We start from the raw sequence: 57,671 nt of genomic DNA on the forward strand, positions 1-57,671 counted from the left end.
CATGATTGATTGGTATCTCCACTGCGAAACAGCATTGCGAGTAGCACCTCCTTTGACCATATCAAATGAAGAAATTGAGAAGGCTTGCAAAATTATCCTAGCAGGTATAGAAAAATATGCTTAGTTTTTTTTATATTTAGTTTCCTAACGAAGAGCTAAATATGAAAACAAATCGCAGATCATTTATTACAAAAACTATTATTGGCGCTAGTTTACTAACTAACGCCAATTTGCTTACTGCTCAGGCAGAAACGCTAGCCGGTTTAAAAAAATCGAAGAAAATAAACATAACACCAAATGACGTCATCTTATTTCAAGGTGATTCCATCACCGACAATGGTCGAGATAGAAATAATAAAAATGTCAATGATAACGGCGCCCTTGGCTATGGTTATGCCAATCTAGCTGCCGCCAGTTTATTAGAGAAGTTTGCCAGTAAAAATATCAAGATATACAATCGAGGCATCAGTGGAAATCGAATACCTGATCTCCAAAACAGATGGCAGGAAGATACTATTGACCTCAAACCTACAATTTTGAGCATTCTGATTGGCGTAAATGATTTTTGGCGCACTAAAGATAGTAATGCAATTAATACACCTGAACAATTCAAAAAACAATATCAGACATTAATACAACAAACCTTAGAGAAATTACCAAATGTGAAACTGATTATTGGTGAACCATTTGGGGTGAAAAATGTTAACCATGTAAAGGACGATTGGTTTCCTGAATTCGCAGGATATCAAGCAGCCTGTGTAGATATATCAAAAGAATTTGACACAGCTTTAATTCCATACCAATCTATTTTTGATCAAGCTGAGCGTGATGCTCCTGGATCCTACTGGACAACAGATGGGGTACATACGACCATGGCTGGAGCGAGCCTAATGGCAAAGGGTTGGTTAGATATCATAAAATAGAAAAGGCGCCTAAATAGAGTGCCCCCAAAAGTTTAGACAAATTTAGTTATTAGATTTGTTATTATAATGAGCTCGATATTCCATCGGGCTCATTCCGTTTAAATTGAGTTTTATTCTGTTGTTGTTATAATATTCGATATATTCTCTTATATCTTTTTCAAGTTGATTAGTTGATTCATATTTCTTTTGGTAATACAGTTCTGATTTAAGGATCCCGAAAAAGTTCTCGATTATAGCATTGTCCAGGCAATTGCCTTTTCGGGACATGCTCTGTATAATTCCGTTTTGTTTTAGTTTTTTTTGGTATTGTACCATTTGGTACTGCCATCCTTGGTCGGAATGTAGAATGAGTCCCGAAGAGTCAGTATCAAGTTTTCCTATGGCCTTATCAAGCATTTCCATTATCCCGCGAAAGTTTGGTCGATCACTTAAATTATAACTAATAATCTCCTGATTGAACAGGTCGATGATCGGTGAAAGATATAGTTTTTTGTCCCTGACCCGGAATTCGGTAACATCGGTCGACCATTTTTGAAAAGGTTTCACAGCTTTAAAGTTTCTCTCAATGATGTTTTGCGCTATCTTTCCATGTTCTCCTCTGTAAGAACGGTATTTTTTAACCCTGATCGAACTTTTCAGACCAAGGTCCCCCATCAATCTGTAGACAGTCTTGTGGTTTATTCTATATCCATCCTTACGAATGCTCAGGGTGATACGACGATATCCATATCTTCCCTTATGAACAAGATAGGTATTTTTGATCGCCTCTTTGATATGAATATATCTGTCCTGTCGATTATCATCTTTGAGATAATAATAGAAGGTACTCCTTGCCTTTTGCATGCAGATCAGAAGAATCTCCAAGCTAAACTTTGGCCTTAGTTCCATTATGGCTTGCGCTTACTGTCTTTTTGAACTAAGGCATGTAACTTTTTTAGCAAAGCATTTTCCGCACGTAGGTACTCCAGTTCCTGCTGAAGTTGTTCCTCCCTAGTCAGGGGAACCTTAGAAGCTCGCTTCTTTCGTTTGTTAGGTAATCTGTCATTCTTTTCCATTGGTGGTCGGCCTTTAACTTGGGGCTTTAATCCCTCAAAGCCATGTGCTTCAACCTGCTTCCGCCAATTAGCAATAATAGAAGGGCTAGGAAGATTGAAGCGCAGCATGGCCTCCATCAAAGATAGATTTTCTTCTTGAATTATTTGGAGTACGGAGATTTTAAAGGATTGGGAATATACTGCATTACCTCCACGGGGCTTTAAGCCTTCAATGCCAAACGACTCGAATTGCATTTGCCAACGCCTGACCATCTCTCGGGGTAGGGAATTTTTTTTAGCAATGGTTTTTGCTGAACCCTGACCCTGAACGATCATATCGACAATACTAAGTTTGAATTCCAAACTATGTTTTTTGTTTTTTCTCATAAAAATGCCCCCAGAAAGTGTCTAACTTTTTGGGGGCATTGCATAAAGGCGCCTTTTCTATTTTATGATACCATGCTATTTTTATATTACCTCTTTATAAGGTATCCTTTGCAAATTGGGTAAAAAATAGGCAACTACACCTATTAATGGTAGATATGAACAAATATGATAGATAAATTCAATTGAGGTATGGTCAGCCTGCCAACCTAACAATGCCGAACCTAAGCCTCCCATTCCAAATGCAAAACCATAGAATAATCCAGAAACCATTCCTAATTTTTTAGGTAATAATTCTTGCGCATAAACGATAATTGCTGGGAATGCTGATGATAAAATTAAACCGATAATAACCACCAAAACTCCAGTCATCGTATAATCGGCATAAGGTAAAAACAAAGCAAAGGGTGCTACACCCAATACTGAAAACCAAATGACATACTTTCTTCCAAAGCGGTCGCCAAAAATACCTCCCAATAATGTTCCTGCAGCTACCGCAATCAAAAAGTAAAATAAATATACTTGTGCTTGAATTTCTGTTATACCGAATTTTTCCATTGTATAAAATTGAAAGTAATTCGTAATACTTGCGATATAAAAATACTTCGATATAATTAACAACATCAATATAAAAACGGTCATATACACGCGGGTGTCAGATAAATCAGGTATTCTAACTGTGGACTTTGAATTTTGGCTTCTATTTTTAAGTTTTTCACTGTACCAATTCCCTATATAATACGAAACAATTTGTCCAACTATACCAATTGCACAAAACCAAACAATAGAAGACTGCCCCCTTGGCAACACCAAATAAGCAACAAGAATAGGTGCTAAAGCAGTTCCTGCATTACCGCCGATTTGAAAGATTGACTGAGCCATACTACGTTTACCACCTGAAGCCAAATAAGCTACTCTAGAGGATTCTGGATGAAATATAGACGAACCGATACCAACTAGAAATACAGCGCACAAAATCATCGCATAACTTGGTGCATAGGAAAATAAAGCCATGCCAGCTATAGAGAAGCTCATACCAATAATCTGCGAGTATGGAACTGGTTTCCGATCAGTGTATGCGCCCACCACAGGTTGAAAGATTGATGCAGCTATTTGATAAACAAGTGTAATAATACCAATTTGAGAAAAGCTTAACTGATGTTCTTCTTTCAATAGGGGATAAACTGATGGAATAACCCCTTGGATTAAATCGTTTAATAAATGTGCAAAACTAACTGCAAGTAAAATAGAAAATTCTGGCCTGATTTTATTTTTTTGTTCTTCCATAAGCATAAAGAAGAGGTTACTGTACGCAGCAACCTCTTCTGTTTATTTTAAATAACTCTTACTAATAATCCTTTTAAGTACTCTCCTTCCGGAAAAGATGCCCTTACTGGGTGATCATCGGGTTGATGAAACTGTTTGATAAACTGTATTTCTTTACCAGCATCCAGCGCAGCCCATGCCAGAACCTGCTTAAAGGTATCGATATCCATTGCTCCAGAACAGGAAAATGTTGCTAACAAGCCCCCTGATTCCAAGAGCATAAGCCCTCTCCTATTTAAATCCTTATAGGCACGAGAAGCACGTTCTAAAGATGATCTGGAAGGTGCATATTTCGGTGGATCTAAAATTATTACATCGAATTTTTCATTGCCTTCAGCAAAAATTTTCAGTTGCTTATTGACATCTGACTGGATTGCGGTATAGTTTGTTGTATCATAGCCATTCAAAATCATGTTACCATTGAGTGTTTCGATGGCCAATGCCGAACTATCCACAGATGTTACACTTGCAGCACCTCCTCGGAACGCGTTTAAAGTGAAACCACCTGAATAACAAAAGCAATCCAAAACCTTTTTACCTTTTACATAATGAGCCGTTAAAGCCCTGTTTTCACGTTGATCACAATAGAACCCTGATTTTTGACCATCTACAATATTTACTTGATATCGAATACCATTTTCAACAATCTCAACAAATTCGGGAGGAGTTTCACCAAAAATAACACCGTTAGTATCCGGTAAGCCTTCATATTCACGAGACTTAAGGTCAGACCTCTCATAGATGCCTTTAGGGCTTAATAATTTATTAAGTTCGTCTATTACAACATTCTTAATCTTCTCCACCCCTGCTGCGTGCACTTGTATAGAGATATAATCGGCATATTTATCAACGATTAAGCCCGGTACAAAATCAGCCTCAGCAAAAATCAATCTAGCTGTATCATTCTCTCCTGCAACCAACAAATGACGGCGAGCTTCAACAGCTTTTTGAATCCTTGTCCTCCACCATTGGTCATCAATTTGCTGATCCGGATGCCACTCTAATAAACGAACAGCAACACGAGATGAATCGTGAAAAAGGCCAAAGGCTATAAACTCATTTTCTGCATTAAAAACAGTAACGACATCCCCATTTTCAGGTGCACCGTCTATACGCTTTATTGCACCAGAAAAAATCCAAGGATGAAGCTGCCAAGCTGCTTTATCTTTTCCTTTATTCAGAATAATTTTTTTCATCGACACAAAAGTACAGGTTTTTCGATGATTTGAATAACTTCTTGTATGCTTAATTTATCCGTGTACTTTCGAGGTTAACTTTTGTAGGTATTAATTGAGATCAAATAATACAATCGGTTCATTAGAATGAACCGATTGTATTATTTATTAGCAATCAAATAGTTTTTGAATGCATCAAATTCAGCAGGTAATACCACAACATCCTTCGTTTTATGTTGAAGTTGTTCTACACCTTCAGGCAACTTGATTTTTTTGAAAACCTCTTCTGAAATTGCATCCGGGAATTTACAAGGATGGGCAGTGGATAAGAAAATCGAACCATAAGACCCAGGATGTTCACCTCTATACGCCTGAGAACCCAACCATGCAATTGCCGTATGTGGGCAAGCAATATAGTGATAAGTATGATGCAACTGCTCCATAGCAGCCTTTGTTTGCTTATCAGTATAGCTGTAAGAGGTAATCATCCTATTCAGGTTTTCTAAATTATTCTCAAATAGATCCCGAATTCGAACCCAATTACTTGGGTCTCCAACATCCATTGCATTTGCTAGTGTTTGTATAGATGGTTTGGGTTCATATAATCCATTCCTAAGAAAACGAGGAACAGTATCATTTGCATTAGTAGCTGCAACAAATTGTTCTACAGGAAGTCCCATTTTATAAGCCAGTAATCCTGCTCCAATATTACCAAAATTACCACTGGGAACGGTAAAAACAACACGATCGATTCCCTGTGCTTTTAGTTGTGCGTATGCGTAGAAATAATAGAATGTCTGTGGAATCAATCGGGCAATATTAATAGAATTAGCAGATGTAAGTCTAAGACATCCATTGAGCTCCTGGTCATTAAAAGCACGCTTAACTAAAGCCTGACAATCATCGAAAGTACCGTCAACCTCAATTGCTCTTATATTTCGACCATTAGTTGTTAATTGTAATTCCTGAATCTCAGAAACTTTACCCTTAGGATATAAGATCGTTACGCGAGTACCCTCAACACCTAAAAATCCGGAAGCTACCGCCCCCCCCGTATCGCCCGAAGTTGCGACTAAAACATCTAGTAAAGCATCATCAGAAGTAGAAAAATAAGCCATTACCCGACTCATAAATCGTGCTCCAAAATCCTTGAAGGCATAAGAAGGCCCATGAAATAATTCTAAAACGCCTGTATCTGCACTTAAGAATTTAACCGGAGCATTAAAGCTAATCGCATCTTCAATTATATTTTTTAATGCATCAGAAGGAATATCATCCTCAATAAAAGTTTGAGCAATTCTAAATGCTATTTCCTGAATTGAATATTGTTGAATATTTTTTATAAAATAAGGATCCAATTGAGGTATCACTTCTGGCATATAAAGACCTTTATCTGCAGGTAAGGAGTTGAAAACCGCTTCTTTAAATGATACACGTAGTGCTTTATTATTGGTACTATAAAATTTCATAATAATTCTAATTTAATACTTTAGGTCCTTGAATATTTACACCAGATACGTAACCAAAACTCTCTATGTCAGCCAAACCAAGATGAGCTTGAATCTTGTCCACAATTTGTTTAGCCTTATCGCGATCTCTCGTAAAAGCCACCACCGAAGGTCCAGATCCAGAAATACCAAAACTTAATGCCCCATTTTCCAAAGCAATTTGTTTCATCTCATAAAACTGAGGTATTAAAATCGCACGAGTAGGTTCTATGAGCACGTCTTTCATACTTCTAGCAATCAAGTCATAATCTTCTTTAAATAAACCGGCCACTAATCCTGCAATATTTCCCCATTGTATAACTGCATCTTTTAACAATATTTTCTCTTTGATTAATTGCCTTGCATCTCGCGTAGGTACATCTACCTGTGGAAATACAACAGCTGCAATTAGTTCCTGAGGAACGGGCAGCGGAATCAAATCCAAAGGATCGTTCCCTCTTATTAAGGTGATGCCTCCAAATAACGAAGGAGCTACATTGTCTGCATGACCATGTCCACAAGCAAGACGTTCCCCTTCTACACAAAAGGGAAGTAATTCATCTTTGGATAACGGATCTCCCAACATTTTATTGATGGCATATAATCCTGCAACCGTACTGGCTGCACTGGAACCTAACCCCGATCCAATCGGCATATGTTTATGCAATTCAATCTCGACTCCCACCTGATCTTGTAGGTCCAAATGTTGTAATAAAAATTGAACACAAGCGGATACTGTATTTTGATTGGTATCTAGGGGAAGTCGTCCATCGTCGCCAGTTATTTTAGTAATAACAACACCTGGCTTATTTGTTTTACGCATGACGACCTCATCACCTGGTTCTTCTAGAGCAAACCCTAAGATATCAAAGCCACAAATCATATTCGCGACTGTCGCAGGAGCAAAGACTCGAACTTCAGCCAGCATAGTATCAACGTTTATTTTTTTCTTCAAGTATGAAGTATTCATAATCAATATTTTGAAACTGTTGTTTATAACAACAGCTGTGGTGAAACTTTAATTACGCGCCAACATTTACTAAATCAGCAAAAACCCCCGCAGCCGTTACTTCTGCTCCTGCGCCAGGACCTTTGACAACCAATGGTCTTTCTTTATAACGTTGTGTCGTGAACGAAATAATATTATCACTTCCAGACAGGGCATAGAAAGGATGTTGACTATCGACCAATTGAACCGAAATAGATACCACACCATCCTCCAATTTTCCGATATAACGAATGACTTTATTCTCAACACGAGCTCTTTCTTTTAGCGATTCAAAATAATCATTCTCATTTCTCAATTCCTCATAAAAATTCTCAACAGAATTTGCATTCAAACAAGATTCAGGTAAAATAGCTCCTAAATTTACATCTTCAGATTCGATAGCATACCCTGCATCTCGTGCTAAAATCAGCATCTTACGCATAAAATCAACACCCCCCAAATCATCCCTTGGATCAGGTTCTGTATACCCCAAACCCTGAGCCTCCTTGACTACATCATAAAAAGAAACCTCATCTTTAAAATTATTAAAGATGTAAGAAATTGTACCAGAAAGAATAGCCTCAATTTTCACTATTCGATCTCCGCTTAACATCAGATCTTTTAAAACACGGACAATTGGAAGTCCAGCACCCACATTTGTTTCATAAAAAAAATCTACACCATGCTTGTGAGCCGTTTCACGTAAGACCTTATATTGTTCGTATCGCCCTGAATTGGCAATTTTATTGCAGGTGACGATAGAGATATTAGCTTTAAAAATTCCTTCATAATAAGTAGCTGGAAGTCGACTAGCTGTATTGTCAATAAAGACACAATTAGGAAGATTAAATCCTTTCATACGCTCTATGAATACAGACAGATCAGCATCTTCACCTTGCTCTAATAGTTCTGTATCCCAATTTGCCAAATCAACGCCATCCAATTTGAATAACATTTTTTTACTGTTTGAAATACCAACAACTTTAATATCGAGATCATTATTCTTCAATAAGAAATCATATTGATTATCCAATTGTTTAAATAACGTAGAGCCGATATTACCAGTACCCAAATTAAAAACATGTAATGTTTTCTTAAGCTCTGCAAAAAATGCATCATGTACTGCATTCAGCGCCTTTGACAAATCATTTTTATTAATAATAACAGAAATATTATATTCTGAAGACCCTTGTGCTATTGCTCTCACATTGATACCATTACGCCCTAACGAAGAAAATAATCTTCCTGACATCCCCGGTGTCTTTTTCATATTCTCGCCAACAATAGCAAGGACAGATAAGTTATTCTCTATTTCAGGTTGGATTAATTTATTCGCCTGTAACTCCAATTCAAATTCATTTTCAATCAAAGTTTTAGCACGTAAAGCATCTTCCGGGTTTACAGCAAAAGTAATACTATGCTCAGAAGAAGATTGAGTAATTAAAACAACGTTAATCTGCTCTCTTGCCAACAGCGTAAATAAACGACCACTAAACCCCGATTTGCCGATCATACCTGAGCCACTCAAATTAATAATTGCTATTTCCGCTATCGAAGAAATACCCTTAATCGGCAACGATGTCTTACCACTCTCAAACTGAATAAAAGTTCCTGCAAAGTCGGGTTCAAAAGTATTACGAATAACAATTGGTATTTTTTTCAAAAATGCAGGTATCATCGTTGGCGGATAAATTACCTTTGCACCGAAGTAAGACAATTCCATAGCCTCCGTATAGGAAAGAACCGGCAATGAGAACGCTTTTTTAACAATACGAGGATCCGCTGTCAACATACCGTTTACATCAGTCCATATTTCGATAGCAGAGGCATTCAGGACAGACCCAAAAATAGCTGCTGTATAATCCGAGCCTCCTCTACCTAAGGTGGTAATACGACCTTTTTCATTTGACGCAATAAATCCAGTAACGAATAACAGCTGATCACTATTTGTTAAATACAAAGAATTAATAAGTTGCTCTGTCAGAACATCATTGACATGAGCATGTCCAAACTGTGAATCTGTTTTAATATAATGTGAAGCATCTACGAACATAGAGGTCTGTATATGTTGCTCCGAAATTTTTGAAATCATAAAAGCAGAGCAACGTTCACCATAACTCACGATTAAATCCTTGCTTTGTTCACTCAATTCTCTCAATGCAAAGATTCCTTGTAACAATTCTTCTATTTCATTAAAGAATAGCTTCAACTTTGTGAACACCGGATTCTGATATTTAACCGTGATTAATGCTTTAATCACGTCGAAATGCTTGACCTCAATTAATGAGAGTTCCTCATGAAATGACTTTCCTTCGGAGGCATCCACAGCCATTTTTGTAAGTAAGTTGGTCACACCAGACATAGCAGATAAAACAACCAATGGCTGCTCTCCTGAATCGTACGATTTCTTAACGATATCAAGTACTGCTTTGATACTTTCCGCAGACCCTACCGACGTTCCTCCAAATTTTAAAATTTTCATAATTATAATTACTGTTTAGTTTTTGTTTTTATTTTTATGCATAAAAAAAACGCCTTCACTCAGAGAGGAAGGCGTTTTCGAAATATCTTGTCTACATTTCTATACAACGAAACTACCTCCTCCTAAGTTTTATCCCGGTGGTAATAATAATCGATGTAATAATTGTAGTATTTTTCATTATTCTTTGCTTTACTTCCGTAAATATAATACAATATTTAACAAGTATCAAAACAAAATAATGTTTTATTTGACATTTATTAATAAAAGTGCCCTTTGGGTATCAATTACACATTTTCAAGTTCCTAAACTTAAAATATTTTTGTAACTTAAAATTGACAGCATATTTTTAATCAATAAATTGCATTTCAATAAATAAAGTGTTAAAAACGTTAAAAGTTCGTTAAATACTTGTTACCTTTTTTGCAAAGTAAGATGAGTTGTATTATATTCGCAACAGTGATGTCCAAAATAGTTGACATCCCATCAATAAAAGTAAAGAATAAGTTAAAGTTGTACATAAAAGCGATTTAATGAAAACAAAGAAAATATTAGCTTCAATGCTATTTATAGGCTTATGTCTAGTGTCGCAGGCACAATCAACGAAAACCCAATCTAAACCGGAATCTGACCCGGACAATCTCGCCAAAGAATACTTCTCACAAATCATGGGAGTTGCAGTATCAGCAACTACAAATACAAAATTATATCAATTTGTTTACGAATGGTTAGGAACTCCTTATCGCTTAGGTGGTGACTCAAAAAGAGGTATTGATTGTTCGAAATTCTCTTTAGAATTATACGACAAAGTATTTAATACGACGTTGGGTTATAATAGCCGTAATCAATATTCACAAATTAAGACTGTTAAAAAAGATGAATTAAAAGCAGGTGATTTGGTATTTTTCAAGATTAGAAGTAAAAGTATTACACATGTTGGAGTTTATATCGGAGATAACAAATTCGCTCATGCTTCTTCAAGTAAAGGCGTTATGATCAGCAATTTAGGAGAAGCCTATTGGAGACGTTATTATTATGACGGAGGTAGACTTCCTGATGATAACAAATCACTTACAGCCGATATATTAAATGCTGAAAATTCAGAGAAATTCAATTAAAATTGAATTTTATCAAGATAAGATAATGTCCGAATGTTCATGCATTCGGACATTTTTTTTGCAAAGATTTTAGTACTTTTACCGTAAATAAATTTATTACCATTATGTCGTCAAAGAAAACGCTCATATTAGATAAAGAACAAATAAAGCAAAAATCAATACGCATAGCCTATCAGATTTTAGAAGATAATTTTGAAGAAGATACATTAGTATTGGTTGGCATAGCTGATAGAGGATATGTTTTTGCACAACGCTTACAGAAGATATTGGCAGAAATATCAGATAAAAATATTGAGCTTTTAAAAGTAACGATGAACAAAACCAGTCGCTCCTTAAAGGCGGAGACAGACTATCCTATTGAAACTGTAAAAAATAAAACGTTAATATTAGTGGACGACGTATTAAATAGCGGAAGAACACTAGCCTATGGTCTAGGAGTATTTTTAAACGTCCCTATTAAAAAAATGAGAACAGCTGTACTTATTGATAGAAGCCACCCGAAATTTCCAATCGTAAGCGATTATTATGGGTTAAAGCTATCTACTATACTAAAAGAGCATGTAGAGGTTAACCTTGAAGGATTCGAAGCAGAGGATGATGCTGCCTGGTTAGTTTAGTGACTATGCTATCATATATAAAAGGCAAGCGTCCAGCTATTATTTATATAGCTGGACGCTTGCCTTTTATAGAGTCTTTTATAGTTAACCTTTATTAATCTTCAATTTCATACCAGGTTTCAATCTCGAATGCGACAAATTATTATCAGCTTTCAATTTTAATAATGAAATTCCCTTATTACTTGCAATACCAGAAAGCGTATCCCCCTTTTTCACTGTATATACCGAAAAATTTGATTTCTTTGCTGAAGAAGCATTTGTTTTTTGAGCCAACCTATTGTTTACACCACCGCTTTTGACGAGCAATGAAGAACCTACTCTAACATTTGAATTTTTTAGATTATTCCAAGCTTTAAGGTTTTGAACACTAACATTATATTTTTTTGCAATAAAAGCTAGATTCTCACCCTTTCTCACTTGATGTTTTTTAGCGGCGCTAAGCTGGCCACTAACGCGAATATCATCATTAGCTGTTTCAACGACTTGAATAGGTTTTTCTACGGCTGTATTTAAAGCGAGATAAAGCTGCTCCCTGTTGATATCTTCGATTAATTCTGGAATAATTAAGCGCCGATGAGATTCATCTGAACCATTGACGATACCTTTTTTATAGGCAGGATTTAATAATTTCAAACTTTCTTCTGAAACATCAATTGCTTTAGCCACTTCTGATATTGAAACAAACTTATCAATTTCTAAAACTTGCGTATTTAATGCCAGATCACTCTCTTTTGCTTCTATTCCATTATCTTGTGCATATCCTAATGTATAAGTCATTGCGATATAAGCTGGAATATAATTTCTAGTTTCTTTAGGTAAAAAAGGTGCAACTTCCCAAAATGAAGGTTGAATTTTCCCAGATCTTAAAATGGCACGCTTAACCCCACCTTTTCCACAATTATAGGAGGCAATCGCTAATAACCAATCTCCAAATTCAGCGTAAGCTTCTTTCATATATTTAGCAGCAGCATAACTAGAAGCTATAGGATCTTTACGCTCATCAACGTAATTATCCATCGTTAAGTCATACATCTTTGCTGTTCCATACATGAACTGCCATGGTCCTGTAGCCCCTACCCTTGACACATCATGCGGATTTAAAGCCGATTCAATGATTGAAAGATATTTTATCTCTTTAGGTACACCTACCTCGGATAGGATACGTTCATAAAGCGGAAAATAATACTGCGCCAAACCTAACATACGAGACATGTGCCCCGCATAATTTTTAGAACTGTAAAGGTCTATATATTTACGAACATACTGGTTATAGTCTAACGGTACTTCGCGTGCTAAGGCATTCAATTTTCTAACAACATGGACATCATCGATATCAAAGACTACTCCCTCGACATCCTGTTCACCAGCGTTCACGAATTTAATACTATCAAGCTGTTGTAAAATAGCCGCCTTCTCACGATCAAGACTCGCTAAAATAATCGCTTGTGTAGAATTCCTCATCTCATCAATAGAGCTTTCTTGTGCAAACAAACAAAAAGTACTGAGTGCAAAACTTATTGCTAATAGAGTCTTCTTTCTTTCAATCATCTTTTTTAATTATGGTTGACAAATAGACCTAAAAAATATAGGTCTAGATCATGTATGTTACAAGAACATAACTTTTTACAATATTGGGAATTGTAGAAAATGAAATAAGATTTTACTGCTCGTAAAATCTTATTTCTAAAATAACAATTGAGACTATTTATTCTCCGTTGTTTTTTCTTTAGTATCCTCTGTAGAATCCTCTTTCTGTCCGTCTTTGAATTCTTTTACACCTTTACCTAATCCACGCATCAATTCAGGAATTTTTTTACCGCCAAATAATAATAATAATATTACAACGATTATAATTAATTCCTGACCTCCAATACCCATTATTAATAACCCTGATGTCAACATAACTTATAATTTACTGTTTTTCAATATTCATTTAAGTATATACACTTATACCTTAATAACAAATGTACATAATAATTTTTATTTCTATATTTTTTTAATTCGCTAACCATGATTGCGGATTCATCGGAATTTGTCCTTGCCAAATCTGAAAATCCAACACCGGTGCATCCAAATCTGGATCATTTGCAACGGTTCCGATTGCTTGTCCTGCCGAAACTTTCTGTCCTTTAGATACATTAAAACTAGCTAAATTACTATAAACCGAGAAGAATTCACCGTGAGAAATAATAATTACTTTAAGACCGTTAAGCGTCAATGTACTGGTAACAGTTCCTGAAAACACGGCTTTCACACCAGCTCCACTACTTGTCTGCAATTTTAATGATTCGTGACTCACAGAAACATTCCGCCCCGTTTTATCGGTACCAAAACTTTGTAATATTTTCGCATTCGATACTGGCCATGGTAATCGTCCACGATTTGATCTAAAGTCTGCAGAAAGACGTGCAGCTTCTGGTGTAGCACGCAATACTTCAGAATCTGATTTTCTTGCAGTAGACTTAGTTGCTTCCTTAGGCGCCTCTTTCGTATCATTTTTCTTAGCACTTCGTGCTGCAGCAGCTTCCGCTGCTCTACGTGCCGCTTCTTGCCTTCTTCGTTCAGCCTCAATCTCTCGCTTAATAATCGCTTGAATAGCCGACCTCAACTTACGTTCTTCTTTTTGTTTTTGCGTAATATCACTTTTCACACCTTTTTCGGTCGTTATTAAAGAACTGAGTTCTTTAGAGAAAACTGCACGTTGCTCTGCAATCGTTTTTTTCTCTTGTTCTTGTTCATTTAATAATTGCTTATGTTTATTACGGTCAGCTTGTAATTGTGCTATTTTTTGTTCTATTTGTTTTTTAGTCCCCTCTATTTCACTTGCCTTTAATTTCCGAGAATCATTGAATTGTTGTAAATATTTCACTCGACGGAATCCTTGATTAAAATCTTTTGAAGCAAAAATAAACATGAGCTTATTATAAGCATTACGATTACGGAAGGCAAACATGACCATCTTTTCATAATCGTTACGCATTTTCTCCAATTCAGCTTTTAATTTATCAACAGCATTTGTGTTGGCATTAATCTGGCGATTAATTAAACTTAGTTCCGTGCTAATCGTTGATATTTTCTCTTGCCTCAAATTAATTTGACTACTCAACGCACTTACCTGCTTTTGAGTCAATAATTTCTCAGTTGTCGTTTCTTTTAGCGTTTTTTGCAACTCCGCGATTTCACGATTTATTTTCTCCCGTTTTTTCTCAAGCTCAGCTCTAGTTTGCGAAAAACCGACCCCCAGCATCAAAAAAAACGCAATTATACTTAGTGTTGTTCTTTTAAAATTCATCTATAGTAATCTTTTACTAGCAGTTGATTCTGAATTTAATATGATTCGATTAAAAATAGTCTCAAATGCGAAAGTAATAAATCTTAAGGATTATCGTACAAATATTACTTAATTACTTTGTATTTGTTAGATATGGCAAATGGCATATCAACCGCTTCATTAAACGAAACCCTACTGTAATTAAAATTCGCCATAATACGCATATCACCTCCCAAAATTAATAACTCAAGCCCCATTGGAAACAACATACCTGCATGATTAGCATAATCAGCATAACTAGCTTCCAATTTTTGTCCTTTACTCGTTTGTTCCAAACGAAATGAATCCAACCTATTTTGTTGATTGACCAAGTATAGATAAGATAGCTCATTCTTCTTACCACTTAACTGAATTGGCAAACTTACTTGATCAAGTACAAAGTTGGTCGTACTTAATAAATTGCTTGAAAAATTGGCCAAAAACAAATCTTGAACATTAGCAAAAGTCAAATCGTTACTAGCATATTGGTACAAATAACTGAATGGCTTAGCAATGTATTCACCCTGAAATTTATTCAGGATCTGAATACTATCTGGTGTAATCAAAACTCGACCGATTTCAATACCCAATAAAGCTGTAATAGATATCCAAATTCGCTTATCTTTCTCAATTCTAATATTAGCCGTCACATCATACGAAGACTTACCTAAAGTTACTTTGCTCTTAGCTTTTCCAGAGAAAGTTGTAAACTTAAGATTTGACAACAAAAATTTTTCAACAATTGCATGCTTTGAATCAGTTTTCTCCAGCACCTCAACCTGTCCTATATTATTTTCTTTTTTTAGTGTTTTTTTCCTCGTACTACAGGATGCACATATCACGAGCAATAAAATAATAGCGACAGATCTATTCCACATAAGCTTTCTTATTTATCTTTTCCTTCAACTTCTCTATGTTGGTTTCAGAATCGCCTCCTCTATCTAACGCAAGTTTCCATTGCTTCATTGCTTCTGCTGTCTTTTTATTTTTAATCAAAATATCACCATAATGCTCCAATAACACTGCAGACACAGAATCCGAATTTTTCATAGCCTTTTCAATCCATAACAATGCATCAGCATATTTTTCTTGTTTAAATAAAACCCAAGCATATGTATCCTCTAACGTTGCATCATTCGGTCTTAATTCATTCGCTGTCAAGGCAAACTTGGCTGCATCTTCTAAATCCTGATTTCTTAACGACAAATAATAAGCTAAATTGTTCATAGCACCTACATTTGTACTATCGAGATTAATCGCCTCTCTATACGCCACATCCGAAGCAGACTGCATATCAAGTTTATGATAAATATCCCCTAAACCACTGTAAATATTAGATTGAAAAATTTCATTCTCATTCTGCCCATTATTTAATGCTGCTTCCATCAAGTTACGTGCTAGTTCGTAATTTCCCTTTAAAGTATATGCAATTGAGCTGAAATATAACAGAACAGGATTATTAGGTATATTGTGCAAGGCTTCGCCACCATGTTGTATTGCTTGATCATATTGTTCCAAAGCTAGATCAACACTAATTAACATACGCCAAGCATCAATTTGATAAGGATTAATACCTACTGCAATAGAAAATGAAGACTGCGCACCAACCAAATCATTGCGCATCCAATTCACCTGTCCTTTAGCAACATGACTTTCAGCAACGCGAGGATGAACATCTACCAATGCATTCGCTAGTTCCTGGGTCTGAATCAATGAAAAGCCACTATTGGGTGTCAATAAGGTTAGAATAATTCTATTCTTTTCTCCAAAATCAATATTCTTTGATAAAAACGCTTGTTTAAGATATTCAAAAGAGAGCTTACTTTTCCCCGATAAACGATACTCATCGGCTAGATCTAAAAAAAGATAATCATCCTTAGTATTTAGAATCCCTGTATTCAATATACCTATCGATTTTTTAGGTTCTTTATTACCGCGGTATGCTTGCGCCAATTGGCTATATACTTGTGCTAATGGAGACTTTTGGACCACCCAAGGCTCGAGCAGCGTAATGACAGATAAAAAGTCATCCTTAGCTAGTAGCAGGGTCGCACCAATAATATCTAAAGTATCAGTAGGTGTCGATGCTTTTCGAGTATCCTGATATAATGCCAGCGCTTCATCCTTCTTCTCGCTATTGAACAATAGCATAATCTTTTCCCGTGTCAGAGCTGCTTTATTCACTTGATCCTTTTGCATTAAAATATCCAACGACTGAATCGCACTAGTAAGATCACCTTTCCCTTTATTGATATCAATATTGAAACTTAGATATTCATTTTTAGAATCGATTGCTATAGCCTTATTCACTTCTTCCAAAGCGCGATCAACGTTCCGCATTTGCCCAAACAAAACAGCTTTTGCGAAATAGACATCATCGGCCTTAGGGTAAGCTAATGTAATCGCGTCTAAAGAATCTAAAGCTTGCTTAAAATCGCCACTCCTTAGAAAAACTTCAATATTTTTCAATTGTGAGGAATAAGGCTTTTCTTGTATGCTGCTTTGCGCAGAGACTGACTGTCCAGCAGCAGTTAACATTGTAACTAATAAAGCGTATTTTAAATATTTCTTAAACATATGTTGTCCTTCTCGTTCTGCAATTCATGTGTTAATTATGTTGCAATATACTAATAAAGGACAACTGTAAATAGCGCTATTGCATTTCAATTGGTTCTTTTTGATAATTATATTTTTCATAGAAAGTTTAATTAAGGTAATAATAGCCGTATTCAGAATGAAAGTCCCTAAAATAAAGGAAAATAGATTTTCGGAATTAAAAAATTAAAAGTACCTTTGCAGTCCCTTGAGACATAGGGAAAGAAGTAATAACATTTTATTAATTATTTAATTAAAAGCAAGTGAATACGTTAAGTTACAAAACTGTCTCTGCCAACAAGAACACCGTCAACAAAGAATGGATTGTTGTTGATGCTGAAGGCGAGATTTTGGGGCGCTTGGCAAGCGAAATCGCGAAAGTGATTCGTGGAAAGCACAAGCCATCGTTTACCCCTCACGTAGATTGCGGAGATAACGTTATTGTTATCAATGCAGAAAAAATTAGATTGACAGGTAATAAATTGGGCGACAAGACTTACGTTCGCTACACGGGATACCCGGGTGGTCAACGTTTCATCACTCCTAAAGAATTATTGGCTAAACACCCTGAACGCATCATTGAGAAAGCTGTTCGTGGTATGCTTCCTAAAAACCGTTTAGGTCGTCAATTGTTTAAAAACCTTTACGTTTATGCTGGAACTGAGCACAAACAAGAGGCGCAAAATCCAAAACCAGTTAAATTTTAAGGAGAATCGACATGACAACAACTAATACTTCAGGAAGAAGAAAAACTGCTGTTGCCCGCATTTACTTAACTGCTGGTAGCGGAGTCCTTACTATTAATGGTAAAGACTACAAAGAATATTTCCCAACATTGCCTTTGCAATACATTGTTACTCAATCTTTAGAAGTAGCAGGTCAAGCAGGGAATTTTGATGCGAAAATAAACGTTAATGGAGGTGGAGTTACTGGTCAAGCGCAAGCTGTCCGTTTAGCTATTGCGAAAGCATTGGTTGAATTAGACCCAGAAGTTAAGCCAGCTTTACGTGCTAAAGGTTTAGTAACACGTGATGACCGTATGGTTGAGCGTAAAAAACCAGGACGCAAGAAAGCTCGTAAGAGATTCCAATTCAGTAAACGTTAATCAAAGGAGGATCAAAAAATGGCAAGAACAACTTATCAAGATTTATTGGATGCAGGTGTGCACTTTGGTCACCTTACTCGTAAATGGGATCCGAAAATGTCTAAATACATTTTCATGGAGCGCAACGGGATCCATATTATCGATTTGAACAAAACTCTTACGAAATTAGAAGAAGCTTCATCAGCTATCAAACAAATCGTAAAATCAGGTCGTAAAGTTTTATTCGTAGCAACGAAAAAACAAGCAAAAGAAATCATAGCTCAACAAGCGAAAGCAGTTAACATGCCTTTCGTTACTGAGAGATGGTTAGGTGGTATGCTTACAAACTTCACAACAGTGCGTAAGTCCATCAAAAAAATGTCTACAATTGACAAAATGCAAAAAGATGGTACATACGATGTATTATCTAAAAAAGAGAAGTTGATGATTCAACGTGAGCGTATCAAATTAGAATCACTTTTGGGTGGTATCGCTGATTTGAACCGCTTACCGGCTGCTTTATTCATCATCGATGTGAAAAAAGAACACATCGCTGTTACTGAAGCAATCAAATTGAGCATCCCTACTTTTGCAATGGTTGATACAAACTCTGACCCTTCAAACATTGATTTCCCAATCCCTGCAAATGATGACGCTAGTAAATCTATTAGCTTAATCGCAAGCATCATTGGTCAAGCAATCCAAGAAGGTTTGGACGAACGTAAACGTGATAAAGAAGACGAAGCAGAAAAAGAAGCAGCTGCAGCTAAGGCTAAAGTTGATACTACTGAAGCTTCAGAAGCTAAACGTCCTCGTAAAGCGAAAGACGGAGAATAATATTTTTTATTCCAAACCGGATAGCGTAGCGTTGGTTTCTGGAAAAGAATTCTTTTCTTGGACTAACCTATCTGTCCGGTTTTTTGGTTTATCTTTTCTGTAACAAGAAGGGCTAAACTTTATATTAACTTAACACGATTTAGGTTAATATTGTCAAGAAAATAATAAGTCAAAAATTTAAAAAGAATATATCATGTCAGTACAAATTTCTGCATCAGATGTAAACAAGTTGCGTCAACAAACAGGCGCAGGTATGATGGATTGTAAAAAAGCGTTAGTAGAAGCAAACGGTGATTTCGAAGCTGCTGTAGATTACTTACGTAAAAAAGGAGCTAAAGTTGCTGCTAGCCGTCAAGACCGTGATTCTAACGAAGGTGTTATCATTGCTAAAGCTGCTGCTGATGGTAAATCAGGTATCGTAGTTGAAGTAAACTGTGAGACAGATTTCGTAGCTAAAAATGCTGATTTCGTAGCTTTTGCTGAGTCAATTGCTGAAGTTGCTTTGGCTAACAAACCTGCTTCTTTAGAAGACTTAAAAGCTTTAGAAATTGGTGGTACTAAAATTGCTGATTTATTAATCGAACAAACTGGTAAAATCGGTGAGAAAATTGATGTTTCTAAATACGAAACTATTTCTGCTGAGAAAGTTGTTGCTTATATCCATGCGAACTACCGTTTAGCGGTATTAGTAGGTTTATCTGCTGACATTGCTGGTATAGAAGAAGCGGGTAAAGATGTTGCTATGCAAATTGCAGCTATGAACCCTATCGCTATCGATAAAGATGGTGTTGATTCTAATACAATCGAGCGTGAAATCGCTATCGCTAAAGAGCAAATCATGGCAGAAGGTAAACCAGCTGAAATGGCTGAGAAAATCGCTGCTGGTAAATTGAATAAATTCTTCAAAGAAACTACTTTGTTGAACCAAGAATTCGTAAAAGATAATTCTAAATCTATCGCTCAATTCTTAGATTCAGTTTCAAAAGGTTTAACTGTTACTGCATTCAAACGTGTACAATTAGGTGCATAAGTCTTATTAAGACATGAATAAATTCATGTCTTAAGCAAATAGATAAAAAAGGCCTGTCCCTCATGGAGACAGGCCTTTTCTATTTTCAACTTTTCTCATTCTTTCCCAAAATCTAAAGTTAACATGTTTTTAATATAATCATCACACTTCATATTTCCGTCACCCACACAAGATTACTAGGTTTATTATCATGTTAAATACATACGCTATTTTCATAAAAAAGAAAAGATATCCCTTAAAAGAGATTTACGGCATGCTCAGTTATTTTTTTATGTGAACAAATAAGATTTCTTGACCGAAAAGAAAGCATGTTCTGGTTACTATTAAGATAGCAAATTGTAAATAACTCGAAAGTGAAATTTATTTTGCGTAAATTGGATAATATTGATTATAAATCACTAAATGATATCTAAATGAGTACAACACAAGGTATGCTTCGTGATGATGCACTAAAAGGAAAAAACATATTGATTACAGGTGGTGGTACAGGCCTTGGTAAAGCCATGACGCGATACTTTTTACAATTAGGTGCCCAGTGTATCATCACAAGTCGAAAAGACGATGTAATCCAGCAAACCGCCAAGGAACTTAGTATCGAAGCATCAGGTAAATGCATAGCGGCTGCTTGTGATGTACGTGACTATGAACAAGTAGAAAAAGTTATTAACTATGGCATCCAAGAGTTAGGTTCTATCGATATATTAGTCAATAATGCTGCTGGCAACTTTATCTCTCCCACTGAAAGATTGAGTCATCGCGCATTTGAATCTGTTTTAGGAATTGTTTTACAAGGTACCATAAACTGTACCTTAGCACTTGGTAAAATTTGGATTGCTAACAAAGATCAAGATAAAGCCATACTCAATATCGTAACCACCTATGCAAGTACCGGTTCAGGTTACGTTGTTCCTTCGGCATGTGCCAAATCGGGTGTAATCGCTATGACCAGATCATTGGCTGTAGAATGGGGTCGTAAAGGTATCCGTATCAATGCAATTGCACCGGGACCTTTTCATACAACAGGTGCCTTTGACCGTCTCTTTCCAAGCAACCTCAGTGATACCCTCAATCCTATCAATAGAATTCCGCTCGGAAGAACCGGAAGCCTACAAGAGCTAGCCAATTTAGCCGCTTATCTCGTGTCTGATTATTCCGGATACATCAATGGTGATGTCATTACAATCGATGGTGGTGAGTGGTTAAAAGGTGCTGGTGAATTCAATGGACTAGATGCTGTGACAGATGAGCAATGGGATGTCGTAGAAAAATTAACGCGCGGAGCAAAAAGCACCTAAATAAAAACGCTCGTATTTCACACAAAGGCTAAACAATTGTTCTTTTATTCAGATATTTGAATAAAACAACGAGTGAATGAAAAAAACAGTCTTCATAGCCTTTCTCTTTTTTAGCATTTCATCTTTATTTGCCCAGCATATAAAAGAAAGCACCATGGACTCTTTGGTCCAAAAATCATTGTCTACTTTTAATGTACCAGGAATTGCTGTTGGTATTGTAAAAGATAATCAGGTAATTTTCGCTAAAGGCTATGGCATTGCCGATTTAAATAAAACGAACAAAGTTTATGCCACCACTAATTTTGGCATTGCTTCCAACTCTAAAGCTTTTACAACAAGTGCACTCGCCATGTTAGTAGACCAGGGGAAACTAAATTGGGATGATCGTGTTCAAAAATATATACCAGAATTCAAGATGTATAATGATTATGTAAGTGAAAATTTCACAATTCGTGATCTATTGACACACAGAAGTGGCTTGGGCTTAGGTGCTGGAGATTTGATGATATGGCCAGATGGCCATGATTTCACCCCTAAAGATATTATTCATAACATACAATACTTAAAACCTACCTCGCCCTTTCGTACAAAATATGACTACGACAATCTACTGTATATCATTGCTGGAGAAGTTTTAGAAAAAGTATCAGGTCAAAGTTGGCAGAATTTTGTTCAAGACCAAATTTTCACACCATTAGGGATGAATCGTTCTGCACCAAACTGGAAATTATTACGAGACAAAGAGGATGTAATTTCACCCCACGTTCCTATAGCTGGAAAGAATCAGGTCAGCAGCCGTTATACCAATACCATCTTGGATGCAGCTGGAGGAATTTATTCAAATGTCAACGATCTCAATAAGTGGATGATTTTTCACCTTAATAATGGGGATAATAATGGGAAACAATTGATTTCTGAAAAACAATTAAAAGAACTAACTACGGCACAAACCATCATGCCTGTACAAACGGTGGCCCCATACTATTCCCTATTTAGGTCTTATGGTTTAGGATTTCGTCTCACTGATATAGCTGGTAAATTGGAGGTCTCACATACAGGCGGCTTGGAGGGAATCGTAACACAAATTATCATGCTTCCGCAACTAAAGCTTGGCATAGTGGTCTTGACCAATCAACAAGAGGGGGCAGCATTCAATGCCATTAGTAACAGTATAAAAGATTTCTATCTAGGAATTCCCGACCAGCATTGGATCACTACTTATGAAAAGTCAAATGCATTAACTGTCGAACATGCAGACCAAATCACGCAAAAAACATGGCAAATCGTTGAAGATAATAAAAAAACAAAGCACCAGCATGACCAAGACATACAAGGTCGATACATGGATAATTGGCTTGGTGAGGTATCCATTCGGCTTAAAAATGGTAAATTAACTTTTGCTTCTAAACGTTCTCCACAACTTACCGGCGAGCTGTTCTATTATAAAGACAACACGTATGTTGTCAAATGGCATAATCGTTTTATGTATGCAGACGCGTTTATATATTTCAATATTCTAGGTAACAACAAGGTCGAATTTACAATGAAGCCCATTTCACCCTTAACAGATTTTAGCTTTGACTTTCAAGATTTAAACTTTAAAAAACAAACCAATAATGGAACAAATTAATAATCCCCTACATGGGCAAAGATTAGATGCAATATTAGAATATCTAGTCGCATATTTTGGAGGATGGGAAGGCTTAGGTGAGCGTATCAATATTCGTTGCTTCAATGAAAATCCGAGTATTAAATCATCATTAGTTTTTTTACGAAAAACACCATGGGCACGCAAAAAAGTAGAAGAACTCTATGTCAAATTGTATTTATACGAAAACAAATAGTGAATGCAGGTACCCATATTGGATACCTCCTCAATAAAAAATACAAATAAATATATAAGATTAAAAGCGAGGCATTGAAGAAAGAGAAATCAATTATAAAATCTTCAAAATAAAATAACTAACTCCTACAGAATATAAAAACCATCAATTGAAAATAGTTGTTATATCTGTATAAAACGTAGCACACATGGATAATAAAAAAATTGGTTGGATAGGTCTAGGTAACATGGGATATCCAATGGCTAAAAATCTTGAAAAAGCAGGTTTCCCACTTTCAGTTTTCAATCGAACAGCAAGTAAATCAGAACCTTTTACAGATCTTTCAGAAGTGTACTTAAGCGCTACAGAATTAGTTAAAAACTGTGACATCATCTTTACCATGGTCTCTAATGATGAGGCAATTCGCGACCTTTATCAAGACATCCTCCTCATAGAGGACCTAACTGAAAAACTATTCATTGATATGAGTACGATATCAAAAGAATTATCATTATCCTTAGCGCAACAATTAGGAGAAAAGGAGGCCCGTTTTATTGATGCTCCAGTTGCTGGCAGTACTGCTCCAGCTAAAGAAGGGACATTGATCATTATGGCTGGTGGAAACAAGCAGGATATTGAAGAAGCTTTACCCTATTTGCAAAAGCTAGGAAAGGCAGTCAAGCATCTTGGGCCAGTAGGAAGTGGTATTGCGGCTAAACTTGCAATCAACTATTTCCTTTCTATTATTTACCAAGGCCTTGCCGAAACTGTACTATTTGCTGAAAAAAGCGGAATATCTAGATCTGACATGTTAGCTATTATAAACGAAAGTGCAAGTGGTAGCGGAGCCACCAAGGTGAAGACACCACAACTCTTACAGGAAGATTATTCTCCAGCTTTTGCATTAGACTTTATGCTAAAGGATATAAAATTAGCAAAAGATGAAGGTTTAGACTCACCATTAAGCAAAGTGTTAATTGACAGCTATCAAAAAGCGCACGATGCAGGTTTAGGAAAACAGGATGTAATCGGAATAATCAATTATTTAAAATACCTGTAGTAACATCAAAGATAGAAAATGAAATATGTGCAAAAACCCAAATGCTAATTAGAAAACCTGTTAATCAGATTTTTAAAGCATTTATAGACCCTGAAATTACAGTTCATTTTTTTTTCTACCAAGAATTATAAAAAGTTACAATAATGACTTGAAATAGGAAATATAAGTACAACAACTATAATTGAAAATAATCATTGGCCACAATCTCCAAGATATTTGTGGCCAATCCAAAACCTGAGTTTGATTTAACCTATCATTTTTTTATCACAAATTTAATTGACACCTACAATCAGCAAATAAAGCCTATTATTTATAACTTATTCTTGGTTTTAATCTCTACTTTTGAGTATGACTACTGAATACTACGAAGGGGAAAAGTTGACTTCCATTGATTTTAAAAAAAATCTTTTTGAACAGGCTGAATATGACAATTGTAGGTTTGAGAATTGTGACTTCTCTGCCAGTAAACTTAATAATAGCATATTCACAGATTGTATATTCGTAGATTGTAATTTTTCACTGGCTGAGCTATCTGGCACGACATTTCAACAAGCCATTTTTCGTGATTGCAAATTATTAGGTTTACAATTCCAACAGTGCAATACCTTTGGTTTGTCTTTTATGTTTGAAAATTGCAACATCGATCATGCTTCCTTTTACCAATTAAAAATAAAAAAAACAACATTTAAAGATTGTCAAATGCGAGAAGTAGATTTTTCTGAATCAGATCTCACTGGCTCTTCTTTTTATAATTGTGACTTAAATCAATCCATTTTTGATCAGACAAATCTAGAGCAAGTAGATTTTAGAAATGCAATTAATATCACCCTTTCGCCTAATAAAAATAGGTTAAGAAAAGCAAAATTTTCATTATTAACCCTACCTGGGTTGCTTATGGAATATGATATTAAAATCGAGTCTTAAATTTTAAACTTTTATGCTCTTTTTTTGTTTTCTTGATATAGAGAGGAGATTTTAAAATGTCTAAACAGAACAAAAAGAACGAGGAAGATAAAGAAATTCAGATTGCTGATCAATTGGCATACGATACTGATAAGCAATCTTTCGAATTAGATGTAGAGGATAGCGATCCTGATTATGATCACCCAAGTGATTATGAAACAGTCGCAGAAGGAGCTGCTGACGATGACTCCTCATACGACAATTCTAACCCGTATGTCGGCGATGAATATGCAGACTTGGACGACTTGATAGCAGACGACTTGAATGAAGATGGTATGCGCATAGAAGGCGAAGTTAAAATAAAACCAATTGATAAATTACTCGCTGAAACTCCAGAAGATTTCCGCAACGATTTAGATGAAGAAGGTTATCCAATTAACGATAAAAAGCCCTAGTTGAAAAAATACTAAAATGTGATAACACAATATTGGTTTGGTAAAAACCAATAGATAAGGAGATATTCATACAAGGAGCTATTTTCTCATTCAATTTGTAACTAAATTGCAATGTGGATTATTGTTTTTTGCATTTTAAAAATTTAGCTTTCAAATTTTATATCTTTAGCTCATAATAACTTATTTTATGGAAGTGAGCAAACCAATTATCAAAATTTCAAATCTGCACAAATCTTACGGGACAAAAGAAATATTAAAAGGGATAAATCTTGATATCTACCCCGGTCAAGTAATTGGTTATATCGGCCCCAATGGTGCAGGAAAGTCTACAACAGTAAAAATTCTAACTGGATTAATCAATGATTTTGAAGGTGAAGTAATCATAAATGATATTGATATCAAGGAAGATCCTCTGGCGGTAAAAGCGCTTATAGGCTACGTTCCAGAAAACGCAGAACTCTATGATGTCCTAACACCTATGGAATATCTAGACTTCGTCGGTAAGTTATATGGTATGGACCATACTATCATCCAACAAAAGGCCCAACAATTGTTAATCGCATTTGGTCTTGAAGCAAGTATGAATAACAGGATGGATACGTTCTCAAAAGGAATGCGCCAAAAAGTACTATTGATATCTGGTATTATCCACAATCCAAAAATCATTGTGCTCGACGAGCCTTTATCTGGATTAGATGCCAATGCAGTAATTGTTGTCAAAGAATTAATCTCCCTATTAGCCAAAGAAGGCAAAACAATTTTTTATTGCTCACACATGATGGATGTTGTCGAAAAAGTGTCTGACCGCATTATGCTCATTTCTGAAGGCAATATCATAGCCGACGGTACATTTGAACAATTAAAAACAAATCAAGCCGATTCTCTAGAACAGATTTTTTCCAAACTTACAGGGAAAGAAGATAGCAGTGTAGATGCATCACATATTATTTCAGCCATTCGTTAATCTAATACCATGCAAAAACTTACGTTAAAATTCATTTTACTATTCAGTAAATTATGGACAGCCATGGGCATAGATGTCGCGCAGTTAAAATTAATCATAGAGACAAAACTAACGATAGATGATCGACGTCCTTTAGCTTCGTTTTCGCAAAACAAAAATAAAAAAGCTTCCAAGTATTCCACTTGGTTTCAATTTTTTATTTTCCTATTCATGGGATTCATATTCTTATCTTTTATCGTCGTTATTGAAGACAAATTTTTAGCAGCATCCTTATTTCTAACTATGCTATTGTCGATGTTATCATTATCCCTGATCTCAGACTTCTCAACCATTCTACTCGATAATAAAGACCAATACATCATTCTTCCAAGACCTGTAAACGATAAAACAGTTGCTTTTTCAAGAGTGCTTTACATGCTCATAAAGATTTCGACTCAACTACTGGCAATGTCATTGCCCGGTTTGATATATATTTTTATAAGCTGGGGTATTTTCCCAGCTATTATTTTCCTAATTCAAATTATAATAGCGACTATAATCGCGGTTTTCTTTGTCAATATTTTCTACTCTTTATGTCTCCGTTTCTTATCCATTCAAAAGTTTAAAGATGTCATCAATTACCTCCAAATATTCTTTTCAATTTTTATTTTCCTGAGCTATCAAATTGGGCCAAGAGTCATGCAGAATATCACAGAGGGGGAAACCAGTATAGATAACCTCAAGTTGCTTTGGTTTTCTCCAGGAACCTGGATAGCATCATTCCAAGCGTTGATAAACAAAGATTTCACGGTATTGTCAATAAGCTTTTCTGCGCTGAGCATGACACTACTTATTGTCTCTATATCAGGTGCTTCACGATTATTCTCAAAAGATTTCAATACTAAAATCGCGCAATTGGCAAGTGGAGACGCTCCAGTCGAAAGCGATAAAATCGACCGTGGAAATAAGAAGCCATTTTATAAAAAACTGGAAACAATCTTTACTAGCACACCCTTAGAAAAGGCTGGTTTTTCAATTATATGGTTGATAACTGCGCGCTCAAGAGAGTTTAAAATGCAATTGTATCCAACTATGGCCTACTTACCGATTTATTTTGTATTTCTATTCCTGCAAGGAAAAAGTAGTTCAATGACTGAGCAGATAGCTCGTCTGAATACCTCAGGTATATACATTATGCTTTTTTATCTTTCCTTATTGACGGTATTAACCGTATTCCAGTTGATCACCAAAAGTAATCAATACAAAGCAGCATGGATTTATTATGCGGCCCCCATTCAACAAACGGGCGAACTGATGTCAGGCGTTTTGAAAGCTGCATTTATAAAGTATTTCATCCCTTTCAATCTTATTTTCTTAATGATTTGTATACCGATGTTTGGCGTACATGTTTTCAATGATATTCTTTTGGCAACAGCCATTGGGGGAATCGAAAGTGTCTTGGTCATGTTATTTTTAGTCAAATCATTTCCTTTTTCCGAAGCAAGTGAAAATGGCAAAAGCAAAGTATTTATCAATCTATTAGTATTAGGCTTATTGGCTCTTATAGGATTTTTACATATCATTATTCATCAGTACGAAATGGTCATTTGGGCAAGTGCAGCCATTGCATGGGCCATATTTTTATACATGCTGAAATATCTGAATAAAGAAAATTGGAAGAGTTTAGCTTTTAACGACAATTAAAAAGAAGACTCCAATCTTAAGAAATATTAATTATCTTTATATTAATACTTTATAAACAAAAAATTATGTCAACAATAACTGTCAGTGCCGATATACATGCTCCTTTAGAATTCGTCTGGAAGCTATTTACTCTTCCAGAACATATTGTCATTTGGAATGCCGCCAGTGAAGATTGGGAAACAACATCAGCAACCAACGACCTTCGTGTGGGTGGTAAATTCAGCTTTCACATGGCTGCTAAAGATAAAAGCTTTAGCTTCATTCTAGGAGGACAATATGATGAAGTAAAACCTTTACAACATATCGCCTATAGCTTAGAAGATAATCGAAAAGTAAGTACAACATTCTTTGAGAACAATCATGTCGTAACCATCGTTCAGAGCTTTGATAGCGAAACCACACACTCCGAAGAACAGCAGCATGCCGGTTGGCAGGCTATCCTTAATAATTTAAAAAAATATGTAGAAGAACAAGTAGTAAAATAAAATGTAATTTAGGATTTAGTTTTTTTCTATTTTCTTAGAATAACGAGAAAAGGATAAATGATAGATACTTCAAAAAGATATAAAATGAAAAAGCTTCAAGTAAACTTGAAGCTTTTTTCGTAGCGGGGAGCAGGATCGAACTGCCGACCTCAGGGTTATGAATCCTGCGCTCTAACCATCTGAGCTACCCCGCCGTTTTTCGGTATGCAAATATAGCAATAACCCGTCATAAAAAAAGCTTTTTTTGTTTTTTTTTCATGTTTTAACAGTCTTAGAGACTAAAAAAAACGCAATTCCTTTATAATGAAACAAATACTAATTGTAAAAAATAAGCGGAGTAGTAAATAAAAAATCATGTATCGAAAAGGCTCCCTATCTTTCACAACTTTTTAAATAAAACTTTTTTGGAAAATAATTGCAAAGACAAAATAAATATGTATTATTACAAATAATACTATAAAAGTATAACCAATACGCAATAAAGGATTTAGAGTTTTTGTAGCGGGGAGCAGAATCGAACTGCCGACCTCAGGGTTATGAATCCTGCGCTCTAACCATCTGAGCTACCCCGCCGTTTTTGGGAATGCAAATGTAGTTTTTATTTATCATAATAAAAAATAAATATTCATGTAATATGGCTGAAAAAATAAAATTAACCTTAGAATATATCGTAAATTCTTCACCTAGAATTTTATTCCCCTTTTTACAGGAGCCGAATGCCCTATCACAATGGTTTGCTGATGACGTGAATTATCGAGAATCTATCTATGACTTTGTTTGGGACGATGAGAGTCATAAAGCTAAAATAGTCAATATTAAAGAAAATAAACTCATCCGTTATAAATGGCTCGAAGATGAACCTTACTACTTTGAATTAGAAATTGATCAAGACGAATTAACAAATGATGTCGCATTAAGGATCACAGATTTTGCTAAAGAGGATGATGTAGAAAATCGTAAAATGATCTGGAATAATTCAATAGAATACTTACAAAGTGTGATAGGAGGATAAAAAAGTATATCTTTGCATCTAAATAAGGCCTATTAAAAATAGGCCTCTAAAGCTTCAAAAATAATCAAAGCTTTAGCAAGGAACACATGATCGGATGAAAAAGATTTATCTACTTATTCTTAAATCCTTTATAAAGCCATTTCTCGTCACTTTTTGCATTGTGATGTTTGTGCTTTTAATGCTTTTCTTATTTAAATACATTGATGATTTAATAGGCAAAGGCTTCGAGTGGATTGTCATTTTAAAATTGCTAGGCTACGCATGTGTCACGCAAATTTCAATGGCCATGCCACTTTCTATGCTATTGTCATCCATCATGACTTTTGGAAACTTGGGTGAAAGCTATGAGCTTGTTGCCATCAAAGCTGCAGGAGTATCGCTTAGAAAAGCCATGACCCCACTATTCATATTAGTGGGTTTCTTCAGCTTAAGTTCATTTCTTTTTTCAGATTACATTCTACCCATTGCCAATCTAAAAATGGGTTCATTGCTTTATGACGTTAGGAACAAAAAGGCTGACTTTTTAATTAAGCCGGGAATCTTCAACAATACCATACCTGGATATTCCATTCGTGCAAAAGGTAAAAATGAAAATGGAACGATCCTTTATGACCTTATGATTTATGACAATCAAGGTGGAAATGCAGGAAATACCGTTTTAATTGCTAAAGAAGGGTTTATCTACAACTCACCTGATAATAGTTATATGATCTTAAAACTAAAAGATGGTATACGCTATGAAGATGCACGCGTAAAAAGCTCAAAAAGTTACGACCCTCGCCAACAATTTACCAGATTTAAATTCAAAGAGACTGAACAAAAATTTGATATGGAATGGAATAAAATGCAAAAAACAGATGAAAATCTGTTCAAGAGTCACCATGCCATGTTAAACTTAAAACAGCTCAAAGTATATACCGATTCGAATAAAGTTAAGTTAGACAGCGTGAAACATATGTTATCCAATACAATGGACCATCGTTTCAATCTGTTTTCTCCATATTTCAATGCTAAACAGGGGAACGAAACGATAAAACCTGTTCAAGTAAAACCATTCAATGATCTTATGCAGGATATCGTCAGTCCTGAACAGCGAGTTCAAATTACCGCAAGTGCTTTAAGTCAACTTAATTATATGAAAGACGATCTTAGTAATAGATTGCCCGATTATAAAGACTTAAATTCAAAAGATATACGCTACCAGATTGAATTTCATCGAAAATTCACACTAGCGGTGTCTTGTTTACTACTATTTGCTATTGGAGCACCCTTAGGAGCTATTATTCGTAAAGGAGGATTAGGTCTTCCTGTCATCATGGCTATTATCTTCTTTCTGATTTATCACATCATCTCAACGGTGGCAGAAAAATCGGCTAAAGACGGTTCCATTTCACCTATCCTAGGAATGTGGATGGCCATTATTGTATTGTCTCCCTTAGCAGGATTCTTAACCTATAAATCCACGACAGACTCTGCCCTCTTCGATATCGACCAATATAAGATAAAAGCCGAGGCAGGATTGAAATGGCTTAAGAACAAACTAGCTAAAAAGAAGCCAAAAGTGCAATAATAAGCTCATTTTGACTTATACATTATAAATAAAATAGAATACTATACTACCTTTGTATATATACATTTAAGAGATCGATGGAGTTCAAATTAAACACGATTGAAGAAGCAATCGAAGATATAAAAGCTGGCAAAGTGATCATCGTAGTGGATGATGAAGACCGCGAAAATGAAGGTGATTTTGTTACAGCAGCTAGAAATGCTACACCAGAAGTCATCAATTTCATGGCAACACACGGAAGAGGTTTAGTATGTGCACCTTTAACGAAACAACGTTGTGATGAACTGAATTTAGAATTAATGGTAGGTAAGAATACCGCTGTTTACGAAACTAATTTTACGGTTTCTGTTGACCTACAAGGATATGGTTGTACGACAGGAATTTCAGCTTCCGACCGTTCAAAAACAATCAAAGCGTTAATCGATCCAAACATCGACCCTGTCGAGCTTGGACGCCCAGGGCATATATTTCCACTAATCGCAAAAGATGGTGGTGTATTACGTCGTACAGGTCATACAGAAGCTACTGTAGACTTGGCACGTCTTGCTGGTTTCGAACCAGCAGGTGTATTGGTTGAGATTTTAAAAGACGATGGTGAAATGGCAAGACTTCCAGAATTAATGGAAGTAGCAAAACGTTTTGATTTAAAGATTATCAGCATTGAGGATTTAATCGAATATCGTTTAAAACATGATTCCCTTATCACTGAAGAAGTTGAAGTCGATATGCCAACGGCATTCGGTGATTTTAAATTAAAAGCTTACACACAAAAAGATACAGGCGAGCACCATCTAGCACTTTACAAAGGCGAATGGACTGAAGAAGAGCCTATTTTAGTACGTGTACATAGCTCATGTCTTACTGGTGATATCTTTGGCTCTTGCCGTTGTGATTGTGGTCCACAATTACATAAAGCAATGGAGATGATTCAAAAAGAAGGTAAAGGTGTTATCGTATACATGAATCAAGAAGGCCGTGGAATAGGTCTAGTAAACAAATTGCAAGCATACAAACTGCAGGAAAGTGGTATCGACACTGTAGACGCCAATATTCAATTAGGCTTCAAAGCAGATTTACGCGATTATGGAATTGGCGCTCAGATTTTGAGAAATCTTGGTGTTACCAAAATGCGCTTAATGTCCAACAATCCTACAAAACGAGCAGGTTTGGTTGGATATGGATTAGAAATCATAGAAAACGTAGCTATCGAAATCCAATCTAACCCTTATAATGAGGAATATTTAAAAACAAAGAGAGACCGAATGGGTCATACCATTATGAAGAATCTTTAATTATATTAAAAAAGGGAGTTCGAAAGTTCTCCCTTTTTAATTTATAACTTTAAATGATGAAAGAAAATCCTAAACAACTCATATTATTTGATGGGATTTGCAACCTCTGCAATAAGACTGTTAATTTTATCATCAAGAGAGATAAAAAAGATCAATTTAGATTTACATCCTTACAATCTAAGATTGGGGATAGCTATGTTCGTCATCTACCTCCAGGCACAGACTCTATCCTATATCTCAGAAATAATAAAATCTTTACAAAAAGTACCGCAGCCCTATATATTGCTAAAGATATAGGCTATCCGTACGCCTTACTTTTTCCTTTAATCTTTTTACCAACATCTTGGCGAGACAATTGTTATGATTATATCGCAAAAAATAGATACCGTTGGTTTGGAAAACAAGAACAATGCGAAATACCCTCCAAACAAACGAGCAAAAAATTCATTTAAAATAAAGACGCTATGAAAAATCCCTTATTGCTAAATCAAGCTTATATAAATGGAAAATTCATTTCCCACATACACACATTCGATGTCATTAACCCTGCTACAGGAAAAGTAATAGACTCCGTTCCTGATCTAGAAGTAAAAGCGTGTCAAAATGCGATAGCAGCAGCAGAAACAGCTTGGAAAACCTGGCGTTCATTATCCGCTACACAGCGTAGTATCTTAGTTAGAAATTGGTACGATCTGATCTTAAAGAATAAAAATTATTTAGCAGAAATTATAACACTTGAAAGTGGTAAACCCTTGAAAGAGTCATTGACAGAAGTTGAATATGGGAATTCATTTGTTGAATGGTTTGCAGAAGAAGGAAAAAGAACATATGGTGAAACAATACCTTCTGCTCAAAATGGAAATCGCATGATAACCATAAAGCAAGGAATTGGTGTAGTCGCTGCCATCACACCTTGGAATTTCCCCTTAGCAATGATTACGCGCAAGGTAGCCCCTGCCCTTGTTGCAGGCTGTACCATTGTATTAAAACCTGCCTCACAAACTCCCTTTTCCGCTATTGCATTAGCTAAGTTGGCAGAAGAAGCTGGGCTTCCTAAAGGTGTTTTTAATGTCGTAACCAGTAAAGATAGTGCCGGTTTTGGCAAAGAGCTGGCAACAAACCCAGTAATAAGAAAACTATCATTTACAGGTTCAACGGAGGTGGGGAAATCCCTAATCGCACAATCTGCTTCCAATATCAAAAAAGTATCCATGGAATTGGGAGGCAATGCCCCATTTATTGTATTTGACGATGCCGATATAGATGCCGCAGTAAAAGGGGCAATAGCGGGCAAGTTTCGCAATTCAGGACAAACTTGTGTTTCCATCAATCGTTTTTATGTCCAAGAAAATGTATACGAAGAATTCGCAAAAAAACTTACCACAGCAGTTAAAGAACTTAAAGTAGGAAATGGCCTAGATAAAGGTATTGAAGTTGGCCCACTAATTAATCTGAAGGGACTTGAAAAAGTTAAAAACCATATTGATGATGCGCTGCAACATGGAGCCAAAATCACAACAGGTGGTAAACAATTAAAGGGTTTATTCTTTGAGCCCACTGTATTGACTCATATATCGCATACAGCACGTATTGCCCAGGAGGAAACATTTGGGCCGGTATGTGCATTGTTTAAATTTACAACTGAAGAGTCTGCGATTACATTATCCAACGACACCCCATTTGGTTTAGCATCCTATTTCTATAGTCAAAATGTAAATCGATGTTTTCGCGTGTCCGAGCAACTGGAAGCGGGCATGGTTGGTATTAATACCGGTTTGATTTCAAATGCTGCTGCCCCATTCGGTGGTGTAAAAGAGTCAGGAATCGGTCGCGAGGGATCAAAACATGGATTAGATGAATATATGGAAATAAAATATTTATGTTTCGGTGCATAATTCGGATAACAACTAGACAATTAGTAACTAAAAAAGAAATCACGTGCCTACACAGACACTTGATTTCTTTTTTAGATAGGAAAGCTAGAACCGACTATTTTGAATAGCTTGCTTCAACATACGGAGCCGCTAAAAGGTAATCGATACTCTCTTTAAGGCCTGTTTCCAAATCAACAGAAACTTCTTCTAGTTCCACAAATATGTGCTTCACACCAGCTTTTTTTGCATTTTTAAAGATCGCATCAAAGCCCACTATTCCACTTTGTCCTATTTCGCGGCGATCTTTGATATGAAGTGCTTTAAATCTTCCTGGATATTTGCTAAAGTAATCAACTGGACTAGATTGTCCCATTACCGTCCAATATACATCTAATTCAAAAAATACATCTTCAGGATTTGTATGTTCGATCATATAATCTAGCATCACAACCTTATCCTCTACTTTTTGAAATTCGTGCGAATGGTTATGATATCCATACTTCATTCCATTTTGGCGACATAATTTACCGACCTCATTTAGATACTTACACTGTAATTCCAAATCCTTTATCGTTTTTGGAACTTCCATCCATGGCGTAACAATATATTCCATCCCGGCAGCCTTATGAGCTGCTATTGCTGCTTCCCACCACTTCATTGCTTCAGAAAAATTTCCAGATGCTAATTCTTCTTTTGAAAGATTTCTAGTTGCATGCGAGGAAACTACGCGCATCCCAGCTTTTTCAACTTTATTTTTAAACTCTTGTGGAGTGTTATTATAAAATTTACCATCACTAAATCCTGCTGCTTCTACAGAAGTATACCCCATAGCAGACAATTTCTGTAAGACAGGAAAATAGTCAACATCATTCTTAATCAAACTTCTCACTGAATAAAGCTGTAAGCCAATATCTTTCTTTTTCAATGTTTGCTGAGCAAAACTTTCGAAGCTCAAAAGACTTGTTCCTGTTACCAAAAGAACAGTAACCAAAAATTTTAATTTTTTCATAATTTATAATCGTAAAATAATAGCAACCCTTTGATTATTGATAGGTCGGAAATCACATGTTATAATGTTAGCTTCTATAGGTAGCTAGAACATACATGTAATATTATACATTTTTTCAAAAATATACAACAGCATACAGCAATTCTGAGATAACAATTCGAGTACAATTGTTATAAATCATCAGAATCTCAACTTAGAGTCCGATAATTAAAAAGTTCTCTATTCATATACTGCCAATCCTTTAACAGCCTACTTTATTTTTTGATCAAAATTCAGACATAAGAATCATAAATACATCATTAATTCTGAGCCAAAACAACTAGAAAAGCTTAACTGAAGCATTAATTTATAAAATAGATCCGACTTTGCGAATGAGATATAAAGGCAGGGAAAGAATAAAGGTGAAATAGTAATACCAATCTGGTATATGTAATGGAAAAACATTAAAGAAAAATTAATGCAATAATTTCCAAATCAAATCTTAAATTTAGAAATAATACCACTGGAAATACCAGATTTATGGATAAAGACTTAATTTAAGAACTAAAACATTCAGTTTATGATCTATTCCAAATCAAATTTACTGTTTCCACAATAATATATATTCAAATAATTTTTCAATGTTTCATATTTGCACAGCCTTTTCCAGACCGATAATCAATATCTGCCTCCTTGCTGTTACTTTATTATCTATAAGTTGTCAATCAAATATTTCAAATTTAAAAACGAAAGATTATCAGGCGATTTCAAATAGGGATACAGCCTATCTGAGACTGACCAAACATGACAACTTTTTTTATGGCCATTATTTGGTTAATTATGGAGGCAGTTCAAAAGATTCAGGGGAAATTAGGGGAAATATACTAGGCGATACCCTTAAGGGTGATTATTTCTATTATCCTAGAAGTGGGGGTGTCAAAAAAAGATCCCCTTTCGCACTACTGCAAAAAGGTAGTACCTTAAAATTAGGAACTGGTTCAGTTATGAGTTTTATGGATATCCCCTACTATTCACCAAGTATACCCATCAATTACGATGATGTTAAATTTATTTTCCATGAAATAACAACAAAAAATTAATGCTATTTAGGGAACTACTGTAAACAATAAAGCATCATACCTATGAGATAGGTATGATGCTTTATTAGTCCATCAGATAATGATGGATGAGTAAATTAGTTGTTAATATCCGTGTAGATTTACCTCGTTTGTTGGCTTAATTTCCACTGATTTACCCATTTTCTTTTGTATAACACCAAAATGCTGTAAATCCTCGTCAGTTAGCAACGTGATCGCTAAACCAGTATCATGAGCACGACCTGTTCTACCAATACGATGTACATAATCCAATGGAGAACGAGGTAACTCAAAATTAATGACAACAGGTAAAGCATCAATATGTATACCACGGCCAATTAGATCTGTAGCGACCAAAACTTGTACATCACCCTTTTTGAAATAATCCAGATGGTCCCTTCTATTACCTTGCGATTTTTGACCATGAATAGATAAGGCTCTAATTTTATTCTTTATTAATTTATCAACCAATTTATCAGCTGTACGCGTAGATGATACAAAGACGAGTACTTGATTCATCTTGTTCTCTTTAATCAGATACCGTAAGAACGGACCCTTAGTTTCGGAAGTCACATGATAGGCAATCTGCTCAATATGATCAATGTGAACATCTTCACTATCGATTTCTATGACAATCGGATCAATTGCAAGTATTTTATTAATTTCCGCTATTTTATCATTTAATGTTGCCGAAAATAAAGTAGTTTGTTTTTTCTTAGGCATTAAAGCGAAAAGTTGCTTCAATTCGTCCTCAAAACCCATTTGAAACATTTTATCTGCCTCATCAATAACCAGGTGTTGAATCTGACCAATACTTAATGCTTTACTATTTATCAAATCAAGCAAACGTCCTGGAGTTGCTGTTAAGACTTCTACCCCTAACATACCCTTCATCTGTGGATTGATAGATACGCCGCCATATACTGCCATTGTTCTAACCTCTCGTTTTAGATTGGTAGTAAAAGCTCTAAAAACCTCATCAATTTGAATAGCCAATTCTCGTGTAGGAACGAGTATCAATACTTCTATATTTCGATCACGTTGAACAACCTCAGCTTGTAGTTTTTCTAAAATAGGCATCACAAAACAGGCTGTCTTTCCCGATCCCGTTTGTGCAATTCCCATCATATCCTTACCGGATAAAATAACTGGAATAGCTTGTTCTTGAATAGGAAAAGGTTTGAGATAACCTAACTGCTTTACAGAACTAATGATATTGTGCGATAAACCTAAAGACTCAAATGACATAACAATATTTTATTTACTGCAAATGTACACTATTATTTATTCTCAAAAGTTATGGATAAGGTATCAATTACTCAGATGGCCTAAATGCGGTAATAGAATCACAGGGTCTATCGAAAAGATTAACCGTTTAGAATAAAGGTAAAAGAATTACAACATCACAAAAGCCAAGGAAACCCTATTACTTACTCCCTTTAGAAATACGATATTTTTTATAGGCTTTAATCAAAATCATTAATAAAATAGCTAGTGATAAAAGTCCCGCAACACCGTAAATCCAATTTAAAGCTGATTTCAGTACGACTGTAAAAACAATGGCGAATAATAACACCGTAGATACTTCATTCCACATTCTAAGCTTTGAAGAACTCAGCGTAGATTTCTCATCTCTTAGGTTGAATAACATATGTTGGCTTATAAAGTGGTAGGCAATCATGCCCGCTACAAGTACCAACTTAACCTGCATCCAACCCATTTGCAATAATGCAGGATTAACGTACAACATCACTAAAGCAGAACTCACCGTTATATACATAGCCGGTGTAGTAATGACCCACCATAGACGATTTTCCATGATTGAGAATTGCTTGTGCAAGATGGTATATGTTTCTTTTGATTGTTCTTTTGCTTCGGTATGGTAAATAAATAATCGCGGCATATAGAATAAACCGGCCATCCAACAAATGACAAAAATAATATGTATCGCTTTAGCGTAAAGGTAAACCATGATTGTAAAAAATTAGGACAAAGATAGTCGAATATTTATTTACTTGGAGAGTTGATATCACTGAAAACAAAACAAGGAACAAAATATTGTTCCTTGTTTTGTTCATTAATGGATACGAGTTAGTATCTAAATTCTTTAACCACTTCGATAGCGTATTTTACATTATCAAATGGAATGTCGGGCATAATTCCATGTCCTAAGTTGAAAATAAAACCATTTTCACCACGCATGCGCTCAAACAATTGAAGGATTTTTTCTTTGATTACTTTTTTATCAGCATATAAAACAAAAGGATCCAAATTACCTTGAACAGCAATACCAGCAGGCAAAGATTGTTTGATATTTTTCAAATCTGCATTCCAATCTACTGAAATTACATCTGGCTTCGATTCTGCCATAATCGGAGCGAATACAGAAGAACCTTTACAGAAAGAAATTACAGGAACATCTTGACGGTTCAATTTAGAGATAATCTGATTATTGTAATAATGAGCAAACTCCTTATAGTCATTCCAAGATAAAGCTAATGCCCAGCTGTCAAACAACTGAATTGCATTTACACCTGCAGCGATTTGCATATTTAAATATTCTACCGTTACATCGGCAATCTTCTGAAGAATAATATGCGCCAACTTAGGCTCATTATTCAACATCAATTTGGTCAATTTAAAATCTTTTGATGAACCACCTTCGACTAAATAGCTCAAGATCGTAAAAGGTGCTCCAGCAAATCCGATCAAAGGAATACTACCATTCAAACGCTGTTGAATAACTTTAATAGCATCAGCTACATATTCCAATTTAGGTAGACAATCTGTTACCAATTTATCTGCATCAGCGTAAGAACGTACTGGATTGGCAAAACGAGGACCGACACCTTGTTCGAAACTCAAATCTCCACCCATTGCCTCTCCTGTTACCAAGATGTCAGAAAACAAAATTGCAGCATCAATCCCCAATAGATCAACAGGCAACATCGTAACATCAGCTGCAATCTCAGGAGTTTTGCACATTTCCAAAAAGGAGTATTTATTTTTAATCGCCCAATACTCAGGCATAAATCTACCAGCTTGACGCATCATCCACACCGGTGGGCGTTCTGTCTGCTGCGAGCGTGCAGCGCGAATCAATAAATCGTTTTGTAAAGTAGTAATCACTATATATGTTTTGAAATTTCGTTTTGTATTTTCCCAACTATACTGGCCTGACGTTCAGTCAAATTTAATTTTCTAGCCACATCAATATAAGCCTGAGCACGATCATAAGCCTCTTTTCTTAAGCTGATATTGGATAAATTAATCAAGATCATTCCCTTTTCATTATCTTTTTTCCAAGGTAATCTTGAAGCCAATTGGAAGTGATATTCGGCTTCATCTATGCGATCCTCATGTAGCGAAATAGTACCCATCATAAATTCATAAATATTACGACGTCCTTTTCTGAGACGATCAGGGTTCTTCACTTCTGCCAACAGAGTCTTTGCTTTTTCGTAGTTCTGCTTATGAAAAGAATCACTAGCCATCGCTACAGAGCTTTCTCGCAAATGACTCCACACGAGATAACAAACACCGCCCGCAATCAGGATGGAAATTTGATAATGTCCCGCATAGATGCCATAACCGATGAACAATAATGCAATAATAATAACAGCTACACGAGCCTTCAATGTCATCATAAAATACTAAGCGTTGTTGTCCGTAAATTTATATCCGACACCACGAATGGAATGAAAATAAATCGGATGCTTTTGATCAGGTTCAAAATATTTACGGAAAGTCAAGATAAAATTATCAATCGTTCGCGTAGATGGATAAACATCATAATTCCACACTGTCTCCAATATTTGCTCACGAGATACAGCTTCATTACGGCGCTCAATCAATAACTTCAACAGCATGGTTTCCTTCTTTGTTAAAGAAGTAATTGTCCCATCTGCATGATGCAATTCATAGGAATTAAAATAAATTGTTTTATCTCCAATCTGATAAGAATTTAATTCTTTCAAATCGTCTGGTTTTAAACTTCTACGCACCAAATTCCCTACCCTTAAGATAAGTTCCTCTAAGTTGAAAGGTTTTATTAGATAATCGTCAGCACCTTTTTTAAGGCCTGTTATACGATCCTCACTACTATTTTTAGCTGTTAAAAACATAATAGGAACTTCCGTATTTTGAAGTCGAATAGTTTCAGCGACTTGAAAACCATCTATTTCTGGAATCATGACATCCAAGATGATTAAATTAAAACGTTCTTCCTTGAATATTTTCAAAGCTTTTTTTCCGTCTGTTGCTGTTGTCACACGGTAACCTTCTAACTCCAAATTTAACTTGATAGCCTCTAACAAGTGTTCTTCGTCTTCTACGAGCAGTATGCGTTGTTTACTTTGCATTTTTATCAAATGTTACTTCAAAAATACTCCCCGAAGGAGCGTTATCTTTTACCTTAATATACGCGTTATGCTTTTGCAAAACGGTCTTTACTATATACAACCCCAAACCTGTACCTTTAGTTTTACGCGTCGCTTCACTTCCAACGCGATAAAATTTATTAAAGATAAGTTTTTTCTCATTATCACTGATGCCAATTCCATGATCAGCAACAGAAAAAACAATACCTTGGGCTTCATTGGTCAATTTTACAACAACATTCGCACAAGGTGGCGAATATTTAATCGCATTTTCAATCAGATTGGTAACCACATTGCTAATCGCAAATTTATCTGCATAAAGCATAACATCCGCATCCAATTTGGGTTTCAACACCTGAGTTCTACAGGCATTTTTCTGTAGGCGATCAACAATTTGCTCTACTAATTCGGTTAGGTTAAACTCTTCCTTAGGAAGATTAAAGTTACGACTTTCAAGCTTAGTAGTAAGCAATACATTCTCAACCAGATCATCTAGACGTTCAATATCCTTTAAAGAATTCTTTAAAAAAACTTGTTGTTGTTCTTTATCCAAATCCCGCTTTAAAATCGTTTGAATGTATAGCTTCACCGAAGCTAATGGCGATTTTAACTCATGCGTTATCGCTAACAAAAAATTCTGTTGCTGTTGCTGCAATTTCTGTTCGCGTACAAATAACTTTTTCAAACGCATCGCTCCCCATAAAAATATCAACAAGAAAAAAATACCCTCACCAATAATCATCGATTTCCTTTGTGGCTGAAACCGAGCAAGCATAACTCCCCACCAAATCAACTGAGAAGTAGCGTAGAATACAAGAAAATAAAATAAAACAAGTGCTTTTTTCATATAATATATTGCAACAGAACAAAAATAACGATAAAGAGATGTATAAAAAAATGTGTAGGACTTTATGACACTAAGAGGAAAATCATGTACCTAACATTTCTTTCTATTAGGCCTATTACACTATATTTGTATCATGTTTAAACAAGATAAAAAAGATATCTTCTTCGATTTGGATCATACCATTTGGGATTTTGACAAAAATGCTGAAGAGACATTGGATGAACTATATTATCAATATCGCTTTGACCAATTATTTGAAAAAGAAGAAGCTACTGAATTTATTGAAACCTATACGGTTAATAATCATCGACTTTGGAATCTATACCATCATGGTAAAATTGATAAAGCAGAATTACGTCGCGCACGTTTTGCTGATACCTTTACAGCATTAGGAGTAGACCCCAACTTATTTCCAAAAAGCTTTGAAGAAGAGTACTTAGCAATTTGCCCTCAAAAAACAAACTTGTTTCCACATGCCCATGAAACCCTGAGCTACCTGTATACCAATTACAATTTACACTTGATTTCAAATGGTTTCAAAGAAGCGTGTGAGGTAAAATTAGCAAAAAGCGATCTCAATAAATATTTCAAAAATATTTTCATTTCAGAGGTAGTGGGTGTAAATAAACCTGATCCCAGAATTTTTAATTTTGCATTAGATAAAGCTGCTGCTCAAACAAATAGCTCTATGATGATTGGTGATAATATCGATGCAGATGTTCGAGGTGCTATGAATGTGGGAATGGATGCTGTTTTCTTCAATCCCGGTCAAATGGATAAACCTAAAGATATACCCTATATGATTTGCGACCTAAAGGAATTGCAAACCATCTTATAAACAAAGAGCTGAACGGTAACTGCGCATAGAATTTAACTGCTAATGATTGCTATCCTTAATGTAAAATAAGAAGCTAAGCCCTTATCGCTCCAGTCAGACTAAAAAAGAAAAATACCGATAGAAAAATATTTTCAGTAATGCCATAAAAAAAGGGTGCTTGGAAAATCAAGCACCCTTTTTTTTATGGCAACAATAATTACAATTTTTTCACTGTGATATTTTTAAACCAAACATCATCGCCATGATCTTGGAAACCAATTACACCCGACTTCGTTTTACCACCAACATTCTTCAACAACTCATATGCTAATGGCCAATTCGCTTCACTGAATTTACTCTTTTGAAGCAAATCAATCCATGATTGATCCCAAAGTGTATATTCTACGACTTTTACATCATTTTGCCATTGTTCCACTTTACCCTTATTCACGACAATTTTAACCTTATTCCATTCACCATAAGGTTTTCCATTTTGAGGTTTTGCCGGAATCATATCATACAACGATGTAGATTTACGATTACCATCAACACCCATCTTCGCATCAGGATGATTTTCATTATCCAATACTTGACATTCCGGGCTAGAAATATAGATAGGTTGTCCTTCAATTTCCTTTGCTAAAAAGAAAATTCCCGAATTAGCACCCTTAGCTACTTTCCATTCTAATTCCAATTCAAAATTTTTAAAATCATGTGCAAAGATTAAATCTCCACCTTCATTATCGCCAACATTAACCTTACTATCAAATCGAATAGCGCCATCGTCTATAACCCATTTTTTAGGAATTACTGATTTATTATAACCGCGCCATCCTTCCATAGATGTGCCATCAAAAATGACATAAGCACCTTGTTTATTTTTCTTAAAACCCTTTAAATCTACCTTTGGTAGATCCAAAACCTTATACGTTGGAACTTCTTTTTTCTCTTGTGCAACAGCAACTGTAACTCCAGCAGTACTTGCGAGCATAGTGGCTGCTAAAACGATTGTTCTTAATTTCATATCTGATGTTTATAATAATTAAATGTAAAAAAAAATCATCAAAATGAAGAATAAATCTTAATATTCTTCTCCACTGATTTCATTATTATTAGTTTCTTTTTTCTTAGACTTGGTCAAATCTTGACTACCAAAGCGATAAGACACCGACAACGTAAACATTCTCTTCATCCACTGTCTCTCAAAATTAGAAATCAATTCTGGAGTCTCTGTATACCCTTTCATCTTTCTAGAATTGAATACATCACGTACATTAAACATCACCGAAGCTTTCTTATTAAAAACATCTTTTTTAATAGCAATATCGACACCTTTCATCGCATTCAATTTACCCTGTGCCATCACACGAGAAGAATTGTACTCGCCTCTCATCTGTGCCGAAAAAGTAGGTGTAAATTTATAATTCATCGTTAAGTTTGAATTGTAACCAAATCCGTTTCTAGCTTTCAACTCATACGCTTCATTTGCCTTAAAACTAGTATGAATAAGATTCAGATTCAAGGTCAAATCAAAATCTTTTGTCGCATTGATTTTAGAAATAAATTCAAAACCAGATAAACTACGGCTCGTTAAATTTTCCCAAATACTATATGTTGTACTGCTCTCTGAATCTATTCTAAAAACATAAGGCTGTATAACATCATTTGTATGATTAAAATATGCGGAACTCACTAAATTCACTTTACCAAACGTCTTCGCATAACTCAGTTCAAAAGCATGAACATCTTCGGGTTTCAAATTCGGATTTCCTTGACGGCGATTCATATCATCCGTTACATCTGGAAAAGGATTTATCTGCCATCCCCTAGCCCGCTGTACTCTTCTAGAGTAACTCAATTGCAACTTATCGCCGCTATCATCAAGATCATAGGTCAAAAATACAGTTGGATACAACCTGAAAAAATCTTGGTTGCCATCAGTTATTTCTGGTTTTTCAGGATCTTTTGAAAAATAAGTAGATTTTAACTCAAATTGTTCCCCTCGCAAACCGATCTGGTAACCAATCCTATCATTTAACTTGTTTTGATAATTCACATACAAGGCATGGACAGAACTTGTAAAATCAAAATCATTACTAATGGAATAATCTGGTAAATAATCACCATTGCTTACACTTAAAGAATCAGAAACTAAAGTTTTAGAAAATTGCGTATCAAAAGACTTTCTAATTTGCGATCGGTAACCGGTCTCAAACTTACTCGTTTCCGAGAATGGTATCACATAATCAGCCTGAAGATTGATTACCTTACCATTTTCAGAAGTTATATTTTTCCTTCCACTACCTGAAGTAGGTCCACTAAAGAATTGTACAAAATCATTTGTTCCATCTTCCTTATCATTACCATAACTCACATTGGCCGTCAACTCTTCTCCCGACCGTTTAAATTGATGTCTAAAATCAAAGTTCAGATCATAACCTAAATCGTCTTCAAATTGTCTAGAGTTACGATCACTAGTTCCCGATAATTGCGGATGATCGAAATACCGATAATTCAAATCTTCAGAACGGTCACTATTCCGCACACTCAAGTTAGCCGATACACCCACAGTCGTTTGATCGGTCAAATAATAATCTACGCCAGCTTTTACATTATGCCCCTTACCTTTACGAGAAGATTCAGAATCATTATAGATACGACTACCATTCCCTATAAAAGTATTGTCAACCTTACCACCACCCAGCATATTTCGGCGATTATAATTATAACTGCCAAAATAATTAAACTTCTTATCCCTATAATTAAGGGCCAATCCAGCCATATAATTATCATATGAACCTGCCGAAGCATTGACAGAACCATTTAATCCGGTACGGATATTCTTTTTCAGTACGATATTAACAATACCTGTCTGCCCTTCTGCATCGTATTTTGATGAAGGATTAGTAATGATTTCTACTTTATCAATGGAATTAGCTGGCAGACTCTGTAACAATGCAGTCACGTCGTTACCCGCCATAGCAGATTCCTTGCCATCAATTAGAATTTTAACATTTGAGCCCCTAAGACTTACTGTTCCATCTTGATCAACTTGCAACGTGGGTACATTGGCCAACAAATCAGTTGCCGTACCGCCTGCACTAACCAAACTTTCGCCTACATTGAAAATCTTTCGATCAATTCCAATTTGCATCGCCGGCACTTTTCCCTCCACGACAACTTCGTTAAGCATCTCACCGGCAGGCTTAAGAATCAATTTTCCAAGATTAAGGTTAGAAGAGTTTGATATCACAATATCCGATTTAATAAGTTCAGCGTACCCCACATAGGTGATCCGTAATGTAAAAGTACCATCAGGCACACCTTGAAAAGTAACACGGCCATTATTGTCTGATTGAGCACCTTTCAAATAAGCTTGAGAAGCTCCAGTGAGCAAAGATGCACTTGCATGATTAATCGTAGCACCAGTTTTTTCGTCTACTAGTACCGCAGATATTTTTCCAGATTGCGCGAACGTTAATATTGGAAATAATAAAATCGCAATTAAAAAGGTAAAGGGATAGGAATGATTTTTAGATAACATAATGTAGTTATAAGCTGTAATATTACAAAAATGGACTTTTTTGTTGAACTAAAACGACTCGTAACCACTTTATTACTTAATAAAATGATGTAATATTTTACTTAAATAATTTATTCTACAGAAACAGTTAGACCTTCTGCTTTCAATATTTTTCTATAGATTTCCATCTCTGTCATAGACCCCTCCAAAACGGCACATTTACCTTCATTATGAACTTTAAATGCAATTCTTTCCGACTGAGGCTCTGAATACTGAAGATGATGCATCATACAAAAAATAACATGATCAAAAGTATTGATATCATCATTCCACAAAATCAATCGATTGGAATCTTTTACTGAAGCTAAGATTTCGGATAAAGAATAGGTTTCTTGTGCAGTTTCTGTACTCATACTACAAAAGTACTTTAAATTTCAAAATTTACGTAATTTTACTTAATTTGAACTTAACATAAATATAATCATATGTTTCAATCCAAAATTGCAGGTATAGGATATTACGTACCCAAAAATGTTTATACAAATCAAGACCTTACTCGTTTTATGGACACAAGCGACGATTGGATTCAAGAAAGAACAGGTATAAAGGAGCGTAGATACGCCGATCGTATAGGCGAGACAACCACAACAATGGCTGTCGAAGCATCAAAAACTGCTATTGAACGAGCAAATACAACAGCAGAAGAAATCGATTTCATTATTTTTGCAACACTATCTCCCGATTATTATTTTCCCGGATGTGGAGTACTCCTACAGAGAGAAATGGGAATGAAAGAAGTCGGGGCATTGGACATTAGAAACCAATGTTCAGGATTTATATATGCATTATCAGTTGCCGATCAGTTTATCAAAACTGGTATGTATAAAAATATTTTAGTAGTCGGTTCCGAAAAACATTCATTTGCTTTAGATTATTCGACAAGAGGTCGAAACGTATCCGTTATTTTTGGAGATGGTGCCGGAGCTGTCGTACTCCAACCAACAACCGAACCAGGTAAAGGAATATTAAGTACGCATTTACATTCTGATGGTGCCGATGCAGAGAAACTTGCTATGTATTATCCAGGTGCATCGGGAGGTATATGGCTGGACGAACAGCCAAAATGGCCAGAACAAGAGCTCGGAGGAATGTTAATGACAGCAGAGATGCTGGAAGATGGAACAGCATTTCCTGTCATGGACGGACAAGCAGTCTTCAAAAAAGCAGTAGTCAAGTTTCCTGAGGTGATTGCAGAGGCCCTAACAAAAAATAATCTAACGACACTAGATATTAACTTATTGGTACCACATCAAGCAAATTTAAGAATTTCACAATTCATCCAGAAAACCCTTAAATTAAGTGACGATCAAGTGTTTAATAATATTCAAAAATATGGTAATACAACCGCAGCCTCAGTTCCTATTGCATTATGCGAAGCATGGGAGGCTGGAAAAATAAAAGATGGAGATCTCGTTTGTCTAGCCGCATTTGGTGCTGGGTTTACGTGGGGATCTGCATTAATTAGGTGGTAGAAAAAAAGGGGATTCATCATCCCCTTTTTTTTCCCAAATTTACAGTCCATCTCAACTTTATATTTAATCGGTAGGAACCCAACTATCGCGAAAATCTTTGCTAATAAAATTAAAGGTCAACATGGCAGCACCGTCGTTGGAAAGAACAGGATCCCGTAGCACGCCCAATTGCATGGTATTTTTGTTAAGGGACATAATCCGAACATCACCCCAATCCACCACAATACCATCTTGAGGTTCACCATGTAATGGCGAAGCATCTACCATCCGTAGGGTTTTATTCTCGGTATCGATTGAAAATGAACCCTTTTGTTTTTTGCCAAGCATCTGATGGTTAACAATAACATTTGCACCTCCTTTTAAATTAAAGGTCATTTCTCCATAATCGCCAGCAGGCATAATCCAAGTGTTACCCTTCCACTCAGGATCCCAAAGCCACGAATCGCTATTCAAAGGTTTTCCATTATCATTGACATTTCCCCACCAATCACCTGTTCCATAAAAGTATAATGGTCCTTTAAAAGCTCGGGAAAGTCCATTTTGATCAAGATCGAGATACCAGGTTTTTTCTTCCCCTGCCCCACCTGCCAACATGGTCCAAGTTTCATCGCTTATAAATTCGGCATACATATCATCGACCTTGAAAGTAACAGGCTTTCCATAAACCATACCTCCGCGGGTTTCAACACCAAACGTCACCGTATATTCTCCGGGAAAGGGTACTTTTAAAGTTACCCGTTTTTCTTGACTGCGCCCTTGAGGATGCTCCCATAATGCCGTATATTTGGCATCCATCAAACTGGTCAAATAAACGATATTGGGATTGTTTCCATCATGCTCAATTTTATAAGAAACACCCTCTACTAACTCCGATGACGTTACATCGATATCCCCTAAAATATAGTTATCTGGAGTACAAGCTCCAAGCAAAACTATCGCCGTAAAGAGATAGATGCAATATGTTACTATTTTTTTCATAATTCAGTATAGTATAAAATTAAATTAATTCCATCCATCATTTTGCTTTAATACCCCATTAGATAAGGTTATCTGTTTATTAGGAATTTGCATAAAACCACGTGTTTTTAAAAAATTATCTTTCGTGACGGTGACTTTTTCAGGAACGGAACCGCTGAGTACATCCTGCGAGGTTTCAAGTATTGAAGCCGCACTATTTAATCCCTGTCTTAAAATATCCCAATAACGGATTCCTTCAAAAGCAAATTCAAATTCTCTTTCTTTTATGACTGCAGCCTTGGACACAGCAACAGATGTAAAGCTAGCTTTATACGCTCTTTTACGTACATCATCAAAATACTTTTGGGCGTTACCCGAACCTAATTCAGCAGCCATAAGCAACACATCAGCATAACGGATCACGAAATAATCTTGATCTTGGGATAGTTGCATATCTTTTTCTCCACCGGTATTTGACGTACCATCTGGTAAAGCAGTAGGGGAATATTTTTTCACCGCAAATCCAGTATATTCACGTTGATCTTTAAGGTCAAAACTAGTAATTCCCTCACCATCAATATCAATAATAGAAGCAATTTTTCGAGTATCATTATTATCAAATTTATTGAAGAACTGTTTACTAACAGTACAAGCTCCCCAGCCCTGACCATATGGAGACCAATTTTTACCTCTCATTCCTAAAAATACTACCCAACGATTACCATCAACATAACCATTGTAATTTGACGTATTATTAAACTTCTGAGCAAATACAATTTCCGAATTTCCTTTTCCTGCAGACTTCGATATATCCAACGAATTGTTACTTATGCTTGGAATATAACTAGCCGCCGGCCAGAGGGCGCTAAAGTTTTCCACTAATGCAAACTGACCACTATTAATCACATCTTCTAATCCCGCCAAAGCTTCGGCTTTAGTGATGCCTATATCTTCGGTGCCATAATATCCTGAGTAAAATAAATACACCCGCGCTAATAATGCTTTTGCAACCAAAGGTGTTGCTCGCCCATCGTTAGTTCCTGCTACAGATTTTGGATAGGCATCTGCAGGAATATTACTTGCTGCAAATTTTAGATCCTCTACAATTAATTTGTATATATCCTTAGGGTCAGCTTGCGGAATATTATCGCTTGTAGGACTTGTCAGCAAAGGAATCTTTTCGAATAAACGAACCAAATCAAAATACATCAAGGCACGTAAAAACTTTGTTTCCCCCTCAATCCGAGCTCTTGCGTTTAAATTCCCAGAAAAGTCCGTCCCATCCAACTTACTCAACAAGGTATTAGCTCTAAAAATACCGGAATAATAATCCGACCAAGTACCATCAAAAATATTATTATCAGAAGACGATTGTGAAATATCAAAACGATCAATTGCTTGAAATGCACGACCATCTGTCGTACCAGTTCCTCCAAAACAATGATCGGCCGCAACCTCTGCTGTTAAATAAAAGGATTGGTTACCATTGGATACCGTACGCTGATACCCATCATAACAGCCCACTAAGGCCATATCTGCATCGGCTACTGTCTTATAGAAATTACTTTCTAAAACGCTTGTCATAGGTTCTACATCTAGAAAACTAGATGAACAAGAATTAAATAACAATGCGGTCATTAAAAATGAACTGTATATATATTTAGATTTATTCATGATTTTAGAATTTAAAATTTAATATTTAGACCGAACAATACACTCTTAGGTCTTGGATAATAACCTAAATCAATACCTGAAACCCAACCATCTGTTCCATACCCAATCTCTGGATCCATACCATCATACTTTGTAAAAGTGAACAGATTTTGTCCCTGTACGTAAAAACGAATTTGATTGGCATATTTCCAATTGATGATTTTAGACAAATCATACCCCAATGAAATGTTGCTGATTCGCAAAAAGTCACCATCCTGCAGATACAGATCAGAGAATTGCCAGTTGACATTCGTCTCAGTGACACGAGGAATGGTACCTGAAGTTCCCTCACCAGTCCATCTGTCCAATATACGAGTTGTATAATTCGCTTGCTTGTTAGCATGATTTCGATACGACTGCACAATCTTATTACCTACGGATCCATACGCATTGATAGAAAAGTCAAAGCCTTTGTAATCTAAACCAAGATTAATTCCGTAGGTAAAACTTGCCATACCAACGCCCAAATTCACTTTATCAGAAGCATTGATTATCCCATCACCATTCTGATCCACATACTTCACGTCACCTGGCAGCACATTAGCCTGTAAAATACCGTTTCCAGAAGTTCTCCATGCATCTATCTCCGATTGATTTTGAAATAAACCATCAGTTTCATATCCCCAGAAATAGCCGATTGCCTGACCGTTTTCAGCACGATAAAATTCCTCCGAATTATCATACAGCATAGCTGTCTGTCCATGGATGATCCCATCCTCAGTCGGAATCTGACCCACTTTATTTTTATTATATGCACCATTGATACCAAAGCGGTATTTCACCTCATTGATCCTATCGGACCAATTCAATCCCAGTTCAACCCCAGTATTTTTGACATCCCCGCCATTGATATAAGGTGCTTGAGTACCCGTAGTTGCCAATACCGGCGCAGTAACCAACCAATCTTTCGTAGTCTTCACATAATAGTCAGCAACAACATCTAAACGATTACGCATAAACTTAGCATCGAACCCAATATTGGTCTGTTCTGAGGTTTCCCAAGTCAGACTTGGATTAGATAACCGACTTGGATAAGCTCCAGCAATATTATTATTTGCCGTTCCAAATACATAATGAGCACCTGGATTAGAAGATGTAACACCCGTAGAAGTACTTATTGGCGCAGCATATTGAAAATCATCAATATCTTGATTACCCACTTGTCCCCAAGAGGCTCTAAATTTCAAAAAGTTTATCGCACTCAAATGCTCACTGAAAAAATCTTCAGAAGAAATCACCCACCCTGCAGATACCGAAGGAAAATATCCCCAACGATTAGCACTCGAAAATTTGGAAGAAGCATCCGCTCTTAGCGTAGCATTTAAGAGATACTTTTCTTTATAATTATAGCCTATACGCCCGAAATAAGATAATCTTCGCTGTAAATTATCAGGTTTACCAGATACGGTACGCGTCTCCACAACATTCCCCTTCTCATCCAAATGAGCCTGTCCAGTCGTATTATCCAAATAAGCATGCGCAAAATCATTAAACTGCGACAAGAGGTTCCAATTCGACCCAGAAAGGTAAGTGCCTTGATAACGCAAAGACTCCATCCCTACCATCGCAGAAAATTTGTGATCGGTATTCACATTAAAATCATACGATGCTGTATTTGTCCAGGTCAAGGTATGCCCTTTGCTCATGTTTTGAGATGTTGTCGTATGATCTTGGTTGTAGGTATAAATTGAAAAACGATACATCGGAGTAAAGCTTCTATATTCGGATGCAAAATAATTAAACCCTAATAGCGACCTGACTTTCAACCCTTTGATTGGCTCAATTTCAGCAAATATATCCGCTAACAATTTCTGCCCATCATTATTATTGTTGGAATTGGTCATCATACTACCATAGGGATTACTATCCCCATTATACCAAGGAGAATTGGAAGTATCATTAAAGGGACTACCGTACAGGCCATTGTCCGAGTAAACAGGAGAAAGTGGAGATGTAGCAAATGCTCCACGAAGTGTATTGCTATATTGGTTTCCCACAGAAATACCTCTATTTTTAATGTAGTTAAAATTAAGATGTTGACCTATTTTCAGAAAATTATTCAATAGTTTATGCTCTGAATTACTACGGAAGCCATACCGCTCATAATTAGACACATCCTTACCACCAACAATTCCCTCTTGAGCAATATAATTTAATGACATCGCATAGGTAGATTTTTCAGAACCACCAGTCAATCCAACACTATAATTGTCAGTTTTGGCATTATCTTTAAACATATAATCCAACCAATTGGTATTCGTCAAACCATCCATTGCATCAAAATCAATGAGCGAAGCACCAGAATTGAGTGATTGTTCATTCATGATCACTTTATATTGATCAGCATTCAATAATTTTGCCTTTCGCGCTACATTTTGGATACCCGTGTACCCATCGAAAGACAAAACACTTTTCCCCGAAACGCCCATTTTTGTCGTTACCAAAACAACCCCATTTGCACCCTGAGATCCATAAATAGCGGCAGATGCAGCATCTTTTAATACATCTATCGACTGTATATCAGCAGCATTCAATACCGCGATATCACCCCCAGGCACACCATCGATGACATATAATGGTCCAGAATTACCTATTGTACCTAGACCACGAACCACAACCTTCATATCCGCTCCAGGCTGGCCTGAAGTTGATGTAATGGATACCCCCGGAGCCTGCCCTTGAAGCGCTTGCAAAGGATTCACCTGATTACGCTTTTGTAAATCTTCTCCTTCTATTTTAAGATTTGCACCCGTATTTAATTTCTTCTTTTGAACACCATATCCAATAACTACCACCTCATCTAAATCGGAGGTCACAGGTTCCAAACGAATGACCATATTTACTCCAGTGACAGGAATTTCCTCCGTTTTATACCCTACATAGGAAACAATCAGAATAGCCCCCTTTGCCGCTGATATCGAAAATTTCCCAGATTCATTACTGCTTGTTGCGACCGTCTGATTCTTAACTTTAATACTGGCCCCCCCGATAGGCAAGTTAGAATCAGTAGAAACAACAGACCCCGTAAAAGATTGTGCGCAGACAAGCGAGGTCATGCCCGTCATTACTACGACGGCAATCCCCTTATTAAACAAATGCTTACTTATCATATAATTTGATTTAAAAATTGGTGGTTATTATTTTAATTTAGTCTTTAACGATTTACCCGTATAAGAAATCATCTTTGACTTTTTAGCTTTTAAGTCTATCCCCGTGGCATGCTCAGCATCGACAAAGATGACATTGAATTTCCGATCGTTCAACATACCGTCAAACGTGCCAATGCGATCTGCTAAAAACAATGTTTTAGTCTTGTTATCAAACCTTAGGTCGATACGAGCATATTTTCCTTGCTCATAATTATAATTGACTCCCTCATCTTCATAAATCGAAAATTGCCCATCAGCGCCATCGTAAACATAGAGATCGATTAAATCTTGTTTTCTTTCCGATGTATATTGCATGGTCTCACCTACGGGTAAGATTGATCCCGCTTTTACAAAGACAGGCATACGATCATAGGAAGCTTGGACCACAATATTTTGTCCCCCGCTAGTGACCTGTCCGGTATATAAATTATACCAATCCATCCCCTCTGGTAAATGTACTGTTCTAGAAGTAGCCCCCATTTCAGTAACTGGATTGATCAATAAAGATGGTCCCCATAAGTATTGATCATTAATATCAAAACCATTCTTATCCTTAGGGAAATCCATCGCCAGTCCACGAATCATCGAATAATCATCAAAGAAAGTCTTTGCCGCTAAGCTGTAATTATAAGCCAGCAGCCTATACCTAAGATTGATGTAATAGACCATGCTTTTATAAGCAGGATGATTTTCTGGGGCAATATTAAAAGGTTCACGATATGGAAACTGACCATGAGCACGAAATATGGGTAAGAAAGTTCCATATTGAAACCATCTTGTATTCATTTCACGCCATTCTTCCTGATCAGTTGTATTCGGCTCATGGAACCTATTCTCTACTAAGAAACCTCCAGCATCCATGGTCCAGTAGGGTGTTCCAGACATCGAGAAATTAATTCCTGCGGAGATCTGATCTTTCATATCATGCCATCTCGAAGCGATGTCTCCACTCCATGCGGCTGCGGCATACCGCTGTTGTCCAGCAAAAAATGAACGAGTTAAAATAAATACCCGCTTATTTGGGTCAGTTTCTCGTTGCCCCTCATAGATTCCTTTGGCATTTTGTAGCGGGAATGCGTTGTAATAACGAACAGATGACCCTATACTTGGTTGAAATACCGACTTACGCTCATCCAGATCAATATTTGAATGAACATCAGGTTCGCTGGCATCCATCCACCAAGCATCTACACCTATTTGGAAAAGATTTTTATCCAATAATTGCCAAAACCCATCGCGCGCGCCTTGATTAAATGGATCATAAAAAGTAGATGTATACCCCTTTCCAATCCAATCTTTACGTCCATCATAAATATTTCGGGTGTAAATCCATTTGTTATCCTTAAACAGATTGTATACGGAAGACTCTTCATTGATTTTGGGCCATGCCGAAATCATCAACCTATAATTTTGGTCGTGCAATTTTTTAATCATTCCAGATGCATCAGGGAAGCGTTTTTGATCAAATTTTTGACTTCCCCAATCAGGTTCAGACCAATAAGACCAATCCTGTACGATATTATCAATGGGAATTTTTCTCCTACGGAATTCTGAAGCCACCTCTTCCACCTCGGCCTGCGTTTTATAACGTTCCCGACTTTGCCAAAAGCCAAAACTCCACAACGGCATTATTGGCGCTTTTCCTGATAATTGTCGATACCCAGATACTACATCATCCATAGATTTTCCATGTACAAAATAATAATCAATGGCATCCCCCGCTTCAGAATTAAAGGAGAACAGATTTTTACGTTGTTCTGGGATAGGGCTTTGCCAATTTAAGGTGAAATAAGATTCTCCTCCATCGGGTAACCATTCCATACGAATATCATGATCAACACCTTTATTGAACTCGCGCTCAATTTCAAAAGTTCCCGCATTCCAAGATTGCCTCCAACGGTCGGCAACCAACTCCCCATCTATCCAAACTTTCATATAGCCTGAGTATTTAAAATGAAGAATGTGTTTACCTGAGTATGGCGACGAAATACGGCCTTCATAGATGACCTTGCTATCTACCAGTTTTACATCTTTGGGAAACTTATGCTGATCGGTCAAGTAACCATATTCAATAATCGATTCCGGACGTGATGTGAAAACCTCATCAGGTTTATTCTTATTGATGTAGGTTGCTGTCAACCATCCTTGTTCCCCTTCCTTAGAAGTCAATTTAAATGCATTGAGTGGTAATAAAGAACGTACATCTCCCGCTTTCGTGATCGAATAGTTGTGCCATAGCAGCCCATAGTTGTTTGTCGAAATCAAAAAGGGTATTCCAATTTCAGTATTATATTGTAGTAAAGTCACTTGTTTACCGCGATTGTAATTCATTACAGCGCTTTGATGTTGCCCTAATCCATATATACCCTCAGTCGTGTCAACAACAAAATCTTGATTCAATTTGTAAAAAGCATCGCCACTATAGCTATCTGCAATAAATGCATCTGCATTTCTTTTGGACTCACTAAACACTCTTTTCCCTGATAAATCGAAAAATTCGACTTTACCACTGAATAATGAAACTTTGGCAATAAGATCTGCTGTTGTCAAGTTTACAGTCGAATCGGTGGATTGAACTGCAAATGATTTAAGATCACGGTGCAATGAATCCACAATGACCAAACTCGCTTGCGTAGGAAATGGATTACCATAAGGTAGAGCAGTAACGCGAATAATGTTGTCGGTAATAGCATCAAGATAGACATCCTGATCAATAGCAGTCTCGGACTCTTTAAAACTGACCTTTACGCCAGACTGCGTTTTAATAAAATTTGATTTGCTTACCTGTCCATTTCCATGATGGACTAGAGCAAATAGCATAATACCGCTCAAAGCAAACTTTAGGTTTTGCATATATAAAAATGATTTATTGGTTTATTTTATTGGTATTTTTCCCTTTACCATATCAATTGGTAAGGTCAAATATAGGTATGTACAGGCCGCTAGTAGGGGTATCATTTGTTAACAATTGGGGTACATTATGTTAACAGACCTGACAAAGGAATTTTAATAAACAAGACAAGACACTACACTACAGTATTTTACGATAATAAGATGGTAAGTTCCCAAAAGTGGTCTTAAAATATTTACTAAATTGTTTTGGATTGCCAAACCCTACTTCATACGCAATTTCAGAAATTGAAAATTTTGAATGCTGTATAAGATGCATTGCTCTTTTCAATCGGATATACCTAATATACTCCGTCGGAGAATACCCCGTAATGGCTAATATTTTTTTATAAAGACCTACCCGAGTCATATGCATTCTTCCTGCCAATATTTCGACAGATAAAGTCGAGTCTGACAAATCCCGTTCGACTTCAATAATTACTTCCCGAATAAATTTCTCATCGGCAGATTCAATCTCAGGTTGACTAAGTTCTATAGCGATTTGTTTTTGATATTTCTTAACGAGCGAAGATTTTTGATTCAGCACACTCGCAATTTTTGATTTCAACAATTCAAAATTAAATGGTTTGAGAATATAATCAGAAGCACCGGCTCGAAGAGCCTGTAGTTGAATATGCTCATCCATGACTGCTGTAACCATAAGAACAGGAATATGTCGGTAGCGGTCCGATGATTTCAAATAAGTGCAAAAATCAATTCCACTTTCATCCGGTAATTGAATATCAGCAATGACCAAATCATATTCTTTTTGAGACAGGTAATCCTTCGCCTCCTTAACAGAGCAAACACCATCAATAAGAAATTCATCCGTTAAATTTCTTTTCAAATAATCTAAAAATTCCAGATGATCCTCAATGAGCAAAATTTGATTTTTCTTGGCCGTGTGGTCTGACGCAACCGCTATGGGCATACTGACCGTCTCTATTGGTATTGCGACAACAAAACTAGTTCCCCGC

General features: G+C 36.1%; 52 protein-coding genes and 2 tRNA genes (2 of these 54 only partly in view). 25 read left to right on the top strand and 29 right to left on the bottom strand.

Annotation, left to right across the window (positions count from 1 at the left end; genetic code table 11):
* Together KO02_RS18040 and KO02_RS18045 are read left to right on the top strand one after the other, a co-directional pair.
* Nucleotides 1-124, top strand: the 3' portion of a protein-coding gene (locus KO02_RS18040; protein WP_038700551.1) for an aspartate aminotransferase family protein. 1,064 nt of this gene lie to the left of the window's left edge; only the last 124 of its 1,188 coding nucleotides appear in the window; its start codon lies off the left edge, out of view; it ends in the stop codon at nt 122-124.
* A 37-nt stretch (nt 125-161) separates the two neighbouring features.
* Nucleotides 162-923: an SGNH/GDSL hydrolase family protein gene (locus tag KO02_RS18045; RefSeq protein ID WP_038700553.1), complete on the top strand. Its 762-nt coding sequence runs from the start codon at nt 162-164 to the stop codon at nt 921-923.
* Nucleotides 924-965: 42 nt separating this feature from the next.
* On the opposite strand, the gene KO02_RS18050 is transcribed toward KO02_RS18045, so the two are convergent.
* The 7 genes from KO02_RS18050 to thrA all read right to left on the bottom strand — a co-directional run bounded on the left by KO02_RS18050 (nt 966) and on the right by thrA (nt 9,799).
* Nucleotides 966-1,766 carry an IS3 family transposase gene (locus KO02_RS18050; RefSeq protein WP_038702955.1) on the bottom strand — a complete coding sequence of 267 codons (801 nt, stop codon included), beginning with the start codon at nt 1,764-1,766 and terminating at the stop codon, nt 966-968.
* A 44-nt stretch (nt 1,767-1,810) separates the two neighbouring features.
* Complete coding sequence (locus tag KO02_RS18055; protein ID WP_038700555.1) at nt 1,811-2,344, bottom strand: helix-turn-helix domain-containing protein; 534 nt, start codon at nt 2,342-2,344, stop codon at nt 1,811-1,813.
* An 81-nt stretch (nt 2,345-2,425) separates the two neighbouring features.
* A complete protein-coding gene (locus tag KO02_RS18060) occupies nt 2,426-3,628 on the bottom strand; it encodes an MFS transporter (RefSeq protein ID WP_316929677.1) in 1,203 nt (400 codons plus the stop codon).
* 47 nt (nt 3,629-3,675) lie between these two features.
* A complete protein-coding gene (locus KO02_RS18065) occupies nt 3,676-4,863 on the bottom strand; it encodes a class I SAM-dependent rRNA methyltransferase (RefSeq protein ID WP_038700559.1) in 1,188 nt (395 codons plus the stop codon).
* A gap of 140 nt (nt 4,864-5,003) precedes the next feature.
* Nucleotides 5,004-6,311 (bottom strand): threonine synthase, encoded by a 1,308-nt coding sequence (gene thrC, locus KO02_RS18070; protein ID WP_038700560.1) that lies wholly within the window; start codon nt 6,309-6,311, stop codon nt 5,004-5,006.
* A gap of 7 nt (nt 6,312-6,318) precedes the next feature.
* A complete protein-coding gene (locus KO02_RS18075; protein ID WP_051960030.1) occupies nt 6,319-7,299 on the bottom strand; it encodes a homoserine kinase in 981 nt (326 codons plus the stop codon).
* A 52-nt stretch (nt 7,300-7,351) separates the two neighbouring features.
* Nucleotides 7,352-9,799, bottom strand: coding sequence for a bifunctional aspartate kinase/homoserine dehydrogenase I (gene thrA / locus KO02_RS18080; protein WP_038700562.1), 2,448 nt, complete (start codon nt 9,797-9,799; stop codon nt 7,352-7,354).
* Between the two features lie 530 nt (nt 9,800-10,329).
* Here thrA and KO02_RS18085 point away from each other — a divergent pair.
* Both KO02_RS18085 and KO02_RS18090 read left to right on the top strand, forming a co-directional pair.
* Complete coding sequence (locus tag KO02_RS18085; protein ID WP_038700565.1) at nt 10,330-10,914, top strand: C40 family peptidase; 585 nt, start codon at nt 10,330-10,332, stop codon at nt 10,912-10,914.
* Between the two features lie 104 nt (nt 10,915-11,018).
* On the top strand, nt 11,019-11,531 hold the full coding sequence (locus tag KO02_RS18090; protein ID WP_038700567.1) for a phosphoribosyltransferase family protein: 513 nt from the start codon (nt 11,019-11,021) through the stop codon (nt 11,529-11,531).
* A gap of 84 nt (nt 11,532-11,615) precedes the next feature.
* On the opposite strand, the gene KO02_RS18095 is transcribed toward KO02_RS18090, so the two are convergent.
* The 5 genes from KO02_RS18095 to KO02_RS18115 form a co-directional block, all read right to left on the bottom strand.
* Nucleotides 11,616-13,022 (bottom strand): lytic transglycosylase domain-containing protein, encoded by a 1,407-nt coding sequence (locus tag KO02_RS18095; protein ID WP_235212285.1) that lies wholly within the window; start codon nt 13,020-13,022, stop codon nt 11,616-11,618.
* A 210-nt stretch (nt 13,023-13,232) separates the two neighbouring features.
* A complete protein-coding gene (locus tag KO02_RS18100) occupies nt 13,233-13,433 on the bottom strand; it encodes a twin-arginine translocase TatA/TatE family subunit (protein ID WP_038700571.1) in 201 nt (66 codons plus the stop codon).
* Between the two features lie 94 nt (nt 13,434-13,527).
* Nucleotides 13,528-14,823 (bottom strand): murein hydrolase activator EnvC family protein, encoded by a 1,296-nt coding sequence (locus KO02_RS18105; protein ID WP_038700573.1) that lies wholly within the window; start codon nt 14,821-14,823, stop codon nt 13,528-13,530.
* 104 nt (nt 14,824-14,927) lie between these two features.
* Nucleotides 14,928-15,719 carry a DUF4292 domain-containing protein gene (locus tag KO02_RS18110; protein ID WP_038700574.1) on the bottom strand — a complete coding sequence of 264 codons (792 nt, stop codon included), beginning with the start codon at nt 15,717-15,719 and terminating at the stop codon, nt 14,928-14,930.
* Nucleotides 15,709-17,418, bottom strand: coding sequence for a tetratricopeptide repeat protein (locus KO02_RS18115; RefSeq protein WP_038700576.1), 1,710 nt, complete (start codon nt 17,416-17,418; stop codon nt 15,709-15,711). The genes KO02_RS18110 and KO02_RS18115 overlap by 11 nt, the downstream gene beginning before the upstream one ends.
* A 281-nt stretch (nt 17,419-17,699) precedes the next feature.
* Between KO02_RS18115 and rplM the strand changes: the two genes are divergently transcribed.
* From rplM to KO02_RS18180, 13 genes are all read left to right on the top strand, one after another.
* Nucleotides 17,700-18,143, top strand: a complete 444-nt coding sequence (gene rplM, locus KO02_RS18120) for a 50S ribosomal protein L13 (RefSeq protein WP_038700578.1) — start codon at nt 17,700-17,702, stop codon at nt 18,141-18,143.
* An 11-nt stretch (nt 18,144-18,154) separates the two neighbouring features.
* Complete coding sequence (gene rpsI, locus KO02_RS18125) at nt 18,155-18,541, top strand: 30S ribosomal protein S9 (RefSeq protein WP_038700580.1); 387 nt, start codon at nt 18,155-18,157, stop codon at nt 18,539-18,541.
* A gap of 18 nt (nt 18,542-18,559) precedes the next feature.
* Nucleotides 18,560-19,357 carry a 30S ribosomal protein S2 gene (gene rpsB / locus KO02_RS18130; RefSeq protein ID WP_038700582.1) on the top strand — a complete coding sequence of 266 codons (798 nt, stop codon included), beginning with the start codon at nt 18,560-18,562 and terminating at the stop codon, nt 19,355-19,357.
* Nucleotides 19,358-19,550: 193 nt separating this feature from the next.
* Complete coding sequence (tsf, locus tag KO02_RS18135; protein WP_038700584.1) at nt 19,551-20,387, top strand: translation elongation factor Ts; 837 nt, start codon at nt 19,551-19,553, stop codon at nt 20,385-20,387.
* Nucleotides 20,388-20,800: 413 nt separating this feature from the next.
* Entirely contained in the window at nt 20,801-21,682 is an 882-nt protein-coding gene (locus KO02_RS18140; RefSeq protein ID WP_038700586.1) for an SDR family oxidoreductase, read from the top strand.
* Nucleotides 21,683-21,758: 76 nt separating this feature from the next.
* Nucleotides 21,759-23,312, top strand: coding sequence for a serine hydrolase (locus tag KO02_RS18145; protein WP_038700588.1), 1,554 nt, complete (start codon nt 21,759-21,761; stop codon nt 23,310-23,312).
* Nucleotides 23,296-23,526, top strand: coding sequence for a VF530 family DNA-binding protein (locus KO02_RS18150; RefSeq protein ID WP_400263613.1), 231 nt, complete (start codon nt 23,296-23,298; stop codon nt 23,524-23,526). Before KO02_RS18145 ends, KO02_RS18150 begins: the two co-directional genes overlap by 17 nt.
* Before the next feature lie 187 nt (nt 23,527-23,713).
* On the top strand, nt 23,714-24,565 hold the full coding sequence (locus KO02_RS18155; RefSeq protein ID WP_038700592.1) for an NAD(P)-dependent oxidoreductase: 852 nt from the start codon (nt 23,714-23,716) through the stop codon (nt 24,563-24,565).
* A 348-nt stretch (nt 24,566-24,913) separates the two neighbouring features.
* The gene (locus KO02_RS18160; RefSeq protein ID WP_038700594.1) at nt 24,914-25,489 is read left to right on the top strand and encodes a pentapeptide repeat-containing protein; all 576 of its coding nucleotides are present in this window, start codon (nt 24,914-24,916) and stop codon (nt 25,487-25,489) included.
* A 56-nt stretch (nt 25,490-25,545) separates the two neighbouring features.
* The gene (locus KO02_RS18165) at nt 25,546-25,923 is read left to right on the top strand and encodes a hypothetical protein (RefSeq protein WP_038700596.1); all 378 of its coding nucleotides are present in this window, start codon (nt 25,546-25,548) and stop codon (nt 25,921-25,923) included.
* A gap of 187 nt (nt 25,924-26,110) precedes the next feature.
* The gene (locus KO02_RS18170; RefSeq protein WP_038700598.1) at nt 26,111-26,887 is read left to right on the top strand and encodes an ABC transporter ATP-binding protein; all 777 of its coding nucleotides are present in this window, start codon (nt 26,111-26,113) and stop codon (nt 26,885-26,887) included.
* Nucleotides 26,888-26,896: 9 nt separating this feature from the next.
* Nucleotides 26,897-28,570: a hypothetical protein gene (locus KO02_RS18175; protein ID WP_038700600.1), complete on the top strand. Its 1,674-nt coding sequence runs from the start codon at nt 26,897-26,899 to the stop codon at nt 28,568-28,570.
* A gap of 65 nt (nt 28,571-28,635) precedes the next feature.
* Nucleotides 28,636-29,055, top strand: coding sequence for an SRPBCC domain-containing protein (locus KO02_RS18180; RefSeq protein ID WP_038700602.1), 420 nt, complete (start codon nt 28,636-28,638; stop codon nt 29,053-29,055).
* 120 nt (nt 29,056-29,175) lie between these two features.
* Here KO02_RS18180 and KO02_RS18185 read toward each other — a convergent pair.
* Together KO02_RS18185 and KO02_RS18190 are read right to left on the bottom strand one after the other, a co-directional pair.
* Nucleotides 29,176-29,249 (bottom strand) — tRNA-Met (locus KO02_RS18185).
* 305 nt (nt 29,250-29,554) lie between these two features.
* Nucleotides 29,555-29,628 (bottom strand) — tRNA-Met (locus tag KO02_RS18190).
* A gap of 61 nt (nt 29,629-29,689) precedes the next feature.
* Here KO02_RS18190 and KO02_RS18195 point away from each other — a divergent pair.
* The 5 genes from KO02_RS18195 (at nt 29,690) to KO02_RS18215 (ending at nt 34,824) form a co-directional block, all read left to right on the top strand.
* Entirely contained in the window at nt 29,690-30,067 is a 378-nt protein-coding gene (locus tag KO02_RS18195; protein WP_038700603.1) for an START-like domain-containing protein, read from the top strand.
* A 94-nt stretch (nt 30,068-30,161) separates the two neighbouring features.
* Entirely contained in the window at nt 30,162-31,637 is a 1,476-nt protein-coding gene (locus KO02_RS18200; RefSeq protein WP_038700605.1) for an LptF/LptG family permease, read from the top strand.
* A gap of 77 nt (nt 31,638-31,714) precedes the next feature.
* Nucleotides 31,715-32,929, top strand: a complete 1,215-nt coding sequence (locus KO02_RS18205) for a bifunctional 3,4-dihydroxy-2-butanone-4-phosphate synthase/GTP cyclohydrolase II (protein ID WP_038700607.1) — start codon at nt 31,715-31,717, stop codon at nt 32,927-32,929.
* A 53-nt stretch (nt 32,930-32,982) separates the two neighbouring features.
* Complete coding sequence (locus KO02_RS18210) at nt 32,983-33,381, top strand: thiol-disulfide oxidoreductase DCC family protein (RefSeq protein ID WP_081918427.1); 399 nt, start codon at nt 32,983-32,985, stop codon at nt 33,379-33,381.
* A gap of 12 nt (nt 33,382-33,393) precedes the next feature.
* Entirely contained in the window at nt 33,394-34,824 is a 1,431-nt protein-coding gene (locus tag KO02_RS18215) for an NAD-dependent succinate-semialdehyde dehydrogenase (protein WP_038700611.1), read from the top strand.
* A gap of 94 nt (nt 34,825-34,918) precedes the next feature.
* On the opposite strand, the gene KO02_RS18220 is transcribed toward KO02_RS18215, so the two are convergent.
* Nucleotides 34,919-35,812: a sugar phosphate isomerase/epimerase family protein gene (locus tag KO02_RS18220; protein WP_038700613.1), complete on the bottom strand. Its 894-nt coding sequence runs from the start codon at nt 35,810-35,812 to the stop codon at nt 34,919-34,921.
* Between the two features lie 620 nt (nt 35,813-36,432).
* On the opposite strand from KO02_RS18220, the gene KO02_RS18225 reads away from it, so the two are divergent.
* Complete coding sequence (locus tag KO02_RS18225) at nt 36,433-36,891, top strand: hypothetical protein (protein WP_051960032.1); 459 nt, start codon at nt 36,433-36,435, stop codon at nt 36,889-36,891.
* Between the two features lie 102 nt (nt 36,892-36,993).
* On the opposite strand, the gene KO02_RS18230 is transcribed toward KO02_RS18225, so the two are convergent.
* From KO02_RS18230 to KO02_RS18255, 6 genes are all read right to left on the bottom strand, one after another.
* Entirely contained in the window at nt 36,994-38,136 is a 1,143-nt protein-coding gene (locus KO02_RS18230; RefSeq protein ID WP_038700615.1) for a DEAD/DEAH box helicase, read from the bottom strand.
* 178 nt (nt 38,137-38,314) lie between these two features.
* The gene (locus tag KO02_RS18235) at nt 38,315-38,860 is read right to left on the bottom strand and encodes a CopD family protein (protein ID WP_038700617.1); all 546 of its coding nucleotides are present in this window, start codon (nt 38,858-38,860) and stop codon (nt 38,315-38,317) included.
* Between the two features lie 119 nt (nt 38,861-38,979).
* A complete protein-coding gene (gene hemE / locus KO02_RS18240) occupies nt 38,980-39,942 on the bottom strand; it encodes a uroporphyrinogen decarboxylase (protein WP_410528218.1) in 963 nt (320 codons plus the stop codon).
* A 74-nt stretch (nt 39,943-40,016) separates the two neighbouring features.
* A complete protein-coding gene (locus KO02_RS18245) occupies nt 40,017-40,535 on the bottom strand; it encodes a hypothetical protein (RefSeq protein ID WP_235212286.1) in 519 nt (172 codons plus the stop codon).
* Nucleotides 40,536-40,541: 6 nt separating this feature from the next.
* Nucleotides 40,542-41,249 (bottom strand): response regulator transcription factor, encoded by a 708-nt coding sequence (locus KO02_RS18250; protein WP_021189964.1) that lies wholly within the window; start codon nt 41,247-41,249, stop codon nt 40,542-40,544.
* Nucleotides 41,239-42,114, bottom strand: a complete 876-nt coding sequence (locus tag KO02_RS18255) for a sensor histidine kinase (RefSeq protein WP_038700622.1) — start codon at nt 42,112-42,114, stop codon at nt 41,239-41,241. The genes KO02_RS18250 and KO02_RS18255 overlap by 11 nt, the downstream gene beginning before the upstream one ends.
* A gap of 133 nt (nt 42,115-42,247) precedes the next feature.
* Here KO02_RS18255 and KO02_RS18260 point away from each other — a divergent pair, with 133 nt between their 5' ends.
* The gene (locus KO02_RS18260) at nt 42,248-42,952 is read left to right on the top strand and encodes a YjjG family noncanonical pyrimidine nucleotidase (RefSeq protein ID WP_038700624.1); all 705 of its coding nucleotides are present in this window, start codon (nt 42,248-42,250) and stop codon (nt 42,950-42,952) included.
* A gap of 196 nt (nt 42,953-43,148) precedes the next feature.
* On the opposite strand, the gene KO02_RS18265 is transcribed toward KO02_RS18260, so the two are convergent.
* From KO02_RS18265 to KO02_RS18275, 3 genes are all read right to left on the bottom strand, one after another.
* On the bottom strand, nt 43,149-43,955 hold the full coding sequence (locus KO02_RS18265; protein ID WP_038700626.1) for a DUF1080 domain-containing protein: 807 nt from the start codon (nt 43,953-43,955) through the stop codon (nt 43,149-43,151).
* 57 nt (nt 43,956-44,012) lie between these two features.
* Nucleotides 44,013-46,475, bottom strand: coding sequence for a TonB-dependent receptor domain-containing protein (locus KO02_RS18270; RefSeq protein ID WP_051960034.1), 2,463 nt, complete (start codon nt 46,473-46,475; stop codon nt 44,013-44,015).
* 110 nt (nt 46,476-46,585) lie between these two features.
* On the bottom strand, nt 46,586-46,867 hold the full coding sequence (locus tag KO02_RS18275; protein ID WP_038700628.1) for an ATP-dependent Clp protease adaptor ClpS: 282 nt from the start codon (nt 46,865-46,867) through the stop codon (nt 46,586-46,588).
* A 72-nt stretch (nt 46,868-46,939) separates the two neighbouring features.
* Here KO02_RS18275 and KO02_RS18280 point away from each other — a divergent pair, with 72 nt between their 5' ends.
* Nucleotides 46,940-47,986, top strand: a complete 1,047-nt coding sequence (locus KO02_RS18280; RefSeq protein ID WP_038700630.1) for a 3-oxoacyl-ACP synthase III family protein — start codon at nt 46,940-46,942, stop codon at nt 47,984-47,986.
* A 63-nt stretch (nt 47,987-48,049) separates the two neighbouring features.
* On the opposite strand, the gene KO02_RS18285 is transcribed toward KO02_RS18280, so the two are convergent.
* The 5 genes from KO02_RS18285 to KO02_RS18305 form a co-directional block, all read right to left on the bottom strand.
* On the bottom strand, nt 48,050-48,964 hold the full coding sequence (locus KO02_RS18285) for a hypothetical protein (protein ID WP_051960036.1): 915 nt from the start codon (nt 48,962-48,964) through the stop codon (nt 48,050-48,052).
* 24 nt (nt 48,965-48,988) lie between these two features.
* Nucleotides 48,989-50,617: a RagB/SusD family nutrient uptake outer membrane protein gene (locus KO02_RS18290; protein ID WP_038700632.1), complete on the bottom strand. Its 1,629-nt coding sequence runs from the start codon at nt 50,615-50,617 to the stop codon at nt 48,989-48,991.
* 11 nt (nt 50,618-50,628) lie between these two features.
* On the bottom strand, nt 50,629-53,766 hold the full coding sequence (locus tag KO02_RS18295) for a SusC/RagA family TonB-linked outer membrane protein (protein WP_081918428.1): 3,138 nt from the start codon (nt 53,764-53,766) through the stop codon (nt 50,629-50,631).
* 27 nt (nt 53,767-53,793) lie between these two features.
* Entirely contained in the window at nt 53,794-56,658 is a 2,865-nt protein-coding gene (locus KO02_RS18300) for a TIM-barrel domain-containing protein (protein WP_038700634.1), read from the bottom strand.
* Nucleotides 56,659-56,836: 178 nt separating this feature from the next.
* Nucleotides 56,837-57,671: the 3' portion of a two-component regulator propeller domain-containing protein gene (locus KO02_RS18305; RefSeq protein ID WP_158500312.1), read on the bottom strand. Its footprint extends 3,005 nt past the window's final position; only the last 835 of its 3,840 coding nucleotides appear in the window; the start codon falls outside the window, past its right edge; its stop codon occupies nt 56,837-56,839.

The organism is Sphingobacterium sp. ML3W (assembly GCF_000747525.1).
GTDB lineage: Bacteria > Bacteroidota > Bacteroidia > Sphingobacteriales > Sphingobacteriaceae > Sphingobacterium.

What these genes read in the sequence shown, in the direction of transcription:
- KO02_RS18075 (WP_051960030.1), bottom strand. Translation starts at nt 7,299, where the DNA reads ATGAATACTTCATACTTGAAGAAAAAAATAAACGTTGATACTATGCTG.
- KO02_RS18220 (WP_038700613.1), bottom strand. Translation starts at nt 35,812, where the DNA reads ATGAAAAAATTAAAATTTTTGGTTACTGTTCTTTTGGTAACAGGAACA.
- rpsI (WP_038700580.1), top strand. Translation starts at nt 18,155, where the DNA reads ATGACAACAACTAATACTTCAGGAAGAAGAAAAACTGCTGTTGCCCGC.
- KO02_RS18230 (WP_038700615.1), bottom strand. Translation starts at nt 38,136, where the DNA reads ATGTCATTTGAGTCTTTAGGTTTATCGCACAATATCATTAGTTCTGTA.
- KO02_RS18250 (WP_021189964.1), bottom strand. Translation starts at nt 41,249, where the DNA reads ATGCAAAGTAAACAACGCATACTGCTCGTAGAAGACGAAGAACACTTG.
- KO02_RS18260 (WP_038700624.1), top strand. Translation starts at nt 42,248, where the DNA reads ATGTTTAAACAAGATAAAAAAGATATCTTCTTCGATTTGGATCATACC.
- KO02_RS18100 (WP_038700571.1), bottom strand. Translation starts at nt 13,433, where the DNA reads ATGTTGACATCAGGGTTATTAATAATGGGTATTGGAGGTCAGGAATTA.
- KO02_RS18110 (WP_038700574.1), bottom strand. Translation starts at nt 15,719, where the DNA reads ATGTGGAATAGATCTGTCGCTATTATTTTATTGCTCGTGATATGTGCA.
- KO02_RS18275 (WP_038700628.1), bottom strand. Translation starts at nt 46,867, where the DNA reads ATGAGTACAGAAACTGCACAAGAAACCTATTCTTTATCCGAAATCTTA.
- KO02_RS18165 (WP_038700596.1), top strand. Translation starts at nt 25,546, where the DNA reads ATGTCTAAACAGAACAAAAAGAACGAGGAAGATAAAGAAATTCAGATT.
- KO02_RS18170 (WP_038700598.1), top strand. Translation starts at nt 26,111, where the DNA reads ATGGAAGTGAGCAAACCAATTATCAAAATTTCAAATCTGCACAAATCT.
- KO02_RS18255 (WP_038700622.1), bottom strand. Translation starts at nt 42,114, where the DNA reads ATGAAAAAAGCACTTGTTTTATTTTATTTTCTTGTATTCTACGCTACT.
- KO02_RS18245 (WP_235212286.1), bottom strand. Translation starts at nt 40,535, where the DNA reads ATGATGACATTGAAGGCTCGTGTAGCTGTTATTATTATTGCATTATTG.
- KO02_RS18090 (WP_038700567.1), top strand. Translation starts at nt 11,019, where the DNA reads ATGTCGTCAAAGAAAACGCTCATATTAGATAAAGAACAAATAAAGCAA.
- KO02_RS18050 (WP_038702955.1), bottom strand. Translation starts at nt 1,766, where the DNA reads ATGCAAAAGGCAAGGAGTACCTTCTATTATTATCTCAAAGATGATAAT.
- rpsB (WP_038700582.1), top strand. Translation starts at nt 18,560, where the DNA reads ATGGCAAGAACAACTTATCAAGATTTATTGGATGCAGGTGTGCACTTT.
- KO02_RS18085 (WP_038700565.1), top strand. Translation starts at nt 10,330, where the DNA reads ATGAAAACAAAGAAAATATTAGCTTCAATGCTATTTATAGGCTTATGT.
- KO02_RS18205 (WP_038700607.1), top strand. Translation starts at nt 31,715, where the DNA reads ATGGAGTTCAAATTAAACACGATTGAAGAAGCAATCGAAGATATAAAA.
- KO02_RS18280 (WP_038700630.1), top strand. Translation starts at nt 46,940, where the DNA reads ATGTTTCAATCCAAAATTGCAGGTATAGGATATTACGTACCCAAAAAT.
- KO02_RS18105 (WP_038700573.1), bottom strand. Translation starts at nt 14,823, where the DNA reads ATGAATTTTAAAAGAACAACACTAAGTATAATTGCGTTTTTTTTGATG.
- KO02_RS18155 (WP_038700592.1), top strand. Translation starts at nt 23,714, where the DNA reads ATGGATAATAAAAAAATTGGTTGGATAGGTCTAGGTAACATGGGATAT.
- KO02_RS18270 (WP_051960034.1), bottom strand. Translation starts at nt 46,475, where the DNA reads ATGTTATCTAAAAATCATTCCTATCCCTTTACCTTTTTAATTGCGATT.
- KO02_RS18200 (WP_038700605.1), top strand. Translation starts at nt 30,162, where the DNA reads ATGAAAAAGATTTATCTACTTATTCTTAAATCCTTTATAAAGCCATTT.
- KO02_RS18175 (WP_038700600.1), top strand. Translation starts at nt 26,897, where the DNA reads ATGCAAAAACTTACGTTAAAATTCATTTTACTATTCAGTAAATTATGG.
- KO02_RS18225 (WP_051960032.1), top strand. Translation starts at nt 36,433, where the DNA reads ATGTTTCATATTTGCACAGCCTTTTCCAGACCGATAATCAATATCTGC.
- KO02_RS18160 (WP_038700594.1), top strand. Translation starts at nt 24,914, where the DNA reads ATGACTACTGAATACTACGAAGGGGAAAAGTTGACTTCCATTGATTTT.
- KO02_RS18045 (WP_038700553.1), top strand. Translation starts at nt 162, where the DNA reads ATGAAAACAAATCGCAGATCATTTATTACAAAAACTATTATTGGCGCT.
- KO02_RS18140 (WP_038700586.1), top strand. Translation starts at nt 20,801, where the DNA reads ATGAGTACAACACAAGGTATGCTTCGTGATGATGCACTAAAAGGAAAA.
- KO02_RS18060 (WP_316929677.1), bottom strand. Translation starts at nt 3,628, where the DNA reads ATGGAAGAACAAAAAAATAAAATCAGGCCAGAATTTTCTATTTTACTT.
- KO02_RS18065 (WP_038700559.1), bottom strand. Translation starts at nt 4,863, where the DNA reads ATGAAAAAAATTATTCTGAATAAAGGAAAAGATAAAGCAGCTTGGCAG.
- KO02_RS18210 (WP_081918427.1), top strand. Translation starts at nt 32,983, where the DNA reads ATGATGAAAGAAAATCCTAAACAACTCATATTATTTGATGGGATTTGC.
- KO02_RS18215 (WP_038700611.1), top strand. Translation starts at nt 33,394, where the DNA reads ATGAAAAATCCCTTATTGCTAAATCAAGCTTATATAAATGGAAAATTC.
- thrA (WP_038700562.1), bottom strand. Translation starts at nt 9,799, where the DNA reads ATGAAAATTTTAAAATTTGGAGGAACGTCGGTAGGGTCTGCGGAAAGT.
- KO02_RS18235 (WP_038700617.1), bottom strand. Translation starts at nt 38,860, where the DNA reads ATGGTTTACCTTTACGCTAAAGCGATACATATTATTTTTGTCATTTGT.
- KO02_RS18295 (WP_081918428.1), bottom strand. Translation starts at nt 53,766, where the DNA reads ATGATAAGTAAGCATTTGTTTAATAAGGGGATTGCCGTCGTAGTAATG.
- KO02_RS18115 (WP_038700576.1), bottom strand. Translation starts at nt 17,418, where the DNA reads ATGTTTAAGAAATATTTAAAATACGCTTTATTAGTTACAATGTTAACT.
- thrC (WP_038700560.1), bottom strand. Translation starts at nt 6,311, where the DNA reads ATGAAATTTTATAGTACCAATAATAAAGCACTACGTGTATCATTTAAA.
- KO02_RS18055 (WP_038700555.1), bottom strand. Translation starts at nt 2,344, where the DNA reads ATGAGAAAAAACAAAAAACATAGTTTGGAATTCAAACTTAGTATTGTC.
- KO02_RS18285 (WP_051960036.1), bottom strand. Translation starts at nt 48,964, where the DNA reads ATGAAAAAAATAGTAACATATTGCATCTATCTCTTTACGGCGATAGTT.
- KO02_RS18300 (WP_038700634.1), bottom strand. Translation starts at nt 56,658, where the DNA reads ATGCAAAACCTAAAGTTTGCTTTGAGCGGTATTATGCTATTTGCTCTA.
- KO02_RS18195 (WP_038700603.1), top strand. Translation starts at nt 29,690, where the DNA reads ATGGCTGAAAAAATAAAATTAACCTTAGAATATATCGTAAATTCTTCA.
- hemE (WP_410528218.1), bottom strand. Translation starts at nt 39,942, where the DNA reads ATGATGCGTCAAGCTGGTAGATTTATGCCTGAGTATTGGGCGATTAAA.
- KO02_RS18145 (WP_038700588.1), top strand. Translation starts at nt 21,759, where the DNA reads ATGAAAAAAACAGTCTTCATAGCCTTTCTCTTTTTTAGCATTTCATCT.
- tsf (WP_038700584.1), top strand. Translation starts at nt 19,551, where the DNA reads ATGTCAGTACAAATTTCTGCATCAGATGTAAACAAGTTGCGTCAACAA.
- KO02_RS18265 (WP_038700626.1), bottom strand. Translation starts at nt 43,955, where the DNA reads ATGAAATTAAGAACAATCGTTTTAGCAGCCACTATGCTCGCAAGTACT.
- KO02_RS18180 (WP_038700602.1), top strand. Translation starts at nt 28,636, where the DNA reads ATGTCAACAATAACTGTCAGTGCCGATATACATGCTCCTTTAGAATTC.
- KO02_RS18290 (WP_038700632.1), bottom strand. Translation starts at nt 50,617, where the DNA reads ATGAATAAATCTAAATATATATACAGTTCATTTTTAATGACCGCATTG.